At 75.0% G+C, this 55797-nt stretch carries 54 protein-coding genes, 1 tRNA gene and 2 riboswitches (2 of these 57 only partly in view); of the genes, 22 read left to right on the top strand and 33 right to left on the bottom strand.

The window, feature by feature from the left end:
* The 3 genes in view from ACQP60_RS05705 to ACQP60_RS05695 are tightly spaced (at most 60 nt apart) and all read right to left on the bottom strand, a layout consistent with a single transcriptional unit that may run on beyond the window.
* A protein-coding gene (locus tag ACQP60_RS05705) for a UTP--glucose-1-phosphate uridylyltransferase (RefSeq protein WP_429729247.1) crosses the window boundary here: on the bottom strand, positions 1 to 889 show its 5' portion. The gene continues 539 nt to the left of window position 1, outside the view; only the first 889 of its 1428 coding nucleotides appear in the window; it begins with the start codon at positions 887 to 889; its stop codon lies beyond the left edge, outside the window.
* Positions 890 to 949: 60 nt separating this feature from the next.
* Positions 950 to 1570 carry an L-threonylcarbamoyladenylate synthase gene (locus ACQP60_RS05700; RefSeq protein WP_429729245.1) on the bottom strand — a complete coding sequence of 207 codons (621 nt, stop codon included), beginning with the start codon at positions 1568 to 1570 and terminating at the stop codon, positions 950 to 952.
* 46 nt (positions 1571 to 1616) lie between these two features.
* Positions 1617 to 2627, bottom strand: coding sequence for a threonine ammonia-lyase (locus ACQP60_RS05695; protein ID WP_429729243.1), 1011 nt, complete (start codon positions 2625 to 2627; stop codon positions 1617 to 1619).
* A gap of 94 nt (positions 2628 to 2721) precedes the next feature.
* Between ACQP60_RS05695 and ACQP60_RS05690 the strand changes: the two genes are divergently transcribed.
* From ACQP60_RS05690 to ACQP60_RS05680, 3 genes are all read left to right on the top strand, one after another.
* Positions 2722 to 3672: a LysR family transcriptional regulator gene (locus ACQP60_RS05690; protein WP_429729241.1), complete on the top strand. Its 951-nt coding sequence runs from the start codon at positions 2722 to 2724 to the stop codon at positions 3670 to 3672.
* Between the two features lie 9 nt (positions 3673 to 3681).
* The gene (locus ACQP60_RS05685) at positions 3682 to 5175 is read left to right on the top strand and encodes a lipase maturation factor family protein (RefSeq protein ID WP_429729239.1); all 1494 of its coding nucleotides are present in this window, start codon (positions 3682 to 3684) and stop codon (positions 5173 to 5175) included.
* Between the two features lie 208 nt (positions 5176 to 5383).
* Positions 5384 to 6472, top strand: a complete 1089-nt coding sequence (locus ACQP60_RS05680) for a pectinesterase family protein (protein WP_429729237.1) — start codon at positions 5384 to 5386, stop codon at positions 6470 to 6472.
* Positions 6473 to 6751: 279 nt separating this feature from the next.
* Here ACQP60_RS05680 and ACQP60_RS05675 read toward each other — a convergent pair whose 3' ends face one another.
* The 3 genes from ACQP60_RS05675 to ACQP60_RS05665 all read right to left on the bottom strand — a co-directional run bounded on the left by ACQP60_RS05675 (position 6752) and on the right by ACQP60_RS05665 (position 12531).
* On the bottom strand, positions 6752 to 8617 hold the full coding sequence (locus ACQP60_RS05675) for an ABC transporter ATP-binding protein (RefSeq protein ID WP_429729236.1): 1866 nt from the start codon (positions 8615 to 8617) through the stop codon (positions 6752 to 6754).
* Positions 8614 to 10407 carry an ABC transporter ATP-binding protein gene (locus ACQP60_RS05670; RefSeq protein ID WP_429729962.1) on the bottom strand — a complete coding sequence of 598 codons (1794 nt, stop codon included), beginning with the start codon at positions 10405 to 10407 and terminating at the stop codon, positions 8614 to 8616. Before ACQP60_RS05670 ends, ACQP60_RS05675 begins: the two co-directional genes overlap by 4 nt.
* Positions 10408 to 10809: 402 nt before the next feature.
* Positions 10810 to 12531: a bifunctional hydroxymethylpyrimidine kinase/phosphomethylpyrimidine kinase gene (locus ACQP60_RS05665; protein ID WP_429729234.1), complete on the bottom strand. Its 1722-nt coding sequence runs from the start codon at positions 12529 to 12531 to the stop codon at positions 10810 to 10812.
* Positions 12522 to 12644, bottom strand: a riboswitch (TPP riboswitch). (Overlaps the previous gene by 10 nt.)
* Positions 12645 to 12776: 132 nt before the next feature.
* Between ACQP60_RS05665 and ACQP60_RS05660 the strand changes: the two genes are divergently transcribed.
* The 5 genes from ACQP60_RS05660 (at position 12777) to ACQP60_RS05640 (ending at position 16921) form a co-directional block, all read left to right on the top strand.
* Positions 12777 to 13436, top strand: a complete 660-nt coding sequence (locus tag ACQP60_RS05660) for a hypothetical protein (RefSeq protein ID WP_429729232.1) — start codon at positions 12777 to 12779, stop codon at positions 13434 to 13436.
* Between the two features lie 92 nt (positions 13437 to 13528).
* Positions 13529 to 14335 (top strand): YcnI family copper-binding membrane protein, encoded by an 807-nt coding sequence (locus ACQP60_RS05655; RefSeq protein ID WP_429729230.1) that lies wholly within the window; start codon positions 13529 to 13531, stop codon positions 14333 to 14335.
* Positions 14332 to 14994 (top strand): copper resistance CopC family protein, encoded by a 663-nt coding sequence (locus tag ACQP60_RS05650; RefSeq protein WP_429729228.1) that lies wholly within the window; start codon positions 14332 to 14334, stop codon positions 14992 to 14994. Before ACQP60_RS05655 ends, ACQP60_RS05650 begins: the two co-directional genes overlap by 4 nt.
* Positions 14995 to 15120: 126 nt before the next feature.
* Entirely contained in the window at positions 15121 to 16572 is a 1452-nt protein-coding gene (locus ACQP60_RS05645; RefSeq protein ID WP_429729226.1) for a coiled-coil domain-containing protein, read from the top strand.
* A gap of 70 nt (positions 16573 to 16642) precedes the next feature.
* Complete coding sequence (locus tag ACQP60_RS05640; RefSeq protein ID WP_429729224.1) at positions 16643 to 16921, top strand: acylphosphatase; 279 nt, start codon at positions 16643 to 16645, stop codon at positions 16919 to 16921.
* Between the two features lie 7 nt (positions 16922 to 16928).
* Here the strand turns inward: ACQP60_RS05640 and ACQP60_RS05635 are convergent, their stop codons facing one another.
* Positions 16929 to 17657 carry a class I SAM-dependent methyltransferase gene (locus tag ACQP60_RS05635; protein WP_429729222.1) on the bottom strand — a complete coding sequence of 243 codons (729 nt, stop codon included), beginning with the start codon at positions 17655 to 17657 and terminating at the stop codon, positions 16929 to 16931.
* A gap of 109 nt (positions 17658 to 17766) precedes the next feature.
* Here ACQP60_RS05635 and ACQP60_RS05630 point away from each other — a divergent pair, with 109 nt between their 5' ends.
* A complete protein-coding gene (locus ACQP60_RS05630; protein WP_429729220.1) occupies positions 17767 to 18507 on the top strand; it encodes a class E sortase in 741 nt (246 codons plus the stop codon).
* A 13-nt stretch (positions 18508 to 18520) separates the two neighbouring features.
* Positions 18521 to 18682 carry a hypothetical protein gene (locus tag ACQP60_RS05625; RefSeq protein ID WP_429729218.1) on the top strand — a complete coding sequence of 54 codons (162 nt, stop codon included), beginning with the start codon at positions 18521 to 18523 and terminating at the stop codon, positions 18680 to 18682.
* A 19-nt stretch (positions 18683 to 18701) separates the two neighbouring features.
* Here the strand turns inward: ACQP60_RS05625 and ACQP60_RS05620 are convergent, their stop codons facing one another.
* Positions 18702 to 19691 (bottom strand): LacI family DNA-binding transcriptional regulator, encoded by a 990-nt coding sequence (locus tag ACQP60_RS05620; protein WP_429729216.1) that lies wholly within the window; start codon positions 19689 to 19691, stop codon positions 18702 to 18704.
* A 29-nt stretch (positions 19692 to 19720) separates the two neighbouring features.
* On the opposite strand from ACQP60_RS05620, the gene ACQP60_RS05615 reads away from it, so the two are divergent.
* Positions 19721 to 20590 (top strand): LLM class F420-dependent oxidoreductase, encoded by an 870-nt coding sequence (locus ACQP60_RS05615; RefSeq protein ID WP_429729214.1) that lies wholly within the window; start codon positions 19721 to 19723, stop codon positions 20588 to 20590.
* Between the two features lie 26 nt (positions 20591 to 20616).
* On the opposite strand, the gene ACQP60_RS05610 is transcribed toward ACQP60_RS05615, so the two are convergent.
* A complete protein-coding gene (locus ACQP60_RS05610; protein WP_429729212.1) occupies positions 20617 to 22416 on the bottom strand; it encodes an ABC transporter ATP-binding protein in 1800 nt (599 codons plus the stop codon).
* 121 nt (positions 22417 to 22537) lie between these two features.
* Between ACQP60_RS05610 and ACQP60_RS05605 the strand changes: the two genes are divergently transcribed.
* Complete coding sequence (locus ACQP60_RS05605) at positions 22538 to 22957, top strand: ScoMcrA-related endonuclease (protein ID WP_429729210.1); 420 nt, start codon at positions 22538 to 22540, stop codon at positions 22955 to 22957.
* Positions 22958 to 23031: 74 nt separating this feature from the next.
* Positions 23032 to 23640 (top strand): class I SAM-dependent methyltransferase, encoded by a 609-nt coding sequence (locus ACQP60_RS05600; protein ID WP_429729208.1) that lies wholly within the window; start codon positions 23032 to 23034, stop codon positions 23638 to 23640.
* Between the two features lie 2 nt (positions 23641 to 23642).
* Here the strand turns inward: ACQP60_RS05600 and ACQP60_RS05595 are convergent, their stop codons facing one another.
* The gene (locus tag ACQP60_RS05595; protein WP_429729206.1) at positions 23643 to 24026 is read right to left on the bottom strand and encodes a VOC family protein; all 384 of its coding nucleotides are present in this window, start codon (positions 24024 to 24026) and stop codon (positions 23643 to 23645) included.
* 131 nt (positions 24027 to 24157) lie between these two features.
* On the opposite strand from ACQP60_RS05595, the gene ACQP60_RS05590 reads away from it, so the two are divergent.
* Positions 24158 to 25075, top strand: a complete 918-nt coding sequence (locus tag ACQP60_RS05590; protein ID WP_429729204.1) for a LysR family transcriptional regulator — start codon at positions 24158 to 24160, stop codon at positions 25073 to 25075.
* A gap of 27 nt (positions 25076 to 25102) precedes the next feature.
* Here the strand turns inward: ACQP60_RS05590 and ACQP60_RS05585 are convergent, their stop codons facing one another.
* From ACQP60_RS05585 to ACQP60_RS05560, 6 genes are all read right to left on the bottom strand, one after another.
* Positions 25103 to 26305 carry an RNA polymerase sigma factor gene (locus tag ACQP60_RS05585; RefSeq protein ID WP_429729202.1) on the bottom strand — a complete coding sequence of 401 codons (1203 nt, stop codon included), beginning with the start codon at positions 26303 to 26305 and terminating at the stop codon, positions 25103 to 25105.
* The gene (locus ACQP60_RS05580) at positions 26302 to 26715 is read right to left on the bottom strand and encodes a YciI family protein (protein ID WP_429729200.1); all 414 of its coding nucleotides are present in this window, start codon (positions 26713 to 26715) and stop codon (positions 26302 to 26304) included. The genes ACQP60_RS05585 and ACQP60_RS05580 overlap by 4 nt, the downstream gene beginning before the upstream one ends.
* Before the next feature lie 98 nt (positions 26716 to 26813).
* Complete coding sequence (locus ACQP60_RS05575) at positions 26814 to 26975, bottom strand: hypothetical protein (RefSeq protein WP_429730009.1); 162 nt, start codon at positions 26973 to 26975, stop codon at positions 26814 to 26816.
* A 95-nt stretch (positions 26976 to 27070) separates the two neighbouring features.
* Entirely contained in the window at positions 27071 to 27346 is a 276-nt protein-coding gene (locus ACQP60_RS05570) for a metal-sensitive transcriptional regulator (protein ID WP_429729198.1), read from the bottom strand.
* A 78-nt stretch (positions 27347 to 27424) separates the two neighbouring features.
* Positions 27425 to 29161 carry an FAD-dependent oxidoreductase gene (locus tag ACQP60_RS05565; protein WP_429729196.1) on the bottom strand — a complete coding sequence of 579 codons (1737 nt, stop codon included), beginning with the start codon at positions 29159 to 29161 and terminating at the stop codon, positions 27425 to 27427.
* Positions 29162 to 29229: 68 nt separating this feature from the next.
* Positions 29230 to 30705, bottom strand: coding sequence for an MFS transporter (locus ACQP60_RS05560; protein WP_429729195.1), 1476 nt, complete (start codon positions 30703 to 30705; stop codon positions 29230 to 29232).
* A 120-nt stretch (positions 30706 to 30825) separates the two neighbouring features.
* On the opposite strand from ACQP60_RS05560, the gene ACQP60_RS05555 reads away from it, so the two are divergent.
* Complete coding sequence (locus tag ACQP60_RS05555; protein ID WP_429729194.1) at positions 30826 to 31446, top strand: TetR/AcrR family transcriptional regulator; 621 nt, start codon at positions 30826 to 30828, stop codon at positions 31444 to 31446.
* A gap of 51 nt (positions 31447 to 31497) precedes the next feature.
* Here ACQP60_RS05555 and ACQP60_RS05550 read toward each other — a convergent pair whose 3' ends face one another.
* Positions 31498 to 32595 (bottom strand): Gfo/Idh/MocA family protein, encoded by a 1098-nt coding sequence (locus tag ACQP60_RS05550; RefSeq protein ID WP_429729192.1) that lies wholly within the window; start codon positions 32593 to 32595, stop codon positions 31498 to 31500.
* A complete protein-coding gene (locus ACQP60_RS05545; protein WP_429729191.1) occupies positions 32592 to 33392 on the bottom strand; it encodes a sugar phosphate isomerase/epimerase family protein in 801 nt (266 codons plus the stop codon). The genes ACQP60_RS05550 and ACQP60_RS05545 overlap by 4 nt, the downstream gene beginning before the upstream one ends.
* Positions 33393 to 33596: 204 nt before the next feature.
* Here ACQP60_RS05545 and ACQP60_RS05540 point away from each other — a divergent pair, with 204 nt between their 5' ends.
* Positions 33597 to 34235, top strand: a complete 639-nt coding sequence (locus ACQP60_RS05540) for a dihydrofolate reductase family protein (protein ID WP_429729189.1) — start codon at positions 33597 to 33599, stop codon at positions 34233 to 34235.
* Between the two features lie 269 nt (positions 34236 to 34504).
* On the top strand, positions 34505 to 35329 hold the full coding sequence (locus ACQP60_RS05535) for a hypothetical protein (RefSeq protein WP_429729187.1): 825 nt from the start codon (positions 34505 to 34507) through the stop codon (positions 35327 to 35329).
* Positions 35330 to 35463: 134 nt separating this feature from the next.
* On the opposite strand, the gene ACQP60_RS05530 is transcribed toward ACQP60_RS05535, so the two are convergent.
* The 10 genes from ACQP60_RS05530 to ACQP60_RS05485 form a co-directional block, all read right to left on the bottom strand.
* Positions 35464 to 35537, bottom strand: a tRNA-Pro gene (locus ACQP60_RS05530).
* 51 nt (positions 35538 to 35588) lie between these two features.
* Positions 35589 to 36116 (bottom strand): 6,7-dimethyl-8-ribityllumazine synthase, encoded by a 528-nt coding sequence (gene ribH, locus ACQP60_RS05525; RefSeq protein WP_429729185.1) that lies wholly within the window; start codon positions 36114 to 36116, stop codon positions 35589 to 35591.
* Positions 36113 to 37483, bottom strand: a complete 1371-nt coding sequence (locus ACQP60_RS05520; RefSeq protein ID WP_429729183.1) for a bifunctional 3,4-dihydroxy-2-butanone-4-phosphate synthase/GTP cyclohydrolase II — start codon at positions 37481 to 37483, stop codon at positions 36113 to 36115. The genes ribH and ACQP60_RS05520 overlap by 4 nt, the downstream gene beginning before the upstream one ends.
* Positions 37480 to 38094, bottom strand: coding sequence for a riboflavin synthase (locus tag ACQP60_RS05515; RefSeq protein WP_429729181.1), 615 nt, complete (start codon positions 38092 to 38094; stop codon positions 37480 to 37482). Before ACQP60_RS05515 ends, ACQP60_RS05520 begins: the two co-directional genes overlap by 4 nt.
* Positions 38095 to 38097: 3 nt before the next feature.
* Positions 38098 to 39165: a bifunctional diaminohydroxyphosphoribosylaminopyrimidine deaminase/5-amino-6-(5-phosphoribosylamino)uracil reductase RibD gene (gene ribD, locus ACQP60_RS05510; RefSeq protein WP_429729179.1), complete on the bottom strand. Its 1068-nt coding sequence runs from the start codon at positions 39163 to 39165 to the stop codon at positions 38098 to 38100.
* A gap of 142 nt (positions 39166 to 39307) precedes the next feature.
* A riboswitch (FMN riboswitch) is annotated at positions 39308 to 39437 on the bottom strand.
* A 112-nt stretch (positions 39438 to 39549) separates the two neighbouring features.
* On the bottom strand, positions 39550 to 40611 hold the full coding sequence (locus ACQP60_RS05505) for a hypothetical protein (protein WP_429729178.1): 1062 nt from the start codon (positions 40609 to 40611) through the stop codon (positions 39550 to 39552).
* Between the two features lie 40 nt (positions 40612 to 40651).
* Positions 40652 to 42235 (bottom strand): ribosome biogenesis GTPase Der, encoded by a 1584-nt coding sequence (gene der, locus ACQP60_RS05500; RefSeq protein ID WP_429729176.1) that lies wholly within the window; start codon positions 42233 to 42235, stop codon positions 40652 to 40654.
* Between the two features lie 51 nt (positions 42236 to 42286).
* Complete coding sequence (gene cmk / locus ACQP60_RS05495; protein WP_429729174.1) at positions 42287 to 42991, bottom strand: (d)CMP kinase; 705 nt, start codon at positions 42989 to 42991, stop codon at positions 42287 to 42289.
* Between the two features lie 73 nt (positions 42992 to 43064).
* Positions 43065 to 43934 carry a pseudouridine synthase gene (locus ACQP60_RS05490; protein ID WP_429729172.1) on the bottom strand — a complete coding sequence of 290 codons (870 nt, stop codon included), beginning with the start codon at positions 43932 to 43934 and terminating at the stop codon, positions 43065 to 43067.
* A gap of 65 nt (positions 43935 to 43999) precedes the next feature.
* Positions 44000 to 44599, bottom strand: a complete 600-nt coding sequence (locus ACQP60_RS05485) for a TetR/AcrR family transcriptional regulator (protein ID WP_429729170.1) — start codon at positions 44597 to 44599, stop codon at positions 44000 to 44002.
* Positions 44600 to 44704: 105 nt separating this feature from the next.
* Here ACQP60_RS05485 and ACQP60_RS05480 point away from each other — a divergent pair, with 105 nt between their 5' ends.
* Positions 44705 to 45127 carry an organic hydroperoxide resistance protein gene (locus ACQP60_RS05480; protein ID WP_429729168.1) on the top strand — a complete coding sequence of 141 codons (423 nt, stop codon included), beginning with the start codon at positions 44705 to 44707 and terminating at the stop codon, positions 45125 to 45127.
* A 2-nt stretch (positions 45128 to 45129) separates the two neighbouring features.
* On the opposite strand, the gene scpB is transcribed toward ACQP60_RS05480, so the two are convergent.
* The 5 genes from scpB to ACQP60_RS05455 all read right to left on the bottom strand — a co-directional run bounded on the left by scpB (position 45130) and on the right by ACQP60_RS05455 (position 49984).
* A complete protein-coding gene (gene scpB, locus ACQP60_RS05475) occupies positions 45130 to 45846 on the bottom strand; it encodes an SMC-Scp complex subunit ScpB (RefSeq protein WP_429729167.1) in 717 nt (238 codons plus the stop codon).
* On the bottom strand, positions 45843 to 46832 hold the full coding sequence (locus ACQP60_RS05470) for a segregation and condensation protein A (protein WP_429729165.1): 990 nt from the start codon (positions 46830 to 46832) through the stop codon (positions 45843 to 45845). Before ACQP60_RS05470 ends, scpB begins: the two co-directional genes overlap by 4 nt.
* Complete coding sequence (locus ACQP60_RS05465; protein WP_429729163.1) at positions 46816 to 47784, bottom strand: ParA family protein; 969 nt, start codon at positions 47782 to 47784, stop codon at positions 46816 to 46818. Before ACQP60_RS05465 ends, ACQP60_RS05470 begins: the two co-directional genes overlap by 17 nt.
* 80 nt (positions 47785 to 47864) lie before the next feature.
* On the bottom strand, positions 47865 to 48881 hold the full coding sequence (locus tag ACQP60_RS05460) for a site-specific tyrosine recombinase XerD (protein ID WP_429729161.1): 1017 nt from the start codon (positions 48879 to 48881) through the stop codon (positions 47865 to 47867).
* A 68-nt stretch (positions 48882 to 48949) separates the two neighbouring features.
* Positions 48950 to 49984 (bottom strand): heme o synthase, encoded by a 1035-nt coding sequence (locus tag ACQP60_RS05455; RefSeq protein ID WP_429729160.1) that lies wholly within the window; start codon positions 49982 to 49984, stop codon positions 48950 to 48952.
* Between the two features lie 410 nt (positions 49985 to 50394).
* Here ACQP60_RS05455 and tkt point away from each other — a divergent pair, with 410 nt between their 5' ends.
* The 4 genes from tkt to opcA form a co-directional block, all read left to right on the top strand.
* Positions 50395 to 52530: a transketolase gene (gene tkt, locus ACQP60_RS05450; protein ID WP_429729158.1), complete on the top strand. Its 2136-nt coding sequence runs from the start codon at positions 50395 to 50397 to the stop codon at positions 52528 to 52530.
* Positions 52531 to 52630: 100 nt separating this feature from the next.
* Complete coding sequence (gene tal, locus ACQP60_RS05445; protein WP_429729156.1) at positions 52631 to 53749, top strand: transaldolase; 1119 nt, start codon at positions 52631 to 52633, stop codon at positions 53747 to 53749.
* A 73-nt stretch (positions 53750 to 53822) separates the two neighbouring features.
* Positions 53823 to 55364 carry a glucose-6-phosphate dehydrogenase gene (gene zwf, locus ACQP60_RS05440; protein ID WP_429729155.1) on the top strand — a complete coding sequence of 514 codons (1542 nt, stop codon included), beginning with the start codon at positions 53823 to 53825 and terminating at the stop codon, positions 55362 to 55364.
* A gap of 82 nt (positions 55365 to 55446) precedes the next feature.
* On the top strand, positions 55447 to 55797 hold the start of the coding sequence (gene opcA / locus ACQP60_RS05435) for a glucose-6-phosphate dehydrogenase assembly protein OpcA (RefSeq protein WP_429729153.1). The gene runs 600 nt beyond the window's last position; only the first 351 of its 951 coding nucleotides appear in the window; the start codon lies at positions 55447 to 55449; its stop codon lies beyond the right edge, outside the window.

Raw genomic sequence — 55797 nt, 5'->3', positions numbered from 1 at the left:
GGTGCACCGTCGGGTCGAGCGAGACGTCGACGTCGTCGGGGTGCGTCTGGGCGGTCTCGCGCTGCACGATGCGGCCGTCGCTCTTGCGCACCACGAGCTGGCCGCCCTTGACGTCGGCGGGCGTCTTGAGGCACATCTCCGCGGCGTAGGGCGCGCCCGAGGACGCGAACCAGGCGGCGATCGCGCCGTCGGGGGCCGCGCCGAGGTTGTCGGAGTTGGAGACGCTCGCGTACCGGAAGCCGGCGTCCAGCAGCGCCCGCACGACCCCCGAGGCGTGCAGCGCGGGGTACAGGTCGCCGTGCCCGGGCGGGCACCACTCGAGGGTCGGGTCGGCGGGCCACTCGACCGGTTCGAGCGTGTCTGCGAGCAGCTTCGGCTCGCGGTTCTGGAGGAAGTCCAGCGGGAGGCCGTCGACGGCGAGGTCGTCGTAGGGCGCGAGCGCGGCGAGGGTGTCGTCGCGGGTGCGGAACGAGTTCATCAGCACCAGCGGCAGGCGGGCGCCCGTCGCCTCCCGGGCGGCGCGCACCTGGCGGACGATGACATCGAGGAAGGTGAGGCCGCCCGCCTCGTCCGCATCGCCCTGGCCCGGTGCGTCGTCGCGCACCGTGAGCAGCGACTTCGCCCTGTCCATGCCCATGGACGTGCCGAGGCCGCCGTTGAGCTTGATGATCGCGGTCTGCGCGAGGGCGGCCTGGGCATCGGCGTCGGAGACCGCGAGGTCGGCGTGCCGCGGCAGGTCGGTCAGCGGTTCGACGTCGGCCTCGCGCACGAGCCCGGTCTCCCCCGACTCGAGCAGGTGGTAGAAGCGGGTGAAGGTCTCGATCGCGGCGGGGGCGACGCCCTCCGCCTCCATCTTGGATCGGGCCAGGGCAAGTCCGCGGTCGCTCATGGGCAGCACCCTAACCGCGCCCGCCAGGACCCGTGGGGAGCGTCCTGCTGCTCGAGCCGCCTACTCGAACCGTGCCGGGTCGCCGGCCCCGACACGGACGACGTCGGGGTACCCCCCGGACCAGTCGACGACGGTCGTGGGCTCGGCGATCACCTCGCCGGCGTCGACGACGGCGTCGACCACGTGGTCGAGCTCCTCCTTGACCTGCCAGCCGTCGGTGAGGGGCTGCTCGGCGCCCGGCAGGATGAGCGTGGACGACAGCAGCGGCTCGCCGAGCTCGCGCAGCAGCGCCTGCACCACCCGCGAGTCGGGGATGCGGACGCCGATGGTCTTCTTCTTGGGGTGCGCGAGGCGCCGCGGGACCTCCGGCGTCGCGGGGAGGATGAAGGTGTACGGCCCCGGGGTGGCGGCCTTGATGGCGCGGAACGCGCTGTTGTCGAGGCGCACGAGCTGGCCGAGCTGCGCGAAGTCGGCGCACACCAGGGTGAAGTGGTGTCCGGCGTCGAGGTGCCGGATCTGCCGGATCCGTTCCGTGCCGTCGTGCTGGCCGACGCGGCAGCCGAGCGCGTACCCGGAGTCCGTCGGGTAGGCGATGAGGCCTCCGTCGTTCAGCAGCGCGACGACCTGCCCGATCGCCCGGGGCTGGGGGTCGACCGGGTGGACGTCGAAGTAGCGGGCCATGCCCGGCAGCGTATCTCCGGGCGGCGTGCCCGCACCCGTCGACCGCTCAGCCCGCGAGCGCGCGCCGCAGCTCGGCCTCGCCGGCGTTGCCCCCGGAGCAGACGACGCCTACGCGACGTCCGGCGAACGCGGCGGGGTGGGTGAGGACGGCGGCGAGGGCCGCGGCGCCCGCCCCCTCGGCGACGGTGCGCGCGCCGGTGAGGTAGTGGCGCTGGGCGACCGCGATGGCGTCGTCGTCGACGAGCAGGAAGTCGGCCAGCCGCTCGCGCAGCACGGCCTGGGTGAGGGCGAACCCGCACCCGACGGCGAGCCCCTCGGCGCGCGTCGCGTTGGCCGCGGTCCGCAGCTCGCCCGCGCGCCAGGAGTCGTGGGCCGCCGGGGACGCCGCGGCCTGCACGGCGACCACCCGCAGCCCGGGGGCGAGCGCGCCCGCGACGAGACACGCCGCCGCGGCGCCGGAGCCGCCGCCCACGGGGACGACGAGCACCTCGAGGTCGGGCGCCTGCTCCAGGAGCTCGAGCGTCGCGGTGGCCACGCCGGCGACGAGGACCGGTTCGTTGGCGGCCCCCACGAGGCGCGCCCCGGTGGCGGCGGCCACCTCGCCGGCACGCTCCCGGGCGTCGTCGAACGTCGCCCCGTGCAGCACGACGTCGGCGCCGAGGTCGCGCACGGCCCGCTCCTTCAGCGGGTTCGGGTGCTCGGGCATGACGATGGTGCAGGCCGTGCCCGTGCGGCGGGCGGCGAACGCCAGCGCCTGGGCGTGGTTGCCCGTCGAGTAGGCGACGATGCCGCGCCGGCGCGCGTCGTCGTCGAACCCGAGGAGGAGGTTGAGCGCTCCGCGCACCTTGAACGCGCCCGTGTGCTGCAGGTTCTCGTGCTTGACGACGAGGCTCGTGCCCGCGGCGCCCGCGGCGGCGACGGCACGGTCCAGCTCGGGGTGCGTCAGGGCGGGCGTGCGGACGACGAGCCCGTCGATCCGCCGGGCGGCGGCCAGCACGTCGCGCATCGTCGGGGGTGCGGGCACCTCGGGGGCGGGCTGCGGGGTCGTCGTCGTCATCACACCAGGGTCACCTCCGGGCGACCGATAGGTCCAATGCCTCTTCTGACTCACCCCCATCGATGCGACCGATGAGTCGTCGTAGGCTGTCGCCGTGTCCGTCGAACCCGCTCCCCCGCCCCACCTCGATCTCACGCGCCTGCGCGTCCTCGCCGCCGTCGCGCGCACCGGGTCCGTGACGGCCGCGGCGCGCGAGCTCCACTACGCCCAGCCGTCGGTGAGCCACCACCTGGCGCGCCTCGAGGCCGAGGCCGGGATCGCCCTGCTGCAGCGCGCGGGCCGCGGCGTCCGCCTCACCGAGGCCGGGCGCCTGCTCGCCGACCGGGCGGAGGAGATCCTCGGCCGCGTCGAGGGTGCCCGGCGCGAGCTCGACGCGCTGGTGGGCCTCCGCGCGGGCCGCGCCCGCCTCGCCGCCTTCCCGTCCGCGCTCGCCACCCTCGTGCCCGCCGCCGTCGCCGGGCTCCGCGCCGCGCACCCCGGGCTCGGCGTCGGGCTCGTCGAGGCCGAGCCGCCCGAGGCCGTCGCGGCGCTGCAGGCCGGCGACGTCGACGTGGCCCTCGTCTTCCAGCACACGGACGCCCCGCACGCCCGGCCGGCCATGGACCTGTCGCGCTTCGAGGTCACCGCGGTGCACTCCGAGCCGATCACCCTGGTCCGCCGGGCGGCCGGCACGGGGACGGACGCGGCCCTGAGCGGCGAGGACGCCCCGCCCTCGCTGGTCGACCTGCGCGACGCCGCCTGGATCGCGGGCTGCGAGCGGTGCCGCGCCGACCTGGTCGCGCGCTGCGCCACCGCCGGCTTCGCCCCGCGCATCGCGTTCGAGACCGACGACTACGTGGCCGTGCAGGCGCTCGTCGCGTCCGGCGCCGGGGTGAGCCTGCTCCCGTCGCTCGCCCTGCGGGCGCACCGGAACCCGGACGTCGTGGCGCAGCCCCTGCCCGGCGCCACGCGACAGGTGCTGGCGCTCACGGTGGGCGCGCCGACGCCGGCGGCGCAGGCCCTCGTCGAGCGGCTCGTCGAGGCGGGCACCGCGGCCCGCGACTAGCGTGAAGGCGTGCCTGAGCAGCTCGGCCGGCAGCTGGACCAGCTCGGCGGCTGGTGGGCCACCGCCGACTACGACGTCGCCCGCGAGGTGCTGCAGCGCGGCGTCGGGGCACTCCTGTGCCTGGCGTTCCTCCAGGCCCTCGGCCAGTTCCGGCCCCTGCTCGGCGACCGCGGGCTCCTGCCCGTGCGGCGGTTCACGGCGCGGGTCCGGTTCCGCGACGCGCCGTCGCTGTTCCAGGTGCACTACTCGGACCGGCTGCTGGTCGTCGTCGGGGTGCTCGGGGCCGCGGGCGGCGCCGCCGTCGTGGTGGGCCTGCCACAGACCGGGCCGTGGTGGGTCACGACCGCCGTCCTGCTCGTGCTGTGGGCCGGCTATCTCTCGATCGTGTCCGTGGGGCAGCGCTTCTACGCCTTCGGCTGGGAGACGCTGCTGTGCGAGCTGGCGTTCCTCGCCGCCTGGTTCGGCTCCCCCGCGGTCCCCGTGCCGTTCCTGCTGGTGCTCGCCGCGCGCTGGCTGCTGTTCCGGCTGGAGCTCGGGGCCGGGCTCATCAAGTGGCGCGGCGACCCGGCGTGGCGCGACCTCACCGCCCTCGACTACCACCACGAGACGCAGCCGATGCCCGGCCCGTTCAGCTGGCACGCGCACCACCTGCCCCGCTGGTGGCACCGCACCGAGGTGGTCGGCAACCACGTCACCCAGCTGCTCGTGCCGTGGCTGCTGTGGCTGCCGCAGCCGCTGCCGAGCGTCGCGGGCGGCGTCGTCGTCCTGACCCAGGGGTGGCTGGTCCTCACCGGCAACTTCGCCTGGCTGAACTGGGCCGCGATCGTGCTCGGCGCGGCCATGGTGTCCGACGGCGTGTGGCGCACGCTGCTGGGCGGTCTGGCGCCGGCCGCCGCACCCGGCGTCGGGTCCGCGCCCCCGGCGCCGTCCGGCTACGTGGTCGCGGTGACGCTCGTCGCCGTCCTCCTCGCGGCGCTGTCCGTGCGCCCGGCGCTCAACCTCGCCTCCCGGCACCAGAGGATGAACGCGAGCTTCGAGCCGCTGCGGCTGGTGAACGCCTACGGCGCGTTCGGCAGCGTGACGCGGCGGCGCGACGAGGTGGTCGTCGAGGGCACGCTCGCCGAGCGGCCGGGGCCGGACGACTGGCACGAGTACGGGTTCCGCGGCAAGCCCGGCGACGTCCGTCGCCGCCCGCCGCAGGTCGCGCCGTACCACCTCCGGCTCGACTGGGTCCTGTGGTTCGTCCCGCTCGGCGCACCCGCGCCGTGGCTCCCGCGGCTGTGCCGACGGCTGCTCGAGGCGGACCCGGCGACGCTCCGCCTGCTGCGCGACGACCCGTTCGACGGCGCCCCTCCGCGCTGGGTACGGATGCGCCTCTTCCGCTACCGCTACACCACGCCCGACGAGCGCCGCCGGACGGGCGACTGGTGGGTGCGGCACGAGCTCGAGACGGTCGTCCCCCCGGTGAACCTGGACCTCTTGTCGCGCCCGGGGCTGTCGTGACACGATGCCGGGCGACGGGGAACCGGTTTCTCACCACGCGTTCCCTCGCTCATCTCGCACCGCGGGTCGACGGCGACCCGCCCGAGCCCCGGAGGCACCGTTGCCCGCACCGCACGAGAGCTCCCACCACGCCCCTGCCGACCGACCCGCGCCGAACCGCTCGCCGGGTGCTTCGACGGATGGTTCGACGGATGGTCCGAGCAGGCCCGTGCCTCGCACCGTCCGACGCCGGTCCGTGCTCGCCCTGCCCGGAGCGGTGGCGCTCGGCGCCGTGCTCGCCTCGGCCACGCCCGCGTCCGCGGTCGGTCGCGGCGCCCCGCGACACGCTTCGGTGCCCCGCATCGTCGTGGCCGCGAACGGCACGGGCGACGCGACGACGCTCCAGCAGGCCGTCGACCTCGCGCCGTCCGGGTCGCCCGACCGCGTCGAGATCCTGGTGCGCCCCGGCCGCTACCACGGCCGGGTCGACGTCGGACCGGACAAGGTCAAACTCACCGTCGTCGGGTCGACGGGCGAACCGGAGGACGTCGTCATCACCGACGACCGGGCCGCCGGGACCCCGAAGCCCGGCGGCGGGACGTGGGGCACGACCGGCAGCGCCTCGGTCACGGTCTCGGGCGCCGGCTTCGAGGCCCGCCACGTCACCTTCGAGAACGCGTTCGACGAGGCCGCGCACCCGGAGCTGTCGGGGCACCAGGCGGTGGCGGTGAAGACCCGCGCCGACCGGGTCGTGTTCGAGCACTGCCGGTTCCTGGGCAACCAGGACACCCTGTACCTGGACACGCCGAGCGCCGACGTCCCCGCCCGCGTCTACGTGACGAACAGCTGGATCGAGGGCGACGTCGACTTCGTGTTCGGCCGCGCGACCGCCGTCGTCGAGGACTCCACCATCAAGGCGCTGCGCCGCGACAGCACGCCCTCGGGGTACGTGTTCGCGCCGAGCACCTCCTCCGGGTTCACCCACGGCTTCCTCGTCACCGGCACCCGGTTCCTCACGAACGCGAGCACCGGCACCTACTACCTCGGCCGCCCCTGGCACCCGAGCAGCAACCCCGACACGAACCCCCGCGTCGTCGTCCGCGACTCCTGGCTGGGCGTGCACCTGCAGCGCGACGACGCGTGGACCACCATGTCCGGCTTCGACTGGGCCCCCGGCAGCAACGCGGAGCACGCCAACACCGGCCCCGGCGCCCTCACCGGCCCCGGCCGGCCCCAGCTCACGGCCGCGCAGGCCGCCGCGCACACGCGCGAGGCCTACCTCGCCGGCGACGACGGCTGGGCGCCGTACGCCCGCTGAGCCGCCCGCACCACCTCGCCACGCCCTGAACGACCTCGCCGGGCGCTGAACTACCCGGTCGGTCCGAACTCCTGGGCGAGCTCGAACTACCTGGGCGAGCTCGAACTACCTGAGCCGAGGAGATCTCGCGCACGGCCGTGAGCCGACAGCGGACGAGCAGGACGAGAGATTCTTCGCGGGGACGCGTTCACGGGCGCCAGGGCGCCCTCCACTTCGGGAGGGATACGTCCCCGCGAAGAATCTCTCGTCCTGCTCGTCCCCCAGCCACAAAACCCAGGGCTACACCAGCGAGTCCTGCCACGCCGCGTTGAGGGCCGCATAGTGCCCGTCCCCCGCCGCCAGCTCGTCGGGCGCGCCGTCCTCGATCACGCGGCCGTGCTCCATGACGAGCACGCGGTCGGCGATCGCGACGGTCGACAGCCGGTGGGCGATGATGATCGCGGTGCGGTCGGCCAGCAGGGTCTGCAGGCCGTGCTGCACCAGCCGCTCGCCCGGGATGTCGAGGGACGACGTCGCCTCGTCGAGCACGAGCACCGCCGGGTCGGCGAGGAAGGCGCGCGCGAAGGACAGCAGCTGCCGCTGGCCGGCCGACACGCGTCCGCCTCGCTTGTTGACGTCGGTGTCGTACCCGTCGGGCATGTCCATGATGAACTCGTGCGCCCCGACGGCCCGTGCGGCGGCCTCGATGTCCTCTTGCGAGGCCCCGGGCCGCCCGAGCGCGATGTTCTCGCGCACGGACCCGCTGAACAGGTAGGCCTCCTGCGTCACCATGACCACGGCGCGCCGCAGGTCCGTCGTCGACAGGTCGCGCACGTCGACGCCGTCGAGCAGCACGTGCCCCTCGCTCGCGTCGTAGAACCGGGTCACGAGCTTGGCGAGCGTGGACTTGCCCGCGCCCGTCGTGCCGACCAGCGCGACCGTCTGCCCCGCCGGGATGGTGAGGTCGAGGTCGGGCAGGACCACGGGGCCGTCGCCGTACCGGAACGTGACGTGGTCCAGCCGCAGGGCGCCGCGCGCGTGCGGCAGCGCCACGGGACGCCGCGGCTCGACGACGGTGGGCTCCTCGGCCAGCAGGCCGGACACCTTCTCCAGCGCCGCCGTGGCGGACTGGAAGGAGTTGTAGAAGTTCCCGAGCTGCTGGATCGGCTGGAAGAAGCGCTTCACGTACAGCAGGGCCGCCACGAGCACGCCGACGTCCAGCCCGCCCGAGTAGACCCGCCAGCCGCCGATCGCGAGTGCTGCCGCGACGGCCACGTTCCCGATGAGCACGAGGCCCGGCTGGTAACGGCCGTTGAGCCCCATGGTGTTGAGGTTGGCGTCCCGGTACTGCTCACTGAGCCGGCCGTACTCCGCCTCGGTGGTGGACTCCCGGCGGAACGCGTGCACGGCCCGCATCCCCGTCATCGTCTCGACGAACTTCACGATGAGCCGCGCGGAGGTGGTGCGCTGCTCGCGGTAGAACACCTGCGAGTGCTTCTGGAACCACCGGGTGAGCAGCCAGGCCGGCACGAGGGCCACCGCGAGCACGAGGCCCGAGCGCCAGTCGAGCAGGAACAGGCTCAGCCCGGTGAAGACCATGAGCATGAGCGACGAGACGACGCCGGTCAGGCCGCCGTCGAGCAGCTCGCGCAGTGCCTCGAGATCGGACGTCTGGCGGCTGATGATGCGGCCGGACGTGTACGACTCGTGGAACTCCAGGCTCAGCAGCTGGGTGTGCCGGAAGACGCGACGGCGCAGGTCCAGGAGCACGCCCTGGGCGATGCGTGCGGCCTGGCGCACGTAGGCCCCGGCGCACAGGCCGCCGACGACCGCGGCGACCAGGTAGGCGGAGCCGACGAGCACGAGGGTGCCGACGTCACCGTCCACGAGGTCGGGCACCGCGGAGTCGATGGCGAGGGACACGAGCCACGGGCCCGCCACCTGGCCGAGGGTCGAGACCACGACGAGGAGGCCGGCGAGGGCGAGCGCGCCGCGGCGCGGCCGCAGCAGCTCGCCCAGCAGACGCAGCGACCGGGACCTGACGTCGCGGGACGCCTGGGCGTCGAGCTGGGTGGCGTCGTCCGCGGTCGCGTCGGTGGGCCGGCGGCGTCCTCCCGTCCCGGACGTCGCGGGCCGGGACGGTTCCGGGGTGCTGGGGCGGCTCACCGCTGGACCTCCTTCTCTTCCTGCCCGCTCGGGGCCTGCTCGGGTTCCTCCTCCTGGTCGGGGTGCTCGGCGCACTCCTCCCAGTCCTGCTCGAGGCTGGAGATCACGTGCCGGTAGTGCGCGTCGGTGGCGAGCAGGTCGCGGTGCGTGCCCACGGCCGTGATCCGGCCGTCCTGCAGCACGGCGACCCGGTCGGCGAGCGCCACGGTGGACGGCCGGTGCGCGATGACGAGGCTCGTCGTCCCGTCCAGGACGTCGCGCAGGCGCGCGGTGACGGCTTCCTCTGTGGCGACGTCGAGCGCGGAGAGCGGGTCGTCGAGCACGAGCACGGCGGGGTGTGCCGCGATGGCGCGGGCGAGCGCGAGGCGCTGCCGCTGCCCGCCGGACAGGGACAGCCCCTCCTCCCCGATCCGGGTCTCGACCCCCTGCGGCAGGTCGTGGACGAAGCCGGCCTGCGCCACCTCGAGCGCCTCGTGCAGGCGCCGCTCGCGCTCCGCCTCCGGCACGGCGTCGGGGCCGGCCTCGGGGACGCCGAGCAGCACGTTGTCGCGGACCGACGCGGAGAACAGCGTGGGGTCCTCGAAGGCGATCGCGACGGCGCGGCGCACGTCGTGCCGTCGCAGGCGGCGCACGTCGACGCCGTCGAGCAGCACCTGCCCGCCGGTGACGTCGACGATGCGGGGCACCACCATCGCGAGGGTGGACTTGCCGGAGCCGGTGAGGCCGACGAGCGCCGTCGTCGTCCCGACGGGGAGCTCCAGGTCGACGTGCTCGAGCACGGGCCGCGGCGCGTCCTCGTAGCGGAACGTGACGTCGCGGAGCTCGACGTGGCCGCGGGCCGGGCCGGGCTCGACGGGGTCGTCGGGGTCGGCCAGCGGGTTCGGGGTCTCCATCACCTCGAAGAAGCGGTCGACGGCGGTGCGGGCGTTGAGCGTCATCGACAGGGTCATCCCGAGGTCGACCACGGGGCCGTTGATCACCGCCGTCGTGAGGAAGAAGGCGACGAGGCTGCCGACGGTGATCTGCCCCTGGGCGGCGAGCACCGTGCCGAGCACGAGGCAGACGGCGAGCGTGACCTCGGGGATGAGCTGCAGGGACGTGGTGACGGTGGCCTGGTTGCCCGCCTTGCGGATCTCCGTGCGGCGCAGCTCCTCCGCCTGGTCGGTGAACGAGTCGAGGGCGTCGCGCCCGCGGCCGAAGGCCTTGAGCACGCGGATGCCGTGCACGGACTCCTCGACGGTGGTGGCGAGGTCGCCCGACTGGTCCTGCGACAGGCGCGCGATGACGCGGTACCGCCGCGAGAAGCGGAACGCGATGACGGTCACCGGGATCGCGCCCGCGAGGTAGACGAGGCCGAGCCAGCCGGCCGTGGCCAGCAGGATCCCCACGCCCACGACGATCGTCACGATGCTGACGACGAGCTGCAGGAGGCCGAAGACCAGCCACCGGCGCAGCAGGCCGAGGTCGCCCATGATGCGGCTCAGCAGCTGCCCGCCGGGCCACCGGTCGTGGAACGCGACGGGCAGGTCCTGCAGGTGGCGGAACAGCGCCATCCGCAGCTCGGCCTCGACCCGCGTGCCCGGGTACATCACGAGGTTGCGGCGCAGCAGGACGAAGCCGGCCTCCGCGACGCCCAGGACGAGCACGAGGAGCACGGGGACCACGAGCGCGCCGAGGTCGTGGGCGGCGGCGCCCTCCGCGAGCGGGCCCTCGACGAGGGCCTGGAGCACGCGCGGGATCGCCAGCGCCGCGAGGCTCGCGCCGAGCGCCGAGAAGAGGCCGGCGACCATGCGGGGCAGCGCGGGCCGGACGTACGGGTAGAGCCGGCGCACCGACGCCCAGGTGGAGAGCTCGGAACCTGCGGGGGCGACGGCGGCCGCAGGGGTGGCGGCGCCCGGGCGGCCGGGCGGGCCCTCGGCGCCCGGCGAGGTGCCGGGCGGGGCAGCGCGGTGGGGAGCGGAGGAGGCGGGGCTCCTCCTGGGACTGTCGGAGGGTTCGGCGCGGCGGGCGCCTCGGCTGCGGCTGCGCGAAGTGCGCTTCGTGTCGGGCATCACATCCATTCTGTCACTCGCCCCCGACACGCTTGCTCGGATCATGCGGTGCGCCGCGAACTCGGGATACCGCTTACCCCCGCAGGATCCCGCCGTCGGGCACGACGCGCGCCCGGCGGCGGGAGCCGCCACCGCCCGAGGTCAGGGCACGGGGACCGGCTCGGCGGGCCTGCCGCCGGCGGGGCGTGCCGCGCCGGCCCGGCCGGGCAGGCCGGTCTGGTCGAAGAACGCGAGCTCGTGCTCGCACGCCGCGCGGAACGCCGCGGCCATCCGGTCCCGGGTGGGCGCGTCGGCCGCCGCGACGGCCCGGCGCAGGATCGCCACGGCCTCGCGCGTCGCGTCCGCGAACGCCTCGTCCGCGTACGTGCCCAGCCATGCCGCGTACGGGTGGCCGGGGCGGTTGCGGGCGGCCAGCCGCTCCCCCACGTCCTGGTAGATCCAGTAGCAGGGCAGGACGGCGGCCACGAGGGTCGCGTAGTCGTCGCCGGCCGCGCGCAGGTGGTCGAGGTACGCCGCCGTCGTCGGGCTGGCGGCCACGCCCTGCGGCTCCCCGCCGAGCCACCGCGTGTGCAGGTCGAGCTCCGTCACCAGGGCGCCGTGCGCGCCGCCCGCCCAGAACGCCTGCTCGGCCCGAGTCGGCGCGAGCTCGCTCGCCCGCGCGAGGCAGCGCGCATAGTCGCGCAGGTAGAGCGCGTCCTGCTCCAGGTACGTCCGGAAGTGGTCGGCGGGGAGCGTCCCGTCGCCCAGCGACCGGACGAACGCCAGGTCGTCGATCGCGGCGCGCACGCCCGCGACGTCGTCCCACCACCGGGCGACGACGTCCTCCCCGGACACCTCGCTCGCTCCGTCCGCACCGTCCGCGCCCGACGGCGCGAGGGGCTCGACGCCGCCGGCGCGCAGCCCCACCAGGTGGTCGACGGGCCCGTTCCCCCCACCGACCCGCAGGCCCTCCCCCGCCCGGATCGCGGCGGTCAGCCAGGCCTTGGTGCCCCGCAGCGCCTCGGCCCAGTCGCCCGTGCGGGCGTACCGTGCGGCCAACCCGCTGGACAGCGAGCAGCCGGTGCCGTGGGTGGACGTGCTGGTCAGCCGCGGCCCGGGGAGCTCCGCGAGCACGCCGTCCGGGCCGACCAGGGCGTCCGGAGCCCCGTCCTCCGACGTGCCGGCCCACGCGGCGCCCAGGTGGCCGCCCTTCGCCACCACCAGGACCCCGTGCCGGGCGGCCAGCCGCCGCGCCTGCTCGAGGACGGCGGGCCAGTCCGCGGCGACGGGCTCCTGCGCGAGGACCGCGAGCTCGGGCAGGTTCGGCGTCACGACGTCCACCCGCCCGAGCAGGTCCCGCACGGCGTCCTCGGCCGCCGGGTCGAGCAGCCGGTCCCCGCTGGTCGCCACCATGACCGGGTCCAGCACGACGGCGGGGCGCGCCGCCCCCGGCCCGCCGGACGGCGCGGACGCGTCGCGCGGCAGGGCGTCGAGCCAGGCAGCCACGGCCCGGGCCACCGGGGCCGAGGCCAGCATCCCGATCTTCACCGCGTCGACGGTCACGTCGTCGGTGACGGCGTCGAGCTGGGCGGCGAGGAACGCCGCGGGCGGCACGTGGACGTCGCGCACGCCCCGGGTGTTCTGCACGGTCAGTGCCGTGAGCGCCGCCATCCCGTACCCGCCCGCGGCGGCGATCGACTTGAGGTCCGCCTGGATCCCCGCTCCCCCGGAGGGGTCGGAGCCGGCGACGGCCAGGACGCGGGGCCGGCTGCCCCGGGACGCCCGCTGCGCCGTCGTCGAGGACGACGGCGCGAGGGTGGTGGGAACAGGGGCGGTGGTGCCGGCGCGGCCGGCGGAGCTGTCTTCAGGTGCGCGCGCACTCATGTCGACATCCCTTCGCTAGTGCGAGCTAGATCAGGTTCGACGGGTGTGATCTCAGCGCCCGCCGGCCAGGCGGTGATGCCGTGGCCGGACGGGACGCACCCCGTGTCGTGCCGCCCACCGTAGCCCACGACCGTGCGGCGGGCGGCGTCCCGCCACGCGTGTCGGGGCACCCACCAGCCCTTTCGCCGCCTCCCGGGAGCTGGCGCGCCGCCGGACCGACGCCGCGGGCACGGTAGGGTGCGGGGGTGCCCGTGGTCGTCCGTCGTGTGCGCGAGCTCCTCGTCGCCGGCACGACGCTCAGCATCGCGGCCGCCGCCCACCTGCTGGCCGGCGGCGCGCTCCCCGGGGCACCCCTCGCGTGGCTCGTCGTCCTGGCGCTCACGGCGCCGCTCGCGGTGTGGACCGCCCGCCGTCGGCTGACGCTCCGGCGCCTGCTCCCCGCGATGGTCGCGCTGCAGCTCGTGCAGCACGCCGCCCTCTCCGTGCTCGGGGCGGCCGGCCCCGACCGCCCCGACGGCCCCGGCCTGCTGGACGGGCAAGAAGCGCGGGACGGGCACGCCCTCCACGCCCTCGGCCCGGGCTCGCTCGCCCCCGCGACGGGCGACGGCCTGCACCTGCACCACGCGCAGGACGCCGGGACGACCTCCTGGATGCTCGTGGCGCATGCCGTCGCGGTGCTCCTCACCGCGCTCCTGCTCGCCGCGGGCGACCGGGCCGCCGTCAACGTCGCGAGCCACCTGCGGCACGTCGCGCTCCTCGTGCAGGACCGGCCGGCGCCGCCGGTGCCCGGCCGGCCGGCCGTCGTCGTCGGGCGCACCTGGCGCCCCCACCGGTCCCGCGCCCTGCGGCGCACCCCGCCACGAGGTCCCCCGCTGCTCCCGGGCGCCCTCGTGCGCGCCGCCTGAGCCTGCCCTGGTCCGTCGTCGGACGGGGGCGGGCCCGTCGTCGTCCGACGACCCACCCCTGACCACACCTGATCACCAGGAGCAGCACACCCATGTCCAGGACCACCCCGCAGTCCCCCGCGCCCGTGCGCGCCCGCCGGCTCGTCGGTGCCGCCGCCCTCGCCGTCCCGGCCCTCGTGCTGGGCGCGGCCACGGCGTCCGCGCACGTGACCGTGACCCCCGACACCGCCGAGGCCGGGTCGTACGCCACCCTCACCGTCAAGGTCCCGAACGAGTCGCCCGAGGCCTCGACCACCGCCGTGCGGCTCGAGCTCCCCACCGACACCCCGTTCACCAGCGTGTCCGTCGAGCCCGTGCCGGGCTGGACCGCGAAGGTCACCCAGGCGGCCCTGCCCGAGCCGGTCGAGGTGCACGGCACCACCGTCACCGAGGCGCCGGCGAGCATCGAGTGGACCGCCGACGACGCCGACGCCGCCATCGCCCCGGGCGAGTTCCTGCGGTTCACCGTGTCGGCCGGCGCCGTCCCCGACGGCGTGGAGCAGCTCGTCCTCCCCGCCACCCAGACCTACTCCGACGGCGAGGTCGTCGCCTGGGACCAGGAGGCGTCCGGGGACGAGGAGCCCGAACTGCCGGCGCCCGTCCTGCAGGTCGTGCCGGCCTCCGCCGACGGCGGGCACGGCACGGCCGCGGCGGCCGGTGCCGGCGGCGCCTCCGGCACCGCCACCGGCACGGCGGCCACGGCCGACGACGACAGCTCCGGCACGCTCCCGCTGGCGCTCGGCGCCGCGGGCCTCGGGCTCGGCCTGGTGGGCGCCGTCACGGGCGTCGTCGCCCTGGCGCGGACACGCGCCGGCGGCACCGGTACCGCGACCGCCACCGACGACGCGGAGCAGCGATGAGCGCGCGCAGTGGCCGCGGAGTCGCGCGACGGACCCTCGCCGGGGCGGGGTCCCTCGCCCTCGCCCTCGGCCTCGGTGCGGCCGGCGTCGTCAGCACGGCGGCGCCCGCGAGCGCCCACAACGTCGTCGTCGGGACGTCGCCGGCCTCGGGGTCGACCGTCACCGCACCGCCGGGGTCCGTCGACGTGACGTTCGACGACGTCGTGCTCGACCTGTCCGCGGAGGGGTCCAGCACGGTCATCACCGTGACGGACGCCGCCGGGACCGACTACGCGACCGGGTGCCCGACGATGCAGGACCGCACCGTGTCGGTGCCCGTCGCCCTGGGCGAGGGCGGCGAGTACACCGTCGACTGGCGGATCGTGTCGGCCGACGGCCACCCCACCAGCGGCGAGTTCTCGTTCACGTACGAGCCTCCCGCCGGGGCCGAGGCCGCCGCTCCGGCGGCGGACGCGTCCCCGTGCGCCCCGGCCGGGGCCGCGAGCGAAAGTGAGGCTGCCGGTGCGGCAGCCGGCACGGCGGACACCGCGACCACCGCGGACGCCGCGAGCGGCGACGCCTCCGAGCTGGTCGTGGTGCTCGGCATCGCGGGCGGCGTCGTGGTGCTCGCCGGTGCGGCGGTGCTCGTGGCGCTGCGCCTCGCCCGACGTCGCGGCTGAGGCGCGAGGCCGGCGACCTGTCAGGGCCAGGGCGGGGAATCCCTCGCCCTTGCCCTGACAGGTCGCCGGCCGCGCTCGTCGCCAGGCCGTCCCCGCACCCGGCCGGAGCCGCCTACGATGCCGAGCATGGATGCGGGGCAGATCGTCGGGATCGTGACGGGCCTGGTCGTGGTGGTCGTGCTGGTGACCGCGGTGGCCTTCTGGGCGGCGCGACGGCGCACGGCGGGGCGGAAGCGGGCGCAGGACCTCGAGGCAGAGCTGCAGCGTCTCGGCGTGGAGGCCGGCTCGGCGCTGGTGCGCGCGGACGAGCGCGCCCGCCTCGCGGAGGACGAGCTCGCCTTCGCCCAGGCCGAGCTCGGCGACCGGGAGACGCGCGAGCTCGCGCCGACCCTGCGGCGGGCGCGCGAGCGCCTGTCCGAGGCGTTCCACCACAACCAGCTCCTGCACGACCACGTCCCGGACACCGACCAGCAGCGCCGCGAGTGGTCCGCGCGGATCGTCGATCTGTGCCGGTCGGCCGACGCGTCCCTGGACGAACTCGACCGCGGGCTCGCCGCGCTGCGGCAGACGGTCCGCTCCACCCCGGAGGCCGTCGACCGGGTCGACGCCGAGCTGGCCCGGGTCCGCGAGGCGGTCCCCGCGGCGCGCGCCGACCTCGAGCGCCTGCGGGGGCAGTACGCCGAGCGGGCGCTGCTGCCCGTCGCGGACAACCCGGAGCAGGCGGAGCGCCTCCTCGAGTTCGCGGGGCGCAGCGCCGCGGCGGCGCGCAAGCGCCTCACGACGCAGCAGGTGGCGGAGGCCGGGGCCGCCGCCCGCGCGGCGGAGGAGGCAGTGCGCCGGGCCGAGGGCCTGCTGCGCGCCGTCGACGACTACGAGGCCGAGGCGCTGCGCGCGGAGGCGGCGCTCGGCGCGATCGTGGCGGAGTCGCGCGCCGAGCTCGCCCAGGCGCGCGCCCTCCCGGAGGGCCAACGCGCCGGACGGATCGACGGCGCGGTGACCGCGCTCGAGGAGGCCCTGGCCGCGCTGCCCGCCCCGGGCGAGCCGGGCGACCCGGTGGGCTCCCTCACCCGCGTCCGGGAGGCCAACACCGCCCTCGACGACGCCGTGGCGGAGCGGGCCGAGCGCGACGAGCGCGCCCGGCGCGCGGCGGCCCGGCTCGGGCCCGCGCTCGACGACGCCGAGCGGCAGCTCGCGGCGGCGCGCTCCGTCGTCGACGACTACCGCGCCCCGGTGGGTGCCGACGCCCGCACGCGCCTGGCCGAGGCCGAGCGCGAGGTGGCGCAGGCGCGGACGGCCGACGACCCGGAGCGGGGCGTGGCCGCCGCACGCCGGGGTGCCGCGCTCGCCGCGGAGGCCGCGACCCTGGCGCACCGCGACATCGCGCGCTCCGGGCAGGGGCAGCGCTGGGACGGTGGCTACAACGGCGGGCCGGACGGGTACGGCGGCGGGTACGGCTGGCAGGGCGGCCGGCGACCCGCCGGCCGCGGCGGCTCCGACGTCTTCGGGGCCGTCCTGGGCGGGATGGTGCTCGGCGGCATCCTCGACGACATCGGGGACATCGGCGACATCTTCGATTGACCCCTGCGACGGGGGCGCCGGCGTCGACAGGTCCATGTCGACGGGTACACCAGGACGGGAGGGCTCGCGGATGACCAGCACGGTGCGGAGGCGGGTGCGGGTCCACGGCCGCGTGCAGGGCGTCGGGTTCCGCTGGTCGACCCGTGAGGCGGCGCGCCGCGCGGGCGTGGGCGGCGTCGTGCGCAACCTCCCGGACGGCACCGTCGAGGCCGAGGTCGAGGGCACGCCCGACGCGGTGGACGCGATGCTCGCGTTCCTGCGCGAGGGGCCGCCCGCGGCGCTCGTCACGGGCGTGGACGTCGAGGAGGTCCCGCCGGTCGGCGAGACGGCCTTCGACGTCAGCGGCTGACCCTCCGTCAGCGGCCGACGCCTGGGCCCGGTGCGCGCGCGGCCACGTGCTCGACGACGCCGGCGCGCGTGCGCCCGTGGTCCTCGACCGCGAGGCCCCGCTCGAGCACCCATCGCATCGGCCGCCGCCGGAAGTGCTCGCCCGCGAGCGGCACGCTCACGACGTCCGCGAGAGCCTGCAGCGCCCGGAGAGGCCAGGCGGTGGACGCCACGTGGTCGGCCAGCAGGAGCAGCCCGCCCGGGCGCAGCACGCGCGTCATCTCCGCCAGGGCCGCCCGCTCGTCGGCGATCCCGCACAGCGAGAACGTGCACACGACCGTGTCGAACGAGGCGTCGGGCAGGTCGAGCGCCTGGGCGTCGCCGACGCGCAGGTCGGTGTCGGGGTCGAGCGCGAGGCCCAGCCGGGCGGCGCGGCGCCGTGCGACGTCGAGCATGCCCGCGCTCTGGTCGACGCCCACGAGGCCGCCGGGTGCCGAGCCGTCCGCCGCCCGTCGCGTGACCGCGGCCGGGTAGTGCTCGAGGTTCAGCCCTGTGCCGACCGCCACCTCGAGGGTGCGGCCCTCGGCCAGCGCGCAGACCCGCTGGCGCAGGCCGGGGAACATCCGCCGCTCGGCGGCCGTGAACGCCCGGTCGTACCCCGCCGACTCGCGGTCCCACCGCCGGCGGAGCCGCGCCGCCCTCCCGCGGTCCGTCTGACCGTCCTCGCGTCTCCGCCGCGCACCGTCGTCGCTGGTCATCGCCCCAGGCTCCCACGGCCGTGCCCGACGGCGACAGTGGCGGGACAGAGGCGGGGGCAGAGCCGCGACAGGGCCGCAGCGGGGCCGCGGACCACGTAGCATCGCGCACGTGACGAGTCCTACCCACGCCCGACCCGCCCGACGCCGTGGCGTCGGCAGCGCGGTGGTGGGCGGCGTCGGCGAGATCCTCATCACCCTCGGGGTGGTGCTGGGGCTGTTCGTCGTGTGGCAGCTGTGGTGGACGTCCGTCGAGGCCACGGCGCAGGCGCAGCAGGTGATGCAGGAGTTCGAGGCCACGTTGCCGCCTGCCAACCCCGAGCCGGCCGAGCTGCGCACCGACGACCCGCCCGTGCCCGACCCCGTCGGCTACGGCGAGACGATCGGCACGCTCATCGTGCCCGCGTGGTACGGCCTGACGAACAACGCGATGCCGATCGCCGAGGGCACGGGGATGGACGTCCTCGACCGGGCGATGGCGGGCCACTACGAGACGTCGCAGCAGGTGGGCGACGTGGGCAACTTCGCGCTCGCCGGGCACCGGCGCACGCACGGCAACTCGTTCCGGCACGTCGACGAGCTGGAGAAGGGCGACCAGATCATCGTCGAGACGGCGACGACCTGGTACGTCTACGAGGTCACGGACCACGAGATCGTCACGCCCGACCAGGTGGACGTCGTCGCGCCCGTGCCCCACCACCCCGACGAGAAGCCCACCGAGCGGCTGCTGACGCTCACCACCTGCCACTCGCTCACCCTGGGCGAGTACGGCAACGACCACCGCTGGATCACGTACGCGGCCTTCGTCGGCTGGATGGACCGCGCCGACGGCACGCCCGAGCAGGTCCGCTGAGGAAGGAGACGACATGTACGCGTGGATCTTCCGTCACCTGCCGGGCAACGTGTTCTGGCGGGTGCTGCAGTCGCTGGTGCTGGTCGCCGCCGTCGTGGCGGCCCTGTTCCTGTGGGTGTTCCCCGCGATCGCCCCGTACCTGACGCTGCTGGAGGGCGACCCCGCGGTCGGGTGAGCCCGCCCGCGGGCCGGCCTCAGGTGCTCGCGCGCACCACCAGCTCCGGGTCGAACAGCACCTCCTCCGGTGCGGAGGCCGGGTCGTCGATCTCCCGCAGCAGGATCTCGGCGGCTGTGGTCCCGATGGCGTCGGCGGGCTGGCGCACCGTGGTCAGCGGGACGGCGCCGGTGGTCGCGAACGGGATGTCGTCGTAGCCGACGAGCGCGACGTCGTCCGGCACCCGCACGCCGCCGTCGAGCAGGGCGCGCACGAGACCGAGGGCGTGCATGTCGTTGCCCGCCAGGACGGCGTCCGGCCGCTCGCCGGGGGGTGCCGCGGCGATCCGACGGCCCACCTCGGCGCCCTCGGCCATGCCCAGGTCGTCCGAGTGCACGACCTGGAGCGTCGCCCCCGCGGTGCCGTCCACGACCTCCTGCATCCCGGCGAGCCGGCGGCGCACCTGCTGCACGCGGGCCCGGCCGGTCGCCGCGAGCAGGCGACGCCGTCCGCCGTCCACCAGGTGCTGCGCGGCGAGCCGGCCGCCCTCCCGGTGCCGCAGCGACACGGTCGACAGCCGCCCGGCCGGGTCCTGCTGGTCGACCACGACGACGGGGCTGCCGCGGTCCTTGCGCGCGGTCAGCGCGGCCATCTGCGCGTCGTGCGGGGCCACCACCATGCCGTCGAAGCGCAGCTGCTCGAACAGGGCGACGAGGCGCTCCTGCTGCTCGGGCGACTCGTGGGTGCTGCCCGTGACGAGGGTGAGGTCCGCGCCGGCGACCACGCGCTCGACGGCGGTCACGACGTCCGCGAAGAACGGGTTGGACGCGTTGATCACCGACACGCCGACGATGCCGGAGCGCTGCCAGCGCAGCTGCCGCGCGGACAGGCTCGGCACGAACCCGAGCTGCTCCACGGCGGCCCGGATGCGCGCCGTCGTCGCCGGAGCCACCTTCTCGGGGCGGTTGAGGTAGTTGGAGACGGTCGCCGCGGACACGCCGACGTGCCGCGCGACGTCGTGGATGGTCACCACCGGTGCCCACCCGCCAGGATGGACGGATGGACACGCGACCGGCCCACGCCCCGCTGCGCTTCGGGGTCAAGCTCACGCAGGACGCCCCCGTCGGCACGTTCCGCCAGGTCTGGCAGACCGCCGACGAGGCCGGGTTCGACCACGTGTGGGTGATGGATCATCTCGCCTCCCTGGGCGCGGACGACGACCGTCCGATCTTCGACGCGTGGGCCATGCAGGCGGCGATGGCGGTGGCCACCTCGCGGGTGCGGATCGGCTGCATGGTGTCGGGCAACTCCTACCGGCACCCGGTGATGCTGGCCAAGCTGGCCACCACCGTCGACCACCTGTCGGGGGGCCGCCTGGAGCTCGGGATCGGCGCCGGCTGGAACGAGCACGAGCACACCATGTACGGGCTCGACCTCGGCACCGTGCGGGAGCGCATGGACCGCCTGGAGGAGTCGCTGCAGATCCTCACCTCGCTCTGGACGCGGCCGCGCACCACGTTCGGCGGCGCGCACTACCGGCTGGTGGACGCGGTCGCGGAGCCCAAGCCCGTGCAGCGCCCGCACCCGCCGATCTGGGTGGGCGGCTCCGGGCCCCGGCGCACCCTGCGCCTGGTGGCGCGGTACGCGGACGCGTGGAACGACACGTCCAGCACGCCGGAGGAGGTCGCCGCGCTGGGCGACGTCCTCGAAAGGCACTGCGCCGACGTCGGGCGCGACCCCGCCGAGATCCGGCGCACGGTGCAGCTGCGGCTGCGCGAGCACCCGCTCGCCGAGCTCCCGGGGCTCGTCGAGCGGTACGCCGCGGCGGGTGTCACCGAGTTCGTGGTGGTGCTGTCCTCCGGCGAGCACGCCCTGCGCGAGCTCGACGACGTCACCGCCGCCCTGCCCGCCCTGCGCGCCGCCGCCTGAGCCTCCCGGCACGCCATCGCCCGGCACTACGCCGCCCCCGCCTGCGCGGCGTGCAGCGCGGCGTACCGGGCTCCGCGGCGCATCAGCTCGTCGTGGCTGCCGACCTCGACCACGCGGCCGTGCTCGAGCACGACGATGCGGTCCGCCGCGCGCACCGTCGAGAGACGGTGCGCCACGACGAGGGTCGTGCGGTCGCGCATGAGCCGGTCGAGGGCGTCGCGCACGACACCCTCCGCCTCCGGGTCCAGGGCGCTGGTGGCCTCGTCGAGGAAGAGGATGCGCGGGTCGCGCACCAGCGCGCGGGCGATCGCGATGCGTTGGCGCTGGCCGCCGGACAGCCGGGCGCCGCGCTGCCCGACGACCGTGTCCCAGCCGTCCGGGAGGGCGTCGACGAACTCCAGCGCGTTGGCGTCGCGCAGGGCGGCGCGCACGCGGGCGTCGGTCGCTGCCGGGTCCTCGCCGGCGGTGTCCAGCCCGTACGCGACGTTCTCCCGGATCGTGCCCTCGAAGAGCACCGACTCCTGCGGCACGACCGACACCCACCGCCGCACCGTGCGCAGGTCGAGCGCGGCCATGTCCGCGCCGTCGAGCAGGAGGCGTCCCGACGTGGGCCGCACGAAACCGAGCACGAGGTTGAGGAGCGTGGACTTGCCGGACCCGGACGGCCCCACGAAGGCGACCGTCTCCCCCTCCCGGACCTCGAGGTCGACGTCGTGCAGCGCGTCCTCGGTGGCGTCCGGGTACCGGTGCGAGACGTGCTCGAGCCGCAGGTGCCCGCGCACGCCGTCGACCTGGCGACGTCCCTCGTTGCGCTCCAGGTCGGGCTCGGCGAGCACCTCCGCGATCGACCGCACCGACTCGACGCCCCGCGCCGTGACGGGCACCAGGTTGAGCACCTGGGTCAGGCCCTGGGTGAGGAGTCCGAAGTACGTGGACAGCAGCACCACCTCGCCGGGAGTGACGGCGATGATCCCGGTGAGGGAGACGACCGCGGCCAGGACCAGGCAGCACACCCCGAGCAGCTGCATCGCGACCCACGAGACGGACGCGACGCGCCCGTTGAGCAGGTCGAGGCGCAGCGCCGCCCGACGGACCTCGTCCGCGCCGTCCGCCACCCGCGAGACCGCCGTGCGCTCCAGGCCGTGGGCGCGCGTCACCGGGATGAGCGAGGCCATCTCCCCGACCCGCGACGAGAACCCCTCGATCTCCCGGCGGAACTCCTCGTTGCGGGCCTGGGAGCGGCGCGACATCGTGCGCCGGATCAGCAGCGCCGTCGGGATGGCCAGGGCGTACACCGGCAGGAACTCGGGCACCTTGAGTGCCGTCATCGTCACCGCGCCGACCATCACCATGGTAGCCGACAGCAGCGGGTGCGTGACCTGCTGCAGCATCAGCTCGACGTTCTCGACGTCGCGCACCACCTTGCTCTGCACGACGGCGGAGCTGGCGCGCGTGTGGTAGCCGATGGACAGCGCCTGGAGGCGCTCGACCAACGCGTTGCGCAGGGCGGCTCCGGTGCCGCGCACCACGGTCATGAAGTGGCGCGTGTACACGAGGTGGTTCGGGTAGTTCTGCGCCAGCAGGACCACCGCGACCGCGAACCACACCAGCACGGAGGTGACCGGGCCGCCGTCGGCCACGATGTCGATCACGGCGCCGGTGATCACGGGCAGGAACCACAGCGGCGTCTCCTTGACCGCGAACGCGGTCAGGGCCGCGGTCATGCGGCGCGGCTGGGTGCCGAGCAGGCGCAGCAGCGACCGCACCGGCCGCTGGCCGTCGAGCAGGGGTTGGTCGGACGTGCTGGCAAGGGCTTTCCGGCGCACGAATCGATTCTAGACAGGACGGCGCACCGGTCGCGGGTGCGGTCCTCGCCACAGTCGGGCCCAGACGGTCGGAGGGCGCCCGCGCCGCGACTAATCTGATGCCGTGGCTACCTTCTCGAGCGTGACGCGCCAGCACATCCTCCGGGCGATCGAGGAGCACGACGACCGCGGTCCCGACGCCTTCGTCGGCGTCTACGGGTTCACGCCGACGCCGGGTCACACCTTCGTCCACGAGGAGCGCACCTACGACTCGAAGGCCGTGCTCGGCGTCGCCCACAAGTACGCCACCGGCGTCCCGGCCCGCGCCGAGGACCTCGTCGACGCCAAGTGCGACGACGCCGCCATCCTGCGCAAGCACGGCTTCGTAGCCACCGCCCCGGCGTCGGCTACGCCGGCCCCGGCCCGCGCCAAGGCCGCCCCGCGCCGCAAGGCCGCGAGCGCCCCGGCCCGCAAGCCCGCCGCCCCGGAGCCCGAGCTCGCGATCTGCCCCACCTGCTTCACCGCGCTGCCCGCCACCGGCATCTGCGACGACTGCGGCTGAGCACCGCGCGCCGGCCCGCGGCACGCGAGGACGCGGGAGCGCGGGCGTGGGGCCGTCGTGCTGGACTGGGCCGCATGACCAACTACGCCCGCATGTACCGCCTCGGCGTCACTCCCTGGGAGGGGTACGCCGAGGCGGCGGCGCCGAGCGTCGCCGCGGTGCTGGACCGGGAGGAGGCAGGCCGCACTCCCCCGCTGGGCCGGGCGCTGGACCTCGGCTGCGGGCGCGGCCAGTACACGCCCGAGCTGACCCGCCGGGGGTGGGACGCGGTCGGCATCGACCTCGTGCCCCGGGCGATCGAGGAGGCGCGCCGTCGCGACCCGGCCGGCACCTACGTCGTCGGCGACGTCACGGACCTGCCCGGCGCCCGGCTCGGGGCCTTCGACCTGTTCCTCGACGTGGGGTGCTTCCAGGGTCTCGCCCCCGCGCAGCGGGGCGCCGAGGCGCGCGGCGTGACCGCCCTCGCGCGCCCCGGCGCGACCGTGCTCATGCTCGCGTTCGGGCCGTCCCGGTGGCGGCGCCTGGTCGAGGGCGTCTCCGAGGAGGAGATCACCGGGGCGTTCGACGCGTGGCACCTGCTCGACGTGCGCGACGCGGACACCGCAGGCCTCGGGTTCCCGATGAACCGCACGTCGCCGCGCTGGTACCGGCTCGGCCTGCGCAGGCCGTCAGACGACGGCTGAGGTCAGGGCGCCACGACCTTCCACAGGTGGCCGTCCGGGTCCGCGAAGTACCCGAAGTAGCCGCCCCACTGCGCCGCCGACGCGGGCCGGGCGATCGCGCCGCCCGCCTGCTCGGCCCGCTTGAGGAACGCGTCGACCGCGGACGCGTCGGCGGCGTAGAGGTTGAGGGTCACGCCGGCGAACCCGCTGCCGCCGGGGTCCACCCCGGCGTCGTGGGCCAGCGCCCGCCGGGGGTACAGCGTGAGCGCCGAGCCCCCGTCGAGACGGAACGCGACGAACTGGGCCTGCTCCTGCTCGACGGCGCAGCCCAGCCCGTCCGCGTAGAACGCGCGCGAACGTGCCAGGTCCTCGACGGCGAGGGTGACGGCGTTGATGGTGAGCTCCATGAGGACTCCTCGGTCCGATCCGGACGGGGACCGGGCGGTCCCCGTCCTCACGGTCGGGCGACTCGTGGGGTCCATCAAGGGCCGATGCGGTACCGTCCGATCACGCGGGGGTTATCGGACGAGGTCGTGCGATGGAGCTGCGGGACATCGAGATCTTCCTGACGCTGGCCGACGAGCTGCACTTCGGCCGCACCGCGGAGCGCCTCCACGTCTCCCAGGCCCGGGTGAGCCAGGCGATCAAGGCCCAGGAGCGGCAGATCGGCGGCGCCCTGTTCGAGAGGACGAGCCGCCGGGTGCGCCTCACCCCGCTCGGCGCGCAGCTCCGCGACGAGCTGCGGGTGGGGTACGACGCGATCCAGGACGGCCTCGCGCACGCGAGCGCGGTCGCGGAGGGTGCCGTCGGCGAGCTCCGCCTCGGCGTGATGGGCAACGACGCGTTCCAGTTCTTCGGGGTGCTCGACCGGTTCACGGCTGACAACCCGGGCTGCTCGGTGTCCCTGCGCGAGACGCACTTCAGCGACGCCTTCGCCGCGCTGCGCCGCGAGGACTTCGACGCCCTGGCGGCCTGGCGCCCGGTGCGGGAGCCCGACCTGGTCGAGGGGCCGCCGCTCTTCCGGTCCGGCAGGGTCCTGGTGGTCTGGGCCGACCACGAGCTCGCGGGGCGCTCGGGGGTGCTGCTGGAGGACCTCCCGGACCACCTGCTGGTCGACCCGCCGGCCACCCCCGGGTACTGGATCGACGCGATGCTCCCGCGACGCACGCCGAGCGGCCGCCCGATCCCGCGCCGTGGGCCCCGCCCGTCCACGTTCCACGAGGTGCTCGGGCTGGTGGCCAGCCGGCGGTGCGTCACCCTCGCCGGCGCCCAGGCGGCGCTCTACGGCGCGCACCCGGGCGTGGCCTTCGTCCCGGTCGTCGACGCGCCGCTGCTCACCTGGGTGCTGACCTGGCGGGCGCAGGCCGAGACTCCCCTGGTGCGGGCGCTGGCCCGCGCGGCGCGCGACGTCCTCCCGCCCGCCGACGAGGGCCGGGCCGGCAGCCGACCGCGCTGAGGGCCCGCGAGCGCTCCGCCGCGGCCGTCAGCCCGCCTCCTGCCGCACGCGGGCGGCCTGCTTCGTGAGGTGCGTGCGCTCGGCGGTGCTCGTGGCCGCGTCGGCCGCCACGGCGTAGCGCCGCGCCGCCTCCGCGAGGTCGCCGGCCCGCTCGTGCAGGTAGGCGGCCGCGGCGTCGCGGCGCGGGACCTCGGGCGGCAGACCTTCCACGAGGCGGAGGCCGGCGAGCGGCCCGTCGACGTGCCCGACGGCGACGGCCCGGTTGAGCGCCACCACCGGGTTCCCGGCGTCGAGCCGCGCCAGCTCGTCGTACCACTCGAGGATCTGCACCCAGTCCGTCTCGTCCGGCGACGCCGCGTCGTCGTGCAGGGCCGCGATCGCCGCCTGCACCTGGTACGGCCCGAGGCAGTCCCGCGCGAGGGCGCCCTGGAGCAGGGCGACGCCCTCCGCGATCGCCGCGGTGTCCCAGAGCGAGCGGTCCTGCCGGTCGAGGGGCACCAGCTCCCCCGCCGCGGTGGTGCGGGCCTCCCGGCGGGCGTGGTGCAGCAGGAGCAGGGCCAGCAAACCCGCCGCCTCCGCGTCGTCCGGCACGGCGGCGACGAGCTGACGCGCCAGCCGGATCGCCTCGGCCGCGAGGTCGACGCCGTCGGGCCGGCCCGACGGTCCGCCCGTGAAGCCCTCGTTGAAGATCAGGTAGAGCACGCGCAGCACGGCGCGCACGTCGCCGGGCTCCCCGAACCGCTCCCGGGCCACCGTCCTCTTCGCGCGCGAGATCCGCTGCGCCATCGTCGCCTCCGGCACGAGGAAGGCGCGGGCGACCTCCGCCGTCGTCAGCCCGCCGACCGCGCGCAGGGTGAGCGCCACCGCCGACGCCGGGGAGAGCGCGGGGTGGCAGCACCGGCTCAGCAGCAGCAGCGTGTCGTCCGCCTGCTCCGTGGGGCCCGACGGCGGCTCGAGGGTCACGCGGATCTCGCGCTGCGCGCGCGCCGACTCCGAGCGCCGCGCGTCGACGAACTTGCGCCACGCCACCGTGACCAGCCACCCCTTAGGGTCGGACGGCGCGCCGCCCGGCGCGTCCCAGCGGCGGACCGCCTCGAGCAGAGCCTCCTGGACGGCGTCCTCGGCCGCCCCGAACTCGGCGCCCCGGCGGACGAGGACGCCGAGGACCTGGGGGCCCAGGTCTCTCAGCGTCTCGTCCCACGGGTGGTGCCGGCGTGGGGGCTCGCTCACCCCGTGACCTCGGCGTCGTCGGTGAGGAACGGCCGCACCTCGATCCACTCGTGCAGCGGACGCCCACCCGGGCCGGGCGCCGACGACAGGTGCGCCGCCGCCTCGTACGCGCGCTCCTCGGACTCGACGTCGATGGCCATCCACCCGGCGATGAGGTCCTTGGTCTCGGCGAAAGGGCCGTCCGTGACCGGGGCGCGCCCCGCCCCGTCGTACCGGACGAAGGCGCCCCGCGGGGACAGCGCCTGTGCGTCCACGAACTCCCCGCGCGCCTCGAGGTCCTCGATCATGCGGCCCATGAACGCCATGTGCGCGTCGACCTCGTCGGGCGTCCAGCGGTCCATCGGCACGTCCGTGCCGGGCACGGGCTCCGGGTTTCCGCGGTAGTGCTTCAGCAGCAGGTACTTGGCCATGGCCCCATCCTGTCGTCGCGGGCGGTGCCTGTCACCGCCTCTCGCCCCGGGGACGGAGCCGCCCGCCGGTTCTCGACATCGGCGGGCGGCCGGACCCGTCAGCGGCCGAACAGGCGGGCGAGGAAGCCGCCGCCGCGCTCCGGGGCCGGCTCGTCGTCGTGGCCGGAGCACCACTGGCCGGCGGGGACGGAGCGACGCACGTCGTCGACGTGCTGGCCGCAGCCCTTCCACGTCGTCTTGCCGCAGGTCGTGCAGGTCACGGGGTAGCACACGGTGGGGATCTCCTCGGGTGGTGGTGGGTGATGATGGGTGGTGGTGAGGGCTTGGTGCCGGGGTCGCGCGGCCCGGGGCCGGCTCAGGCCAGGGTGAGGAAGAGCTTCTCCAGCTCCTCGGTGGTGAGGCCGTCCTCGCCGGTGCCGGCGTCCGGGTCGGCGAGGCACTCCTTCATCGCGGTCGAGACCACGGCGAAGCCGGCGCGGTCCAGCGCCGCGGAGACCGCGGCCAGCTGGGTGACGACGTCGCGGCAGGAGCGTCCCTCCTCGACGGCCTCGATGACGGCGTTCAGCTGGCCGCGGGCGCGGCGCAGGCGGTTGGCGATGCGGCGCTGGGCGTCGGTGTCGCTGGTGAGCATCGGGTCCTCCGGAGCGGGTCGGTCGGGTCGGGATCAGGTGGCGTGGGGTCAGGCGGTGCCGGGTCAGGTCGTGCCGGGTCAGGCGGCAGCGGCCGCAGGCGTCACGAGGAGCTCGTCGGCACGGTCACCCAGGACGGCGCGCAGGGTGAGCGTCCCGCCGGACAGGGACGCGGAGTCGAACCCCGCCTGCGCCAGGACGCGGTGGGCGATCGCTGAGCGCACGCCCGACGCGCACAGCACCCGTACGGGCCGTCCGGCCGCGGCGGCACGGACCTCGTCGAGGCGCCCGCGCAGCTCCGTGTGCGGGATGAGCACGGCGCCGGGCAGGTGGCCGGTCGCGACCTCCTGCGGGGTGCGGACGTCGAGCACGAGCGCGTCGGCGAGGACGGCGTCCACGTCCTGCGCGTACCAGAGACGCAGGGTGCCGTCGAGCACGTTGGACCCGACCATCCCGGCGAGGTTCACGGCGTCCTTCGCCTGGCCGTAGGGCGGCGCGTACGCGAGGTCGAGGTCGATGAGGTCCTCGACCGACATCCCGGCGCGCAGCGCGGTCGCGAGCACGTCGATGCGCTTGTCGACGCCGTCACGCCCCACGGCCTGGGCGCCGAGGAGGAGCCCGTCGTCCGGGCGCACGTGCAGCACGAGGTGCACCTGGCTGGTACCGGGGAAGTACCCGGCGTGCTGGTTCGGGTGCAGGTGGAGCGTGCGGAACGCGAGCCCGGCAGCGGTCAGCGCGGCCCGGTTGGCCCCCGTGGTGGCCGCGGTCAGCTCGCCGATCCGCACGATCGCCGTGCCCAGGGGCGCAGGCAGGGGGCGGGCCGCACCCGGCCGGACGACGTCGTCGGCGACGAGGCGCCCGGCGCGGTTGGCAGGGCCGGCCAGGGCTACCGGGCGCCGCAGGCCCGTGACGGCGTCGGCCTGCACGACCGCGTCGCCGACCGCCCACACGTCCCGGGCCGAGGTACGGCCGTGCTCGTCGACCACGATCGCGCCGCGCTCGCACTCGATCCCCGCGGCCTCGAAGACCTCGGTGTCCGGGCGCACGCCGACCGAGAGGACGACGACGTCGGCCGGCACCCGCGTGCCGTCGCCCAGCACCACGACGTCCTCGTCCGCGCCGGTCTCGACCACTTCGGCGGCCACCCCGGTCCGCACGGTCACGCCGAGCCGCCGCAGCTCCTGGGTGACGGGGTGCGCGACCTCGTCCTCCAGCGGCGGCAGCACGTGCGGGCCGAGCTCGACGAGCGTGACCTCGAGGCCGGCGGCCGCGAGCGCCTCGGCGGCCTCGACGCCGATGAACCCGGCGCCGAGCACGACGGCGCGGCGCGCGCCGCCCTGCACGCGCTCACGCAGCGTCCGGGCGTCGTCGACGGTGCGCAGCGTGCGCACCCGTGCGGAGTCGAGCCCGTCGATCCGTGGCCGCACGGCGCGGGCGCCCGGCGACAGCACGAGGGCGTCGTACGGCAGCTCGACGACGCCGTCGACGGTGGTCGCGGTGACGACGCGTCGCGCGGTGTCGAGCCCGGTCACGTCGTGGCCGGTGCGGACGTCGAGGGCGAGGGCCGCGCGCAGGGACTCCGGGGTCTGCACGAGGAGGCGCTCCGCGTCGGGGATCTCGCCGCCCACGTGGTACGGCAGGCCGCAGTTCGCGAACGAGACGTGCGCCCCGCGCTCGAGGACCACGATCTCGGCGGCCTCGTCGAGACGCCGGGCGCGCGCGGCGAAGCTCATGCCGCCGGCCACTCCCCCGACGACGACGATGCGACGGCGCGCGGAGCGGGCGCCGGTCTCCGGTGCGGTGCTGGTCTCGGTCATGGCATGACAATACCCCGGGGGGTATCTGAGAACCCAATCGGCTGGTCAGCGGCGTGCGAGCGGTCCGGTCACCTCTCCACGGCCCGGTCGGCGTCCTGCGCGGACAGCGGCGTCGCCACGTCCTCGAGCGATCGCCGCTCGGCGCCCACGCCGAGGAACATCGCCACCACCCCGCCCGCGACCATCAGCGCGGCGCCGATGTAGTAACCCACCGCGATGCCGGAGATGTCCTCCGCCTGGCTGGCGGACTCGATCAGCCGGCCGAACAGCAGCGGCCCGGTGATGCCGCCGACCGCGGTGCCGATCGCGTAGAAGAACGCGATGCACAGCGCCCGGGTCTCCATCGGGAAGACCTCGCTCGCGGTGAGGTACGCGGAGCTCGCCCCCGCCGACGCGACGAAGAAGACCGCCATCCCGAAGAACGTCAGCGTCCACGCCGTGAGGCCGCCGAGCATCAGGCCGGCGACGGCGAGCAGGACCCCGGAGACGATGTACGTCCCGGAGATCATCCGCACCCTCCCGACCTTGTCGAAGAAGGGGCCGAGGACGAGCGCCCCGAGGAAGTTGCTCACCGCGAAGAGCGCGATGTACGCGCCGGTCTGCCCCACCCCGAGGAACGTCTGCAACGTGTCGCCGAACGTGAAGAAGAACGCGTTGTACAGGAACGCCTGGCCCACGAACAGGGCGAGGCACAGCACCGTGCGGCGCGGGTACTCGGCGAACACCGTCCGTGCGACGCGCGCGAGGCTCACGGTGTGCCGCTGCTTCACCGTGAGGCTGCCCTCGGGCTCCGGCAGGTCCACCCCGTCCTGCTCGGCGACCCGCTGCTCGATGCCGGAGACGATCCGCTCGCTGTCGCGCTCGCGCCCGTGGATGAACAGCCACCGCGGGCTCTCCGGCACGTTGCGCCGCACGAACAGCACGCACAGCCCGAGCACCGCGCCGAGGGCGAAGCACAGCCGCCACCCCAGCCAGGCCGGGATCAGCTCCGGGTTCAGCAGCGGGATGGTCAGCAGCGCACCGCCGGCGGCCCCGAGCCAGTACGACCCGTTGATGGCGATGTCGATCCGGCCGCGGTACTTCGCGGGGATCAGCTCGTCGATCGCGGAGTTGACCGCCGCGTACTCGCCGCCGATGCCCAGCCCGGTGACGAACCGCATCGCGAAGTAGTACAGCGGGTTCATCGAGAACGCCGTGAGCACGGTACCGGTGAGGTACACGAGCAGCGTGAGGATGAACAGCCGCTTGCGGCCGAACCGGTCGGTGAGCTGGCCGAAGACCAGGGCGCCCAGGCACGAGCCCGTCACGTAGACGGCGCCCGCGAGCCCGATGTCCGCGCTCGTCAGGCCCAGCCCGGTGTCCCCCTTGAGCGCGTCGGACAGGTTGCCGACGATCGTCACCTCGAGGCCGTCGAGGATCCACACCGTGCCCAGGCCGATCACGATCATCCAGTGCCACCTCGCCCACGGCAGGCGGTCGAGCCGGGCGGGGATGTCGGTGGTGATCGTGCGCAGCGTCGGCGCGCCGTTCTTCGTCGAAGGCATGCTCCGGTGGTACGCCAGGTGCCCGATGCACGCACGGCACCGCCGGGAACGTCGCGCCGGGACGTCGAACCGGGACCTCGAGCGGGGATGTCGAAGCGGAATTGTCGATAGGTTGGCCCGGTGAGCGATACCGGGGGCGCGACGGGCGACGACGCGGCACCCCGGCGAGGCTACGCGAAGGGCGCGGCGCGCCGGGCGCAGATCCTGGACCAGGTGCTCCGGCTGGTCGCGGAGCACGGAGTCGACGCGTCCTCGCTGCGGTCCGTCGCCGACGCGGTCGGCGTCTCGCACGCCACGCTGCGGCACTACTTCCCGTCTCGCGACGACCTCCTGGTGGCGGTCTACCGCGCGCACGAGGGGCAGCGCGACAGCAAGGACGGCCCACCGCCGTCCGCCGTCGGCGGGATGCGCGAGAGCGCCGTCCTCAACCGCGAGGTGCCCGGCCTCGTCCAGCTCTACACGACGCTCGCCGGCGACGCGGCCGGCGAGGGCCACCCGGTGACGCGCGAGTTCTTCCGCGAGCGCTTCGCACGCCTGCGGGCCGAGCTGTCCGACAGGGTCCGCGCCGACCAGGAGGCGGGCCGCATCGACCCCTCCGTGGACGCCGTGGACCTCGCCGCGCTGGCGATCGCCGCGTCCGACGGCATCCAGGTGCAGTGGCTGCTCGACCCCGACGCCGTGGACGGCGCGCGCGTGCTCGAGCTGCTCGAGCGGCTGGTGCCGCCTCCTCCTGCGTCCTGACACGACCAGGGGCCGGGTCCCGCGGGACCCGGCCCCTCGTCACGGGTGGCGTCAGAACGTCGACGCCGCCGGGTCGAAGTCCTCCGCCAGCGGGGGCGGTGCGTCGACCCTGGACGCGACGTCGACCGCCGTCCCCGACTCCGCGGCGTCGCGGATCGCGAGCAGCACGTCGAGCACGTGCAGCGCGACGGCGCCGGACGCCCGCTCGGGCCGACCCTCGCGGATCGCGCGTGCCAGCTCGACGACGCCGGTCCCACGCCCCCAGGTGGAGCCGGTCGCGGCGATCGTCTCGGGCTCGTCCTGCCCGTAGCGCCACAGCGTGGAGTCGCCGTCGAAGACGTTCGGGTCGGGCAGCACGATCGTGCCCGTGGTGCCGTTGATCTCGACGAACCCGGCGCGGGGCAGGGCGTGCTGGAACGAGAACGTCGACTGCGCTGACTGCCCGCCGCGGAACTGGATCAGCGCCGCGTGGTGGGTGGGCACCTCGACGGGGAACGTCGCGCCGGCGCGCGGGCCGGACGCGATGGTCCGCTTGTCGAGCGACTTCGACGACACAGCCTGGACGCGCGACGCCGCGCCGAGCGCGTGCACGAGCGTCGTCACGTAGTACGGGCCCATGTCGAACAGCGGGCCGGCGCCCGTCGCGTACAGGAAGTCGGGGTCCGGGTGCCAGGCCTCCGGGCCGGGCACGTGGAACATCGTCGTCGCCGTCAGCGGCTCGCCGATCTCCCCGCGGGCGATCGCGCGCAGCGCGGACTGGATGCCCGCGCCGAGCACGGTGTCCGGGGCGCACGCGACGCGGAGCCCCTTCGCCTCGGCGGCGGCCAGCAGGGCTGCGGCCGACGCGTGGTCGGTGGCGATCGGCTTCTCGCTCCACACGTGCTTGCCGGCCGCGACGATCTGGTGGCCGACCTCGGCGTGCACGGCCGGGATCGTCAGGTTGACGACGATCTCGATGTCGTCGCGGGCCAGCAGCTCGGCCACCGTGCCCGACGACGGCACGCCGTAGGCCTCGGCCTGCGCGCGCGCCCGGTCGAGCAGCACGTCGGCGACCATCCGGACCTCGACGTCGGCGAACTTCGTGAGGTTCTCGAGGTACTGCGTGGAGATGTTCCCGGCACCGATGATGCCGACGCCCACGCGGCTCACTTGTCGTTCTCCCGCAGCCAGGCGAGCGACGCGGCGACGCCCTCGAAGACGTCGCCGGCGTAGGAGTCGAACTCCACGACGCGGATGGCCTGCGGCGCCGCGGCGAGGATCGACGGCACGTCGACGTCGCCCTGGCCGGCAGGCACCTGGTTCTCGTACGCGGCCTTGAGCGCGGGCGGCACGTCGAGCGCACTCTCGCTGGAGGGAAGCACGGTCGCGATGTCGCCGGAGACCTCGCCGTCCTTGACGTGGATCGCGACGACGCGGTCGCCGAGCGTCTTGAGCACGGCGGGCGCGTCGGCGCCGCCGACCGTGGCCCAGAACGTGTCGACCTCGAGCACGGCCTCGGGGTCGAGGTGCTCGGCGAAAATCTCGAACACCGGGCGCCCGTCGACCTTGTTCGTGAACTCCCACTGGTGGTTGTGGTAGCCGAAGCGCAGGCCATGGCCGGCGGCCCGGACCGTCAGCTCGTTGACGCGGTCGGCGAGCCGCTTCGCGTCGTCCGCCGTCTGCCACCGCTCGGTCGGGACGAACGGGTCGATGACGATCCCGATGCCGAGGCGCGCGGCGGCCTCGAAGACGACGTCGGGCTCGGCGGCGTCGATCACGGCGGCGTGACCGGACGGGGCGGCGAGGCCGGTCGCGGCGAGCGCGCGCTCGAAGTCGCCGACGCGCTCGACGAACGCGTACGGCTCGACGTGCTCGTAGCCGATCTCCCGCACGCGCGCGAGGGCGGCGTCCAGGTCGGCGGCGATGGCATCGCGCAGCGAGTACAGCTGCACGGACGTGATGGGCATCTGAGGGCTCCTTACGCAGGGTCTGCGGTCCGACTTCCGTCGATGCTCGTACAAAAGTGCGCCGCACGACGCCGGAAGCCGAGACGAGCCTACCCCCAAAACCTCACAGTGGAAGGTTTCTGTGCCGATGAGTTTTCCCGGTGCGGCGGGTCCTGCCCCTGAACCGGCCGACCACCCTGGGCCGACGACCCCGCGGAGGACACCATGGGACTCATCCACCTCGAGCTGTTCGCCACCCTCGACCTGGTCGCCCAGGCGCCCGGCGGGCCCGACGAGGACCCGGAGGGCTTCCCGTTCGGCGGCTGGCAGGCCCCGCTGATGGACGAGGTCTCCGGGGAGCAGATCGACGCCGCCTACGCGGAGGGGACGGACGCCCTCCTGCTCGGCCGACGGACCTACGACATCTTCGCGGGCTTCTGGCCGCACCAGAGCGGCGAGGGCCAGGACGGCGCCATCGCCACCCTCTTCAACAGCATCCCGAAGTACGTCGCGTCCCGCGGCACCCCGGACCTCTCCTGGGCGGGCTCCACCCAGCTCGGGCCGGACCTGCCCGCCGCGGTGCGGGAGGTCCGCGATCGGCACGACCACGTCCGCGTCGTCGGCAGCCTCGACCTCGTCCAGACCCTCCTGCACGAGAAGCTGTTCGACCGGATCGACCTCTGGGTCCACCCCATCGTCCTGGGCGTCGGGAAGAAGGTGTTCGACGGCGGCGAGGTGCCCACGAACCTGCGGCTCCTCGAGCCGCCTGCCGCAGGCCCCAGCGGCACCGTGTACCTCCACTACGGCCTCGCCGACGGCGTGCCCGCCACGGGCGACATGGCCGCGCCGGAACGAGGCGTCTGACACGCGCCCACGTTCAGTCCTGCGGCGGGCGCCACATCCACGTGACGCCCACCCGTCGCTTCCTCTTCGCGTCGATGCGCCGCGGCACCGAACCGCGGGTCCGGTCGGGCGGCGGCGCGGCCAGGGCGCAGGCCACCGCTGGCGTCGCCGGGCATCCGACCGGCATGCCCGATGGCCGACGTCCGAACCCCTCTCCCGCCGACGTCTGCGGGCCGCTAGGGTGCGGCCATGCTCATGACCGGCACGGCCGCGCACCGCCGAGCACCGCGATGACCTCGCCGGTCGAGGTCCCCGGGAGAGCCCTCGGCGGCTGGCCCACGGCGATCGGCGTCGGGCTCGTCACCGGCCTGCTCGTGCTCCCGGCCGGGTACTACTCGATCGTCCTCACGTGGACTGCCGGCGGCGCGGGCGTGCTCTTCGTGGCTGCCGTCCTTGCCGGGATCTCGGCCCTGTCCGCCCATCTGGTCGGGCGAGCAGGCGGGCGCGCCAGCATGGGCGCGATCGCGCCGCTCCTGGGATCGGCCTGGTTCCTCCTGCTCCTGGTCGACGGCAGCCTGTGGCACCTGTCGATGCTGCTCAGCGGGCTGCTCGCCGCGACGGTCGCTGCCGCGGGGATGCCCCGCACCCGCAGGGCTGGACGGTGGGGCACGGCCTTGCTCGCCGGGGTGCCGGCGATCGTCGTGGTGGGCAGCACCGTCGTCGACCTCTCGAGCAGCCTGACGGAGCGCGCTGCCGAGTTCGGTCGTCCCTACCTCCTCTCCGGCGACTACGACGAGAGCTACGTCGCGATGGGCTACGGAACCTCGGAGGTGGCGTACGCGATGCCCGACGACGGCGAGCTTCTCGTCGTGTCGGGGGCCGCCCTCGGCGACCCGGTCGTGGACGCCGCGGTGCTCACGCTCGGCGGGTGCGTCGACGAGTCCGACGTCCAGGTCCGCTGCTCCGTCGAGGGAGCGCCCTTCCCGATCACCCTCTACGGCGTCGGAGGCGTGGACGAGGCCGCCCTCGCCGACGCCGTCGGACACCTGCACCCGATGTCGAAGTGGTCGTTCTACTCGAACGCGAAGCGATACCTCGAGGTGTTCCCCGGGTGAGTCGTCCCGGGTTCCGGCCGTTTGAGGGGCGGCCCCCGCCGCCTACACATGCCGTCGTCCGCCGGGAGACGACGAATGGCTCGAACCCGCATGCGCGGATTCGAGCCATTCCGATGTCCTGAGACATCACACGGTCGGGCTGACAGGATTTGAACCTGCGACCCCTTGACCCCCAGTCAAGTGCGCTACCAAGCTGCGCCACAGCCCGTCGACCCCACACGTGGCACCGTGGTGCCACCCCGCAGGGCCGACCGAAATACTACCCCAGGTCGGACACTGCTCCTGCATCGACGCGGGGGCCGCCCACGGGAGCCCTCCGAACCTCACCGAGCACGCGCGCGGTGGCCAGCGCGGCGGCGGCGGCCTCGTAGCCCTTGTCCTCGTGCGAGCCGTCCAGCCCGGCGCGGTCGAGCGCCTGCTGCTCGTCGTCGCACGTCAGGAGCCCGAAACCCACCGGGACGGTGTGGTCGAGGGCCACGCGGTTCAGGCCGTCGGTCGCGGCGGCGCACACGTAGTCGAAGTGCGGGGTGCCGCCGCGGATGACGACCCCCAGGGCGACGACGGCGTCGTACCCGGCCGCCGCGAGCGCCTGCGCGGCGACGGGCAGCTCGAACGAACCGGGCACGCGCACGACCCGCGGCTCGACGACGGCGTGGTCGGCGCAGGCACGCAGCGCGCCGTCGAGCAGGCCGTCCATGACGACCTGGTGCCAGCTCGCCGCGACGACGGCGACACGCAGGTCGGAGCAGTCGACGGGCGCGGCGACGGGCGCGCCGGCGCCGCTCATCGGGCTGCCCCGGCGACGACGGGCGTGGCGGGTCGGGCGGGTGCAGGGTGCATCGGTCCTCCGGTCTCGTGAGGGGTGTCGTGCGGGGTGTCGGTCAGGTGGGGCAGGTCGTGGCCCATACGGTCGCGCTTGGTGCGCAGGTAGCCGAGCGTGCGCGGGTGGGCGGGCAGGGCGAGCGGCAGTCGCTCGACGACGTCCGCTCCCCCGGCGACGAGGCCGTCCACCTTGGCGGGGTTGTTCGTCAGCAGGCGCACGCCGGGGACGCCCAGGTCGCGCAACACGTGCGCGGCGGCGGTGTAGTCGCGAGCGTCGGCCGGCAGGCCCTGGTCGAGGTTGGCGTCGACGGTGTCCCGACCGTCGTCCTGCAGGGCGTACGCGGCGAGCTTGGCGGCCAGGCCGATCCCCCGCCCCTCGTGCCCGCGCAGGTACACGACGACGCCGCGGCCGGCCTCGGCGATCCGGCGCAACGACTCGTCGAGCTGCGGCCCGCAGTCGCACCGCAGGCTGCCGAACGCGTCCCCGGTGAGGCACTCGGAGTGCACCCGCGCCAGCACGGGGCCGCGTGCGGGGTCGGCCAGGGCCTCCAGGGTCCCGGCCACGAGGGCCACGTGCTCGTCGCCCGTGCGCGGGTCCCGGTAGGCGACGGCGGTGAGGTCGCCGTGCCGGGTGGGCAGGGTCGTGACGGCGACACGCTCGACGAGCACCTCGGTGACGCGCCGGTAGGCGACGAGGTCGGCCACGCTGATCAGGGCGAGGCCGTGCTCGACCGCGAACTCTCGCAGCGCGGGCAGCCGCATCATCGTGCCGTCGTCGTGCACCAGCTCGGCGAGGACGCCGGCCTCCCCCCGCCCGGCGAGGCGCGCGAGGTCGACGGCGGCCTCGGTGTGCCCCCGCCGCTCCAGCACGCCGCCGGGGCACGCCCGCAGCGGCAGCACGTGCCCCGGCCGCGCGAGGTCCGCCGGGCCGGTCGCCGGGTCGGCGAGCAGGCGGGCGGTGCGGGCCCGGTCGGCGCCGGAGATGCCCGTGGTGACCCCCGTGGCGGCGTCCACCGTCACCGTGTACGCGGTGCGGTAGGCGTCGTGGTTCGCCTCCACCATGAGGGGCAGGCCCAGCCGGTCGAGCTGCTCGCCCGCCACGCCCACGCACACGAGGCCGCTGGTGTGGCGCACCAGGAAGCCCATGAGCTCCGGCGTCGCCGCGTCGGCGGCCAGGATGAGGTCGCCCTCGTTCTCCCGGTCGGCGTCGTCCGCGACGACGACGGGGCGCCCGGCCGCGACGTCCGCGATCGCCCGCGCGACGCGCTCGACGGTGTCGTTCACCGTACCGCTCGACGTACCGCTCGCCGGGCCGCTCGCCGGGCCGCTCATCGTGCCGCCGCCGTCGCCGCGAGGTGCCGCTCGACGTACTTGCCCAGCACGTCGACCTCGAGGTTGACCCGCTCTCCGACGGCCCGGGTGCCGAGCGTCGTCCGGGCCCGTGTCTCGGGGATGAGGCTCACGGTGAACGCGTCGTCCCGGGCGTCGACGACGGTGAGGCTCACGCCGTCGACGGCGATCGAGCCCTGCGCGACGACGTACCGCGCCAGCTCGGGGCGCAGCGCGACGTCGACGACCTCCCACTGCGTGCCCGGCGTGCGGGCGAGCACGGTCCCGACGCCGTCGACGTGCCCCTGCACGACGTGCCCGCCGAACCGTCCGTCGGCGGCGAGCGCCCGCTCGAGGTTGACCGGGTCGCCAGGCCGCCGCCCGCCGAGGCTCGTGCGTGCCAGGGTCTCGGCCATGAGGTCGGCCGTCCAGGTCGCGCGGCCGCCCTGCTCACCCGTCTCGGCGACGGTGAGGCAGCAGCCGTCGACGGCGATCGAGTCGCCGAGCCGGACGCCGTCGAGCACCCGCTCGGCCGCGACGGTGAGCCGGGCGCCGTCGGCGTGCTCGCGCACGGAGACGACGGTGCCGAGCTCCTCCACGATTCCGGTGAACATGGGTCAGCGCTCCTTCCGCGGCCGCAGGGCGAGCCGCACGGTGGGGGTGTCGGTGGGGTCGTCGGGGTCCCGGGGCAGGACGGCGACGTCGAGCAGGTCGAGGCGCGCGGCGTCCGCGATGGTGCCGATGCCCAGGTCGGCGACCGCGGGGGCGCCGACGCCCAGCAGCACCGGGGCGACGTAGGCGACGACGTCGTCGACGAGCCCGGCGCGCCAGAAGGCGGCGGCGAGGGCGGGCCCGCCCTCGAGCAGCACGTGCCGGTGCTCGCGGTACCAGAGCAGGTCGAGCACCTCGTGCGGGTCGTGGGTGCGCAGGTGCATCACCGCCTCGCCGGCCGCCGCGGCCCGCGCGAGCCGTGACGACGCGGGCAGGTCGCGCAGCCCGACGACGACCCGGTCCGGCTGCTGGCCGGTCAGCGGGGCGTGCCGCACGGTGAGGTCGGGGTCGTCGGCGAGCGCGGTGCCGGTCCCGACGACGACGGCGTCCGCACCGGCCCGCAAGCGGTGCACGTCGTGCCGTGCAGCCCGCCCGGTGATCCAGCGCGAGGTGCCGTCCGCGGCCGCGGAGCGCCCGTCGAGCGTGCTCGCGACCTTCCAGGTGACGACGGGACGGCCGAGCTCCAGCGCGCGCGTCCAGGTGGCGTTGAGCGCGCGCGCCTCGTCCGCCAGCACGCCGCCGGCGACCTCGACACCGGCCGCACGCAGACGCGCGGCGCCGCCCGACGCCGCGGGGTTGGGGTCGTGCTGGCCGTGGACGACCCGCGCGACCCCCGCGGCCAGCAGCGCGTCGACGCAGGGACCGGTGCGGCCGTGGTGGTTGCAGGGCTCGAGCGTGACGACGGCGGTGGCCCCGCGCGCGGCGCCCGGGCCGCGGGACTCGGTCGCGCGGCGCAGCGCCTCGACCTCGGCGTGGGGGGTGCCCGCGCCGCGGTGGAAGCCCTCGGCGATCGTCGCGCCGTCGGCGTCCAGGAGCACGCACCCGACGCGCGGGTTGGGTCCTCGGGCCGGAACCTGCGCGGCCAGCTCCAGCGCGCGCTGCATCGCGTCGCGCTCTGCCGTGGTGGCACTCATGCGTCCTGCCCCTGTCGTCCGGTCGCGGACCCCGGGGTGCAGGAAGGCGGGGTCGGACGTGCTCACGCGACCGGTCACGGACGGTCGTCACGACGGACGACGCCGGCCGCTGGGGCCGGTGGACGGACCGGACGGGGAGCCGTCGCGTGCGCTTCCCATCCGGACTTTGACCGTCGGTCCAGGAGTTCCACCTGGTCAACCGGTCACAGGCTGTGACCGGGTCGCGGACTATCACCGCCGGCTCGGAATTTCACCGACCCCAGAGCACGCGAGCAATTCGCTCGTCACGGCCGACCGTGCCACGCCGCGTGCCGGAACCGCAAGCCCGAGTGGCGCACGTCTCACCCGCCGGCTCGTCGCGGCCGCGGGATGTCGGCGCGGATGTCAGCGCTGATCTCGGTGCGGCCGGGTGGTGCGTCGCTCGTCGTCCCGCCCCAGGGCGACGCCGAGGGCGACGAGGACGAGGAGGTCCACCACCAGCCCCGCCACGGCCACCCACTGCACGGCCCGGAACGCGAGGAGCTGGGTGACCAGCAGGCTGACCAGGACGCCCCGGCGCACCCACACCGCCGCGGCGCGGTGGTCCCGCGACCCGACGACGAGCGCCCACACGACGCACGCGACCGTCGCGGCGACCGCCACGAGGATGCCGGCGCCGACCCAGGTCGGGACCGCGACGTCGCCGAGCAGCACCCGCAGCGCCACGACGACCGACCCCGCGCTGGTGCCGAGCACCGCCACCGTCACGAGCGTGGCCGCCCAGCGGTGCTCCATCGCCTCGGCGAGCCACGCCGACGCCCGCACGACCAGCGCCCGCACCGGGTCCGGCACCGCGACCGCGTCCCGGGGCACGGCCTCGACGAGAGCGGCGACCTCCTCGGCGGCGGGCTCGCCGCGGCCCCGTTCCACCAGCGTTCGCGCCTCCTCGCGCTCGGCGTCCGTGAAGCCGCCCGCCACCCCCGCGACCGCGCGGTCGGTCGCGACGGCCAGGTACTCGGCGGGGTGGTGGGCACGCCTCCCGTGCAGCGCCTCGACGAGCAGGACCAGCGCGACGACGACGGCGTAGATGAGCGCCGCCGTCGGCTCGTAGAAGTAGTCGTTGTCCGACGTGACGAACTTGCCGATCTCGTCCACGAACAGGCCGAAGCCGACGCCGCCCAGCACCGCCCCGAGCGACCGCAGGGCGGGGCCCACCCAGGAGAGCAGCACCACGACCGCGAGCGCCATGCCCAGCCCGCCCCACAGCACGTGCGCGACGTGCAGGCCGCCGCCGCCCACCTGCGGGTAGCCGGAGGCGGCGAGGAGGAAGCGCGTGACGAGCACCGTCGCCACCGTGACCACGAGGAACGTCACCAGGTGGCGCACCGCGGACGTGTCGCGCGCCGCGCCCAGGCGCAGCAGCCGGCCGCGGCGGACCACCCGTTCGTCGGGCGTCTGGCGGCTCATCGGCGGCTCGTCCGGCGGCTCATCGGCAGCACGGCGCGGATCAGCGGCGCCGCTTCTCCCGCACGCGGACGCTGATCTCGATGGGCGACCCCTCGAACCCGAAGGTCTCGCGGAGACGGCGCTCGATGAACCGGCGGTACCCGGCCTCGAGGAACCCGGTGGCGAAGATGACGAACCGCGGCGGGCGCGTCGAGGCCTGGGTGCCGAACAGGATGCGCGGCTGCTTGCCGCCGCGCAGCGGGTGCGGGTGGGCGGCCACGAGCTCGCCGAGGAACGCGTTGAGGCGCCCCGTGGGGATGCGCGTGTCCCACGACTCGAGCGACGTCTCGAGCGCGCGCGTCAGCTTGTCGGTGTGCCAGCCGGTCCGTGCGGAGACGTTGACGCGCGGCGCCCACTGCACCTGCACCAGGTCGCGCTCGATCTCGCGCTCGAGGTAGGGACGACGGTCGTCGTCCATGAGGTCCCACTTGTTGTACGCGATGACGAGCGCGCGGCCGGCGTCGACCGCCTGCGAGATGACGCGCGTGTCCTGCTCGGTCATCGGCTGCGAGGCGTCGACGAGCACGACGGCGACCTCGGCCTTCTCGATCGCCGCCTGCGTGCGCAGCGACGCGTAGAAGTCGGCGCCGCGCGTCTGGTGCACCCGGCGGCGGATGCCGGCGGTGTCGACGAACCAGTACGGCACGCCCTTGATCTCGACCAGCTCGTCGACCGGGTCGCGGGTGGTGCCCGCGGTCTCGTCGACGACGACGCGGTCGGCCCCGGCGATCTTGTTCAGCAGGGAGGACTTGCCGACGTTCGGACGGCCCACGAGGGCGACGCGTCGCGGGCCGGCCGGGCGCAGCTCCCCGTGCTCGGACACCTCGGGCAGCACCTTCATCGCGGCGTCGAGAAGGTCGCCGGTGCCGCGGCCGTGCAGCGCGGAGACGGGGTGCGGCTCGCCCAGGCCGAGCGACCACAGGTAGGCGGCGTCCGCCTCGCCCGACGGCCCGTCGACCTTGTTGGCGCACAGCACGACGGGCTTGCCCGAGCGGCGGAGCAGCTCGACGACCCGCTCGTCGGTCGACGTCGCGCCCACGGTGGAGTCGACGACGAAGATCACCGCGTCGGCGAGCGCGACCGCCACCTCGGCCTGGTCGGCCACCTTGGACTCGATGCCCGCGACGTCGACCTCCCAGCCGCCGGTGTCGACGAGCGTGAAGTCCCGCCCGGCCCACTCGGCCGGGTAGCTCACGCGGTCGCGCGTGACGCCCGGGGTGTCCTCCACGACCGCCTCGCGGCGGCCGAGGATGCGGTTGACGAGGGTCGACTTGCCGACGTTCGGGCGCCCGACGACGGCGAGCACCGGCAGCGGTGCCTCGCCCGCGCCGGCGCCCTCCTCGTCCCACTCGGCGTCCAGCAGCGCGCGGTCGGCCTCGTCGAGCTCGAAGTCCTCGAGCCCGGCGCGCAGCGCGCGCTCGCGCGCCTCGTCGTCGCCGTCGGACTCGAGGACCTCCGCCACGGCGTCACGGCCCTCAGCATCCGCACGGTCCGCGGGGGCCCCGGCGCCGTCGGGCGCGGGCGGGGCGGCGAGGTCGTCGGTGGGCTCGGCAGCGGGCACGGAGCCGTCGGCGGGAGTGGTCATGGGCACCATTCTCCCAGGCCGACCGGCGTGCCACGACCGTGGCCCGACACGTCAGGCCGTGACCTGCGCGACGACGGCGAGGACGGCGTCGACCGTCTGGTCGAAGTCCAGGTCGGAGGAGTCGACGGTGACGACGCCGTCGGCGGCCACCTGGAACTGGCTCACGGTGGAGTCGTCGCGGTCGCGGCGCAGCACCTGGTCGCGCGTCGCCTCGACGGCGGACTCGTCGGCGGCGCCGTGCACCTCGAGGGAGCGGCGGCGCAGGCGGGCCTCCTCGCTCGCGGTGAGGAGCACCCGGGCGTCGGCGTCCGGGGCCACGACGGTCGTGATGTCGCGCCCCTCGGCGACGATGCCCTTGCCGCCCGAGAACCCGCCCGGCGCGCTCTCGGTCTCGATCACGGCGCGCTGCCGGCGGCGGAGCTCGGCGCGCACGTCGAGGTTGGTGGCCACCTGGGAGACGGCGGTGGAGACCTCCGTGGTGCGGATCGCCGCGGCCACGTCACGGCCGTCCAGGTGCACCGTCGGGGCCGCGGGGTCGACGCCCATCTCCAGCGGCATGGCGCGCACGGCGTCGGCCACCGCCGCCTGGTCGGCGAGGTCCGTGCCACCGTCGACGCACCACAGCGTCGCGGCCCGGTACATCGCTCCGGTGTCGAGGTAGGCGAGCCCCAGCCGGGCCGCCACGGCCTTGGAGACGCTGGACTTGCCGGACCCGGAGGGACCGTCGACGGCGATGACGACCACGTGTGTGCTCACCTTCTGTTGTCGCGCGGGCTGCCGCGCGGGACTGCTGCGAACGGGAGGGACTAGAGGGACGAGGGCGCCGGCGTCACAGGTCGACGTCGCGCATGAGGGTGCCGAGCTCGGTGCGCCCGAGCACCCGGGAGCGCCCGGCACGCAGGTCGCCGAGCGCGATGGGGCCGATGCGGGTGCGCACCAGGCGCGTCACCGGGAACCCGACGGCGTCGAGCATGCGGCGCACGATCCGGTTGCGGCCCTCGTGCAGCACCACCTCGAGCATGGTCTCGCCGGGCACGGAGTCCACCACGCGGACCTTGTCGGCGCGCGCGAGGCCGTCCTCGAGCTCGACGCCGTCGGTGAGCTGCTTGGCGTGGCGGGGGTAGAACTCGCCGCCCGTCACGGTCACGAGGTAGGTCTTGCGGATCTCGTACCGCGGGTGCGCGAGCCGGTTGGCGAGCTCGCCGTCGTTGGTAAGGAGGAGCAGCCCTTCGCTGTCGGCGTCGAGCCGACCGACGTGGAACAGGCGCTCCGGCCGGTCCTTGACCAGGTCGGCCAGCGTGGGCCGACCCTCGGGGTCGCTCATCGTCGAGACCACGCCGAGCGGCTTGTTCAGCGCGAGGGTGATCTTCGAGGTGTCGAGCTGCACGCGCATGCCGTCCACGTGCACGACGGCCTTCGCCGGGTCGACGCGGAGGCCGAGCTCGGTGACGAGGACGCCGTCGACCTCGACGTGGCCCTCCGCGATGAGCTCCTCGCACTTGCGGCGCGAGCCGAGGCCCGCCTGGGCGAGCACCTTCTGGAGCCGGACGCCGTCCGCGACGTGCACGTCGCGGTCCTGCTCGCCGGACCGCGGCGCCGGGCGACGGGGCGGGGCCTGGCGCGGGCGCTGCGCGCGCCGTGCGACGGGTCCCTGGGGGCGGCTGGTGCGGCGGCTCCCGCCGCGGCGTTCGGTGCTCATGGTGCCCGATTCTCTCAGGTCGCCCGGCCTCCGCTCGACGCGGGCCGGCGGAGGGCCCTCGCGTGTCACCGCTGGTGGGCCGCCAGGACGGCCGCGAAGCCCGCGGCGAGACGGGGCGCCACCACGCTCGCGTCGTCGACGTCCCCGCACACCATCGCCCCGTCGCGCAGCATCATCAGCTCGGCAGCGGCGGCCGCGGGGTCGTCGGCGCCGCCGTCCCGCGCGACGGCGGCGAGGAAGTCCGTGTACCAGGCGCGATGCGCGGCCACAGCGCGGCGGACGGGGTGCGCGGGGTCGGCGAACTCGGCCCCGGCGTTGACGAACGCGCAGCCGCGGAACGCCTCGCCGCGCGCCACCTCGCCGAGGGCTCCGGCCAGCGCCTCGAGGGTCCCTACCGCGTCGCCCGGGTGCTGCGACCGGATCTCCTCCAGCCGCGCGCGCTCGGAGGTCGCGAGCCCCTCCAGGTAGGCGACGACCAGGTCGTCCTTGGTCGGGAAGTGCCGGTAGAAGGTGACCTTCGACACCCCGGCCGCGGCGATGACCTTGTCCGCGCTCACGGCGCGGACCCCCTCCGCGTAGAAGAGCGCGCTCCCCGCCCCGAGGATCCGCTCGCGCACCTGCTGGCGGCCGTGCCCCGCCACCCTCTCCGGCGTGCTGGTCTCCATCTGCCCAACCTCTCACGTCCGGCCCGACGCCGGGCCCCTTGCTTGCGGCGACCATCGCCGCGTGGTCTAGTAGACGAACTAGTAACTCTACCGAGAGGCAGCATCATGAGCGCGCTCTACACGGCGGTCGCCACCGCCACCGGCGACGGGCGGGACGGCCGGTCGCGGTCCGACGACGGCCTGCTCGACGTCGACCTCGCGATCCCGAAGGAGATGGGCGGCGCGGGCGGCGCCACCAACCCGGAGCAGCTCTTCGCCGCCGGGTACGCCGCGTGCTTCCACTCCGCGCTGAAGCTCGTCGCGCGCCGGGAGAAGGCCGCCGTGAGCGACTCCGCCGTCGTGGCGGAGGTCTCCCTCCACCCGACGCCCGAGGGCGGCTTCGCGCTGGCGGTCGCGCTGCACGCCGAGCTGGGCGGCATCGACCAGGCGACCGCCGACGCCCTCGTCGCCGCCGCGCACCAGGTGTGCCCGTACTCGAACGCCACGCGGGGCAACGTCGACGTCACGGTCGACGCGACGGTCGCCTGACCTCAGTCGTCGGGCCCGTCCTCCGCCAGCCCCCGTCGGAGGGCCGAGGACGGGTCCAGGGCGATCGCCTCGCCCACGTCCGGCAGGTGCGGCGCCAGGGGCGGCAGCTCCTCGAGCGACGACCAGCCCATCCGGTCGAGGAACTCGCCCGTCGTCCCGAACAGCACGGCTCCCGTCATCGGGTCCTGCCCCGTCTCGGCGATCAGGCCGCGGGCCAGCAGCGTGCGCACCACACCGTCCACGCTCACCCCCCGCACCGCCGAGACCTGCCCTCGCGTCACGGGCTGCCGGTACGCGATGACGGCGAGGGTCTCCAGGGCGGCCTGGCTCAGCCGGGACGACTGCCCCTCGAGGACGAACGCGCCCACGACGTCGGCCTGCGTGCGCGCCGAGTAGATGCGCCACCCCGCCGCGCCCTCGCGCAGCTCGAACCCGCGCGGGCGCCCGCCCGTCTCCCCGCGGTACTCCGCGGCCAGCTCCTCGAGCACCGCGACGACCTCCGGCACGGTCCGTGCGACGCCCGCCGCGAGGCGCTCGACCGGCACCGGCGACTCCGCGACCATGAGGACCGCCTCCAGCGCCGCCGCGAGCCCGCCCGGCAGGTCGTCGACGTCCACCTCGACCGTCGGCTCGGCGTCGACCGCAGGCTCGGGCTCCGGCAGCACCGACCCGGCCCGCGGCTCGACGGCCTCGGCGTGCTCGTCCGTCCGCTGCGTCATGCCACGACCTCCGTCACGCCGGCGCCGCCCGCGGCGGGCGCGCCGGTCCCCTCGTCCTGCTCGGGCGTCCCGTCGAACTCCTCGAAGCCCGCCGCGAACCCGCCGTCGTCCGCGTCCGGGTCGTCGTCGGGGTCACCGCCACCGGCGGTCCACCGGACGGTGAGCTCGCCCAGGGCCGTCGCCTGCTCGAAGGCCACCCGGCCGGCGCGGAACAGCTCCAGCAGGGCCAGGAACCGCGCCACGGCCACGAGCCGCTCCTCCCCCGCGACCAGAGCACGGAACGTCGCGACGTGCTCGCGCCGCAGCCGGCGCGCCACCACCCCCGCCTGCTCCCGCACGCTCACGGCGGGGGCGTGCAGGTGGTCGAGCCCGACGACGGGCGGCGGCTTGGGCTCCAGGGCCTTCGCCGCCAGCTCGGCGAGTCGCGCGCCGTCGAGGGTCCACACCAGCTCCGGCAGCAGCGCCACCAGGTGCGGCTCGAGCGGGACGGACCGCGGCGTGCGCCGCCCCTCGGTCTCCAGGCGCTCGGCGAGGAGGCCGGACACCTCCTTGTACGCGCGGTACTGCAGGAGCCGGGCGAACAGCAGGTCGCGCGCCTCGAGCAGCTCCAGGTCCTCGGCGTCCTCCTCCACGACGCCCGGCAGCAGCCGCGCCGCCTTGAGGTCGAGCAGGGTGGCCGCGACGACGAGGAACTCGCTCGCCGTCCCGAGGTCCCACGACGGGTGCTCCTCGCCGCGCGCGGTCGCCTCGCGCGACGCCGCCTCGGCCTCGCGGATGTGCGCCACGAACTCGTCCGTCACGGCCGCGAGCGCCACCTCCGTGACGTCGAGCTCGTGCTTCGCGATCAGCGACAGCAGCAGGTCGAACGGGCCGGTGAAGTTGTCGAGGTGCACCTCGAACCCCGGCCGGGCGTCGGCGCCGGCGGCGCCGTCGACGGTGCCCGACGCCTCCCCCTGCTGCGGGGCGACGTCAGGCAGCGTCACCACGGGCGACGAGCTCGCGGGCGAGCTGCCGGTACGCGGCGGCGCCGGCGTGGGTCGGGGCGTAGTTGGTGATCGGCTCGGCCGCCACCGACGCGTCCGGGAACTTCACCGTGCGCCCGATGACGGTGTGCAGCAGCGTGTCGCCGAACGCCTCGTGCACGCGCGCGACGACCTCGCGCGAGTGCAGGGTGCGGGAGTCGTACATGGTCGGCAGGATGCCGTCGATCTCCAGTGCCGGGTTGAGCCGGTCGCGCACCTTCTCGATCGTCTCCACCAGCAGGGCCACACCACGCAGCGCGAAGAACTCGCACTCCAGCGGGATGAGCACGCCGTGGGCCGCGGTGAGGGCGTTGACCGTGAGCAGGCCGAGCGACGGCTGGCAGTCCACGAGGATCACGTCGTAGTCGTCCAGGGCGGGTCGCAGCGCCCGCGCCAGGACGGACTCGCGCGCCACCTCGCCGACGAGCTGGACCTCCGCGGCCGACAGGTCGATGTTCGCGGGCAGCACGTCCATGCCCTCGATGTTCGTGGGCTGCAGGACGTCGGTGAAGCTGACGTCGCGCTCCATGAGCAGGTTGTAGACGCTGAGGTCGAGGTCGTGCGGGCTGACGCCGACCCCCACCGAGGCGGCGCCCTGCGGGTCGAAGTCGACGAGCAGGACGCGGCGACCGTACTCGGCCAGCGCCGCGCCCAGGTTGATCGTCGTGGTGGTCTTGCCGACGCCGCCCTTCTGGTTGCACATCGCGACGATGCGCGCGGGCCCGTGGGACGCCAGCGGCGCCGGGTCGCGGAAGTCGGGCAGCGGTCGCCCGACGACGTCGGTACGCGGCTCCTCAAGCCCGCCGGCCGGGCTGCCCGGCGCGGGACTGGTCGCGGTGGCCGCGGCCGGTGAGGCGTCGCTCGTGGTCGTCTGCGTCATGGTGTCGCTCCCGAGTCCCTCGCTCACCTGCGTCACGCTACCTCAGGGCCTCCCGGGGTCCGGGCGGCACGCCGGGCGCGCCGTCCTTCCGGGAGCCCCCGCCGCATCGAGCAGGTTCAGCCGAGGGCGCGGGGGTGCGCCGCGGCGTACACCTCGCGCAGCGCGTCGCGGGTCACCATCGTGTAGATCTGCGTGGTCGTCACCGAGGCGTGCCCCAGCAGCTCCTGTACCACGCGGACGTCGGCGCCGCCGGCGAGCAGGTGGGTGGCGAACGAGTGCCGCAGCGTGTGCGGCGACACGTGCTGCGTCAGGCCGGCGCGCTCCGCCGCGGCCTGCAGCACCGACCACGCGCTCTGCCGCGACAGGCGCGCGCCGCGGGTGTTGAGGAACAGCGCGGGCGTGCCACGCCCCGCCGACGCGAGGGGCGCCCGGGCACGCACCAGGTAGGCCTCCAGCGCGGTGCGCGCGTACGACCCCACGGGCACCACGCGCTCCTTGTCGCCCTTGCCCCGCAGCCGCACCGACCCGGCGCGCGGCGCCCCGCCGCCGTGCGCGCGGTCGGGCGCACCGTCCTGCCCGCTCTCCTCGTCGAGCAGCCCGTCGACGTCGTCGACGTCCAGGCCGACGACCTCGCTGATGCGGCCGCCGGTGGAGTACAGCAGCTCCAGCAGGGCCCGGTCGCGCAGCGGCACCGGGCCGTCCCCGGCGCCCGCCGCGTCGAGCAGGCGGGCCACGTCGTCGATCGACAGCGCGTGCGGCAGCCGGCGCAGCGCGCTCGGCGCGTGCACCTGGGACGCCGGGTCGGCGCTCGTCGTTCCCTCGGCGTGCGCGAAACGGTGCCAGCCCCGTACTGCGGCGAGCGCCCGCGCGGTCGAGGACGGCGACAGCGGAGCCCCGCCGTCCGACCCCTGGCGCAGCACCACGACGTAGTCCTCGACGTCCCGCTCGCCGACGTCGCCCAGCCCGGACCGCCCCGTCGCGTGCAGGTGGCGGGCGTAGCGACCCAGGTCGCGACGGTAGGCCGCGACCGTGTTGGCCGACAGCCCGCGCTCGACGCCGAGGTGCGCCAGGTAGTCCTGCAGCGCGGCCGCCAGCGCGGGCGGGAGAGGCGGGGCGGACGTGGTGTCGGGCACCGGAACATCATGCCCCGAGGCGACGACGTCCCGGACGGGCCGCGCGCCCGGCACGGACCCGAGACGGGTCAGAACGGCAGGAAGACGTCCACCGCGACGGCGATGAACAGCACCGTGAGGTACGTGATCGAGCCGTGGAAGACCTTCATCGCACCGAGCTTGCCGCGCTCGGGGTGCCCGGCGCGGCGCAGCATCGCGATCACGAGCCAGAGGAACCAGCCGCCCGAGGCGACCGCGACGGCCGCGTAGAACCACGACATCCCGGCGAGCGGGATCAGCGCGAGCGAGCAGGCGATCATCGCGACCGTGTGCGCGACCATCTCGACCGCGACGCGGCGGTCGGTCGCGACGACGGGCAGCATCGGGACGCCGGCGTTGGCGTAGTCCTTCTTGAACTTCACGGACAGCGGCCAGTAGTGCGGCGGCGTCCAGAAGAAGATCACGCCGAAGAGCGCGACGGCGGCCCAGCTCAGCGACTCCGTCACGGCGGCCCAGCCGATGAACACGGGCATGCAGCCCGCGATCCCGCCCCAGACGATGTTCTGCGGCGTGCGCCGCTTGAGGATCATCGTGTAGCCGACCACGTAGATCGCGATGGCCGCGAACGTGAGCCACGCCGCCGGGACGTTGACCAGCAGGGCGAACCACAGCAGGGACACGACACCGAGCACCGTCGCGAACACGAGCGCCGCCCGGGGCGTGATCTCGCCCGTGGCCAGCGGGCGACGCTTGGTCCGGTTCATCACCTGATCGATGTCGCGGTCCAGGTAGCAGTTGAAGACGTTCGCCGACGCGGCGGCCAGCGTGCCGCCCACGAGGGTGAGGAGCACCAGCCACAGCGAGGGCAGGCCGTCCTGCGCGAGGATCATCGTCGGCAGCGTCGTGACGAGCAGCAGCTCGATGATGCGCGGCTTGGTCAGCGCGACGTACGCCCCGAGGCGGTCCCGCCAGCCCGTTCCCGGCGCGCCGCCCGCGCCCTTGCCCTGCTCCGCGTTCGCTCCGCGGCGGTCCGCCCGGTCCGCATCGGCACGCTCCCGCTCGGCCCGCACGGCCGCGCGGGTCGGCGCCTGGGGGTGGGACGTCGTGGTGCTCGTGGTGCTCACGCGCGTGCTTGTCCGTTCTCGGCTGGGGGTCCGGGGAGCTCGGGCGACGTGGGGACGGTCGCCGCCTCATCGTACGCCGAGGTCAGCGACCCGGCGGCCCGGACGACGGCCGCCCGGCTGTGAGAAATGCCCGCGCAGGCGTCATCTCCCCGGACATCCTCCGGCGCGCGGCGCGCGCCGCTCATCTGGTGGGACGAACGGCACCGGGACGGGCGTGGTGGGAATGCTCGGCGCTAGGGTGGTGCTGCACAACGGTGAACAGCGGGCCGCCCACCCCGGTCGGCCCCTCGACGCCGTGCCCCCGCCGTCGCCTCGAGGACCCCGTGCGGCGTCCGACGCGACGGCGCCCCGTACCGGCAGAGCAGCAGCAATCACCCGGGGCTCGCTCCGGGCAGGAAAGAGGCACATCTGTGAACGCGTTCGACCCCGTCGTCGCCCCGCTCGAGTGGAACTCACTCGACGACCGCGCGGTGAAGACCATCAAGGCGCTGGCGGCCGACGCCGTCGAGAAGGTCGGCAACGGCCACCCCGGCACGGCGATCTCCCTCGCCCCCGCCGCGTACCTGCTGTTCGGCAAGACGATGCGGCACGACCCGTCCGACCCCCACTGGGTCGGCCGTGACCGGTTCGTCCTCTCCGCGGGACACTCGTCGCTCACGCTGTACCTGCAGCTGTTCCTCTCCGGCTACGGCATGGAGCTCTCCGACCTCGAGGCGCTGCGCACGTGGGGCTCGCAGACCCCGGGCCACCCCGAGTACCGCCACACCCCCGGCGTCGAGATCACGACCGGCCCGCTCGGCCAGGGCCTCGCGTCCGCCGTGGGCATGGCGTTCGCGGCGCGGCGCGAGCGGGGCCTGCTCGACCCCGACGCCGCGCCCGGCGAGTCGCCGTTCGACCACCACGTCTACGTCATCGCCTCCGACGGCGACCTGCAGGAGGGCGTCACCTCCGAGGCGTCGTCGCTCGCCGGCACGCAGAAGCTCGGCAACCTCGTGGTGATCTGGGACGACAACAAGATCTCCATCGAGGACGACACGGACATCGCGTTCACCGAGGACACCCTCGCGCGCTATGCCGCGTACGGCTGGCACACCCAGCGGGTGGACTGGACGCAGGGCGGCACCGGCTACGCCGAGGACGTCGACGCGCTCGCCGCCGCCATCGCGGCGGCGAAGGCCGAGACCGACCGTCCGTCGTTCATCGCGCTGCGCACCATCATCGGCTGGCCGTCGCCCACCAAGCAGAACACGGGCGGCATCCACGGCTCCGCGATGGGCGCCGACGAGGTCGCCGGCCTCAAGGTCGCCCTCGGGCTCGACCCCGAGGCGACCTTCGCCGTCGACGACGAGGTCCTCGAGTACACGCGCGGCGTCGCGGCCCGCCAGGCCGAGCAGCGCGCCGCCTGGGACCGCTCGTACGACGCCTGGCGCACCGCCACCCCCGAGCGGGCCGCCCTCCTCGACCGCCTCGTGGCCCACGAGCTGCCCGCCGGCTGGACCGAGGAGCTGCCCGTCTTCGAGGCCTCCGAGAAGGGCGTCGCCACGCGTGCCGCGTCCGGCAAGGTCCTCACCGCGCTCAAGGACGTGCTGCCCGAGCTGTGGGGCGGCTCCGCCGACCTCGCCGGCTCGAACAACACCACGATGGACGGCGAGCCGTCGTTCATCCCCGTCGAGCACGCGACCAAGAAGTTCCCGGGCAACCCCTACGGGCGCACCCTGCACTTCGGCATCCGTGAGCACGGCATGGGCGCGATCCTCAACGGCATCGTGCTGCACGGCCTCACCCGCCCCTACGGCGGCACGTTCCTCCAGTTCGCCGACTACATGCGCGCCTCGGTGCGCCTCGCGGCCCTCATGGAGATCCCGACGACGTTCGTGTGGACGCACGACTCGATCGGCCTCGGCGAGGACGGCCCCACGCACCAGCCGGTCGAGCACCTCGCGGCCCTGCGCGCCATCCCCGGCCTCGACGTCGTGCGCCCCGCCGACGCCAACGAGACCGCCTGGGCCTGGCGCGGCATCATCGAGAACACGGCGAACCCCGCGGGCATCGTCCTCACCCGCCAGAACGTGCCCACCTTTCCCCGCGGCACCGAGGGCTTCGCCGGCGCCGAGGGCACCCTCAAGGGCGCGTACACGCTGCTGGACGCCACGAACGAGGCGACCGGCACCCCCGACGTCATCCTCGTCGGCACCGGCTCCGAGGTGCAGCTCGCCGTCCAGGCGCGCGAGCAGCTCGTCGCCGAGGGGATCGCCGCCCGCGTCGTGTCCATGCCGAGCCGCGAGTGGTTCGACAAGCAGGACGAGGCCTACCGCGAGTCGGTGCTCCCGTCCGCGGTGAAGGCGCGCGTCTCGGTCGAGGCCGGCGTCGCTCAGGGCTGGCGCGACGTGGTCGGCGACGCCGGCCGCAGCGTCTCGCTCGAGCACTACGGCGCGTCGGCCGACTACCAGACGCTGTACCGGGAGTTCGGCATCACGGCGGACGCCGTCGCGGCCGCGGCCCGGGACTCGCTCGCCGCCGTGCGCGGCGCTGGCGACGCCGCCTGAGCGCTCGTAGATTCCCAGGGTGGGGCGTCGCCCCGCGGCGCCCCACCCGCCCCCTGTCGAGACCTCCCGCGCAGGGGCTTCCGACCTGGAAGGACGTCCGATGACGCAGAGCACCGTCCCCGCACCGATCACCGACCTCACCGGCGCCGGGGTGTCCATCTGGCTCGACGACCTGTCGCGGGAGCGCCTGCGCAGCGGGAACCTGGCGGCCCTCGTGGCCGAGCGGGGCGTCGTCGGCGTGACGACGAACCCGACGATCTTCGCCAAGGCCCTGTCCAGCGGGGACGCCTACGACGCGCAGCTGGCCGAGCTCTCCGGCTCGGACGTGGACTCCGCCGTCGAGACCATCACGACCGACGACGTGCGCGCCGCCGCCGACCTGCTGCGCCCGGTCTACGACGCCACCGACGGCGTGGACGGCCGCGTGTCGATCGAGGTCGACCCGCGCCTCGCCTACGACGCCGACAAGACCGTCGTCGTCGCGGAGCGCCTGTGGCGCACCGTCGACCGCCCGAACGTCTTCATCAAGATCCCGGCGACCGTGCCCGGCCTGGACGCGATCTCGCGGACCCTCGCCCAGGGCATCAGCGTCAACGTCACCCTGATCTTCTCGATCGAGCGCTACCGGTCCGTCATGCAGGCGTTCGCGATCGGCCTCGAGCAGGCCCGCGCCGACGGCATCGACCTCGGCCCGATCGGGTCTGTCGCGTCGTTCTTCGTCTCCCGCGTCGACTCCTCGGTCGATGCCGCACTGGAGAAGATCGGCACGCCCGAGGCGCTCGACCTGCGCGGGCAGGCCGCCGTGGCGAACGCCCGGCTCGCGTTCGAGGCGTACGAGCAGTTCGTCGGCACCGACGAGTGGCGCTCGCTCGCGGCGTCCGGTGCGCACCCGCAGCGCCCGCTGTGGGCGTCGACCGGGGTGAAGAACCCGGAGTACCCCGACACGCTGTACGTGTCCGAGCTGGTCACGGACGGCGTCGTGAACACGATGCCCGAGCCGACCCTGCAGGCCTTCGCCGACCACGGCGTCGTCACGGGCGACACGGTCCGCGGCACCGCGGCCGCGGCGCGCCGCACGATCGAGGCCATCGAGTCGCTCGGCGTCTCCCTCTCCGAGGTCACGGACCACCTCGAGACCGACGGCGTCCGCAAGTTCGAGGACTCCTGGACCGAGCTCCTGGACACCGCCACCGCCGGCCTCAAGGCCCAGAGCGCCTGACCTGCTCCCGGGGGCCGCGGCCCCCGGGACCGCACCACCTCCCGCCCGCACGACGAAGAACGGTGCCCACCTCGTGAGACCGGCCAAGATCACCGCCGAGCACAACCCCCTGCGCGACCCCCTCGACCTGCGCCTGCCCCGTATCGCCGGCCCCAGCGGCCTGGTGATCTTCGGGGTCACGGGCGACCTGTCGCGCAAGAAGCTCATGCCCGCCGTCTACGACCTGGCGAACCGCGGCCTGCTGCCGCCCGGGTTCGCGCTGACGGGCTTCGCCCGCCGCGACTGGGAGGACGAGGACTTCGCGCAGGTCGTGCACGACGCCGTCAAGGAGCACGCCCGCACCCCGTTCCGCGAGGCCACGTGGCGCCAGCTCGCCGAGGGCATCCGCTTCGTGCAGGGGTCCTTCGACGACGACGAGGCGTTCGAGCGTCTGCGCCAGACGGTCGAGCAGCTCGACGCCGAGCGCGGCACCGGCGGCAACCACGCCTTCTACCTGTCCGTGCCGCCGAGCGCGTTCCCGATCGTGTGCCGGCAGCTGTCCGAGTCCGGGCTGTCCAAGTCGTCCCCGGACGCGTGGCGTCGCGTCGTCATCGAGAAGCCCTTCGGGCACGACCTCGAGAGCGCGCGCGAGCTGGACGCCGTCGTCTCCCAGGTCTTCGACCCGGAGTCGGTGTTCCGCATCGACCACTACCTCGGCAAGGAGACGGTCCAGAACCTCCTCGCCCTGCGGTTCGCGAACCAGATGTTCGAGCCGCTGTGGAACAGCAACTACGTGGACCACGTGCAGATCACGATGGCCGAGGACATCGGCATCGGCGGGCGCGCGAGCTACTACGACGGCATCGGCGCCGCCCGCGACGTGATCCAGAACCACCTGCTGCAGCTCCTGGCGCTCGTCGCCATGGAGGAGCCGGTGAACTTCGACGCCGACGCGCTGCGCGCCGAGAAGATCAAGGCCCTCTCCTCCGTCCGCCTCCCCCGCGACCTCGGGCGCCACACGGCCCGCGGCCAGTACGCCTCCGGGTGGCAGGGCGGCGAGAAGGTCGTCGGGTTCCTCGAGGAGGAGGGCTTCAACCCGAACTCCACGACCGAGACGTTCGCCGCGGTGAAGCTCGAGATCGACAACCGGCGCTGGGCCGGCGTGCCGTTCTACCTGCGCACGGGCAAGCGCCTGGGCCGCCGGGTCACGGAGGTGGCCGTCGTCTTCAAGAAGGCGCCGCACCTGCCGTTCGAGTCCTCGCTGACGTCCGACCTGGGCAACAACGCCCTGGTCATCCGCGTGCAGCCCGACGAGGGCGTCACCCTCCGCTTCGGCGCCAAGGTCCCGGGCACCGCGATGGAGGTCCGCGACGTCACCATGGACTTCGGCTACGGCCACTCGTTCACGGAGTCCTCCCCCGAGGCGTACGAGCGGCTCATCCTCGACGTCCTCCTCGGCGACCCGCCGCTCTTCCCGACCCGGGAGGAGGTCGAGCTCTCCTGGAAGATCCTCGACCCGGTCACCGCGTACTGGGCGAGCAAGGGCAGGCCCGAGCAGTACGCGTCGGGCACCTGGGGCCCGGAGTCCGCCGACAAGATGATGGCCCGCGACGGCCGCTCGTGGCGGCGCCCGTGAGGCCCGCCCCCGACCCGGACGACGCCCCACGCGCCGCGGCGAGCCGCCCCCACCTGTGCCGCTTCCACCGAGGAGAGCCCCGATGATCATCGACATGCCGGACACGACCACGAACGCGGTCGGCAAGCGGCTCGCGCACCTGCGCGACGAGGGTGGCGCGGTGGCGCTCGGCCGGGTGCTGACGCTCGTCGTGGTCGCGGAGGAGGCCGACATCGAGGACTCCGTCCGCGCCGCCAACCAGGCCAGCCACGAGCACCCGTGCCGGGTCGTGGTGGTCGCGCCGCTCGTGCAGCGCGACCGTTCCGCCCCGCGCCTCGACGCCGAGATCCGCGTCGGCGGCGACGCCGGTGCCTCCGAGGTCGTGGTGCTGCGCGCCGGCGGCCCCATGCTCGACCACCCCGACACGCTCGTCATGCCCCTGCTGCTGCCCGAC

The sequence above is a fragment of the Isoptericola variabilis genome, assembly GCF_050311655.1.
Lineage (GTDB): Bacteria > Actinomycetota > Actinomycetes > Actinomycetales > Cellulomonadaceae > Isoptericola > Isoptericola variabilis.
Note: the sequence above shows the minus strand (reverse complement) of the source record. Positions and strands in the feature narration are given on the sequence as shown.

Excerpts from the sequence above, each read along its gene's own strand:
- ACQP60_RS05700 (WP_429729245.1), bottom strand. The coding sequence starts at position 1,570 with ATGGCCCGCTACTTCGACGTCCACCCGGTCGACCCCCAGCCCCGGGCG.
- ACQP60_RS05695 (WP_429729243.1), bottom strand. The coding sequence starts at position 2,627 with ATGACGACGACGACCCCGCAGCCCGCCCCCGAGGTGCCCGCACCCCCG.
- ACQP60_RS05670 (WP_429729962.1), bottom strand. The coding sequence starts at position 10,407 with ATGGTCGCCGGCCTCTTCTCGGCGCTCGGCGCGAGCCTCGCGGCGCTG.
- ACQP60_RS05665 (WP_429729234.1), bottom strand. The coding sequence starts at position 12,531 with ATGAGTGCGCGCGCACCTGAAGACAGCTCCGCCGGCCGCGCCGGCACC.
- ACQP60_RS05655 (WP_429729230.1), top strand. The coding sequence starts at position 13,529 with ATGTCCAGGACCACCCCGCAGTCCCCCGCGCCCGTGCGCGCCCGCCGG.
- ACQP60_RS05650 (WP_429729228.1), top strand. The coding sequence starts at position 14,332 with ATGAGCGCGCGCAGTGGCCGCGGAGTCGCGCGACGGACCCTCGCCGGG.
- ACQP60_RS05645 (WP_429729226.1), top strand. The coding sequence starts at position 15,121 with ATGGATGCGGGGCAGATCGTCGGGATCGTGACGGGCCTGGTCGTGGTG.
- ACQP60_RS05640 (WP_429729224.1), top strand. The coding sequence starts at position 16,643 with ATGACCAGCACGGTGCGGAGGCGGGTGCGGGTCCACGGCCGCGTGCAG.
- ACQP60_RS05635 (WP_429729222.1), bottom strand. The coding sequence starts at position 17,657 with ATGACCAGCGACGACGGTGCGCGGCGGAGACGCGAGGACGGTCAGACG.
- ACQP60_RS05625 (WP_429729218.1), top strand. The coding sequence starts at position 18,521 with ATGTACGCGTGGATCTTCCGTCACCTGCCGGGCAACGTGTTCTGGCGG.
- ACQP60_RS05615 (WP_429729214.1), top strand. The coding sequence starts at position 19,721 with ATGGACACGCGACCGGCCCACGCCCCGCTGCGCTTCGGGGTCAAGCTC.
- ACQP60_RS05600 (WP_429729208.1), top strand. The coding sequence starts at position 23,032 with ATGACCAACTACGCCCGCATGTACCGCCTCGGCGTCACTCCCTGGGAG.
- ACQP60_RS05595 (WP_429729206.1), bottom strand. The coding sequence starts at position 24,026 with ATGGAGCTCACCATCAACGCCGTCACCCTCGCCGTCGAGGACCTGGCA.
- ACQP60_RS05590 (WP_429729204.1), top strand. The coding sequence starts at position 24,158 with ATGGAGCTGCGGGACATCGAGATCTTCCTGACGCTGGCCGACGAGCTG.
- ACQP60_RS05580 (WP_429729200.1), bottom strand. The coding sequence starts at position 26,715 with ATGGCCAAGTACCTGCTGCTGAAGCACTACCGCGGAAACCCGGAGCCC.
- ACQP60_RS05570 (WP_429729198.1), bottom strand. The coding sequence starts at position 27,346 with ATGCTCACCAGCGACACCGACGCCCAGCGCCGCATCGCCAACCGCCTG.
- ACQP60_RS05565 (WP_429729196.1), bottom strand. The coding sequence starts at position 29,161 with ATGACCGAGACCAGCACCGCACCGGAGACCGGCGCCCGCTCCGCGCGC.
- ACQP60_RS05560 (WP_429729195.1), bottom strand. The coding sequence starts at position 30,705 with ATGCCTTCGACGAAGAACGGCGCGCCGACGCTGCGCACGATCACCACC.
- ACQP60_RS05545 (WP_429729191.1), bottom strand. The coding sequence starts at position 33,392 with ATGCCCATCACGTCCGTGCAGCTGTACTCGCTGCGCGATGCCATCGCC.
- ACQP60_RS05540 (WP_429729189.1), top strand. The coding sequence starts at position 33,597 with ATGGGACTCATCCACCTCGAGCTGTTCGCCACCCTCGACCTGGTCGCC.
- ACQP60_RS05535 (WP_429729187.1), top strand. The coding sequence starts at position 34,505 with ATGACCTCGCCGGTCGAGGTCCCCGGGAGAGCCCTCGGCGGCTGGCCC.
- ribH (WP_429729185.1), bottom strand. The coding sequence starts at position 36,116 with ATGAGCGGCGCCGGCGCGCCCGTCGCCGCGCCCGTCGACTGCTCCGAC.
- ACQP60_RS05520 (WP_429729183.1), bottom strand. The coding sequence starts at position 37,483 with ATGAGCGGCCCGGCGAGCGGCCCGGCGAGCGGTACGTCGAGCGGTACG.
- ACQP60_RS05515 (WP_429729181.1), bottom strand. The coding sequence starts at position 38,094 with ATGTTCACCGGAATCGTGGAGGAGCTCGGCACCGTCGTCTCCGTGCGC.
- ribD (WP_429729179.1), bottom strand. The coding sequence starts at position 39,165 with ATGAGTGCCACCACGGCAGAGCGCGACGCGATGCAGCGCGCGCTGGAG.
- ACQP60_RS05505 (WP_429729178.1), bottom strand. The coding sequence starts at position 40,611 with ATGAGCCGCCAGACGCCCGACGAACGGGTGGTCCGCCGCGGCCGGCTG.
- der (WP_429729176.1), bottom strand. The coding sequence starts at position 42,235 with ATGACCACTCCCGCCGACGGCTCCGTGCCCGCTGCCGAGCCCACCGAC.
- ACQP60_RS05490 (WP_429729172.1), bottom strand. The coding sequence starts at position 43,934 with ATGAGCACCGAACGCCGCGGCGGGAGCCGCCGCACCAGCCGCCCCCAG.
- ACQP60_RS05485 (WP_429729170.1), bottom strand. The coding sequence starts at position 44,599 with ATGGAGACCAGCACGCCGGAGAGGGTGGCGGGGCACGGCCGCCAGCAG.
- ACQP60_RS05480 (WP_429729168.1), top strand. The coding sequence starts at position 44,705 with ATGAGCGCGCTCTACACGGCGGTCGCCACCGCCACCGGCGACGGGCGG.
- scpB (WP_429729167.1), bottom strand. The coding sequence starts at position 45,846 with ATGACGCAGCGGACGGACGAGCACGCCGAGGCCGTCGAGCCGCGGGCC.
- tal (WP_429729156.1), top strand. The coding sequence starts at position 52,631 with ATGACGCAGAGCACCGTCCCCGCACCGATCACCGACCTCACCGGCGCC.